The following is a 55,160-nucleotide window of genomic DNA, read 5'->3' on the forward strand; positions in this document are numbered from 1 at the left end:
ACGCTCGTCCAGCACCGCTACGAGGCCGATCAAGAGTTCGATCACGTCCTCTACGAACACCTCTGTAACGTCGAGACCGCCTACAAGTTCTACGAAGACCTCAGCGAGGCCCTCGACGCCTCGACGGTCGCACTCTCGGTCGAGGGCGAAGCGATTCCGGACCGGATCGCCCACCTCATGGCCGACGAACGCCGCACGGTCGAGGCGACGACCGATCTGCTCGACGAACTCGAAGGCAACTCGGAGGCGGCGGACGGATCGGAAGCGTCAGACGAGTCGGGGGCGTCGGGAGCGGCGGACGGATCGGGAGCGCCAGACGATCCAACGGGAGGCGATCGATCGTGAACACCGCGGATCAGTACCTCCGGGCGATCTACCTGATCCAGTCGGTCGAGGACGGCCCGGCGTCGACGGGCGCGGTCGCGGATCGACTGGACGTCAGCCCCGCGAGCGCCAACGAGATGATCGGGAAACTCGAATCGCAAGACCTCCTCGATCACGAGAAATACGAGGGCGTCACGCTCACGGACGGAGGCATCGAGCGCGCCCGGAACGTCCTCGAAACGTACTGCATCATCGAGCGATTCCTGCTCGAAGTCCTGGAGGTCGAAGACTTCCGCGCGGAGGCCCGCCAACTCGAAGGCGTCATCGACGACCTGGTCGCCGAACGACTCGACACGATCATCGACCGCGAACCCGAGTGCCCGGACTGTTTCGACGCCGAGGCCGGGGCGTGTGAGAAGCTGATCGTCACCGACGAAGCGCCGTCGCAGTGATTCGCTCGAAACGGTCGACGGCGTCCCAAGAACTCATTCGGGCCGGCGAATTCCGTCGTCGGTCGCGATCGAATCCAGCAGTTCGATCGGCGTGCCGTCGTAGTTGACGTTCTCGACGACGAATCCCTCCGCGGGTTCGCGCATGACTTCGCTGACCGGGCGACGCTCGTTTTGGAACTGAAAGCCCCCTTCGGGGATCTTCGTCGACGCACCGACCGCGGTGACCGGCACGCCCGCGTCGGCGGCCGCCGCCGAGAGGGTGTGCGTACCGACGCGGTTGTAGAGCACGTCGTCGACCAGGCTGTCCATCCCGACGAGCACGCGATCGCATTCGGGGAGGTACTGCGCGCTCGCGCTGTCGACGATCAGGTGAACGTCGATCCCCTCGATCGGCCCGAAATACCGGGCGGTCTTGCGGCCGAGATAGCGGGGGCGCGCTTCGGTGATATACAGCGTGATCGGGCGCTGGGCGACGCCGTTTTCGACCGCGGCCAGGCGTTCGAGCGTCTCGATCACGGTCGTCGAGTAGTCGTGGGTCAGAATCGTCTCGTCGTCGGCCAACTCTGCGGCGGCGTTCGCGGCGGCCTCGGCTTTGGCGGACTCGACGGTGTCGATCACCTCGTCGATGACCCGTTCGGTGGCTTCTTTCGCGGCGCTGACTGCGTCGTACTCGCCCTCCGCGACGGTGTGGATGATCCGGCGCTGAGTGTTGTACAGCGTGGCGTGCGAGGGTTTCGCGCGCCGGAGCGCGCTACTGTTGCGTTCGAGCGCGCGGACGTACTCCTCGACGGTGGGGAACTCCTGGGCCGTCAGCGAGGCCAGCGCACGGGCGGCCTTGACCGCGACCACCGAGGAGGAGTGCGTCTGCATCTCTTCGATCTCCTCGATCGTCTCGTCAATCATACACGCACATCGCCACAACCGGGCAAAGGTGTTGTGCTCCGCGACGGGCCGGGTGTCGAATCGGGGCTCCAGAGTTCAGTCCTCGGCGTAGCGATCGAGTGCGCGCTGGGCCGCCGAACTGAGTGTTCGGGACGGCTCAGGGTCGTCCTCTCCACTGTCGTCCGTCGCGTCGACCGACTCGTCGTCCGATTCCTCGGTGACCGCCGTTTCGTCCGTCGCGTCGGCGGCCGCCGTCACAGCTGTCTGATCCGTTCCCGAAATGATCGGTTCGACGACGGGGTCCTCCTCGCCCGTCGTGATTCCGTCGTCCGACGCCCCGGTGTCTTGTGGAGTCCCGTCGCCAGCCGACGGCTCCGCAGCGTCCGCGGTCTCGTCACCGCTCGACAGCTCCACAGCGTCCGCGGTCTCGTCACCGCTCGACGGCTCCGCAGCGTCCGCGGTCTCCTCGTCCGCCTCGGATTCGGTCGACGGATCGAGCGCCGCCAGCGCCCGGGGGATGGCCTCGGCGAGCCGATCGTTCGTCGCGCCGCGCAGCGCGGCGATCTGGTCGTCCACGGGCCGGACCACCGCCGGGCGCTGTTCGGCCAGCGCGGCGAGCGTCTCCGCGCTCCGGGCCTGGACGGCCGTGTCGTCGTGATCGAGTGTCGCGGCGATCCGTTCAACGTGGTCGACGAGTGCGTCCGGGTGGGCCCCGGCGACGGTGGAGAGCGCTTCGAGGGCCTGTTCGACCACGGCAGGACCGTCGTCGAGGCGGGCGACGAGGTCGGCGACGGCGGGGCGAACGTCGTCGGGATACACACGCCCGACGGACGCGAGGAAGTCCGCCGCAAGTCGTCGCGTCGACGAGTCGTCGGCGTCGAGCACCGCGACCGCGTCGTCGGTGAGGTGTCGAACGGCGTCCGGATGCGAGTATCCGAACTTCGTGAGCGCCCAGAGCGCGGCGGTGCGGGTTCGTGGCTCGTCGTCGATGACGCCGCCGAGCGGGTCGACGGCGGGGGCGACGGCACCGGGATGCGCTCTGGACACCTCCCGACAGATGATCGCGGCGTATGCCCGACAGTCGTCGGTATCGTGATCGAGATGGGCCGCGACGTCCACCACTGCCCCCTCGACGGCATCGGGACACTCCGTCGCGATCCCGGCGAGCGCGAGCAGGGGGTCCCGCATCGTGTCGTGATCCTCACGATGAAGGAGCGTCCGGAGCGCTGGCACGGTCGATCGGACGCGCTCGGGATACGTGCTGGCGATCCCACCGAGCGTGCCCGCCGCCCTGGTCCGCACCTCCGGGGCGGGATTGTCGAGTTGCTGGGCGAGCCAGTCGATCTCGGGAACCACCAGGTCGGCGTCGTCCCAGGCGAGCTGTCGGAGCGCACCGAGGAGGTTGATCCGGACGTCACACTGCGATCCGTGGAGCGCGGCCCGGATCGCCTGGCTCTGAGCGCCCACATCGTCGATATTCTGGTCCGCGATCCCGTCGATGGCACGCGCGGCGGACACACGAACGCGGTAGTCCGGAGCGTCGAGATACGGGAGAAACTGCTCGGTCTCCCACCCGATGATGTCGTATTCGATGCCTCTCGAGATCGTGTCGAGGGCCCGGCGTTCGAGCCGTTCACCATACTCGGACCGGTCGACCACGCGGTCGAACGCCGCATCGATTGCGTCGAAATCGGTCGTCGCGAGCGCACGGAGCGCGGCCGCGGCGTCCCGACGGGTGTCCTCGCGGTCGACGTTCAGGAGGCCGACCAGATACGGCGCTTCGGACGCGATCGACGATGGGTCGCGCTCGGCCTGGTCGCGGAGGTGGGCCGCGCGCCGACGTCGCTGCTGCATCGTCCGACCGTGCGCACCGGTGGGTCAAAAGGGTCGTGTCTACCACCGCGCACGGTGACGATCGCGAGCACACGTCGAAACGCCAATATGCGGGCCCCGCGGACGTGCGGCAAGCTCACAGATGGAGCCATTCAGCCCCTGGATCGGCGCAGCATCGGCACTGTTCGTCGTCGCCGTGCTCGCGGCGTACATGGACGCACTCGAACAGCCGACCTGGGAGCAGGTGCTCGCCCTCGGAGCGATCTTCGTCTCGACGGCTGGCCTGCTCGTCACCTTCGACTGGCGGATCATCCCGATCGGTGTCGTCGGGACTGTCCTGTACGTCTTCGTCGACGAGGACGACGGCGAATCGCTCGGGTCGGACGACAACGACGAGCACGTCACCGACGCCGAGGACCTCGTCGAGAGTGACCCGGGACGGGATTTCGACGACGTCGGCGGCATGAACGACCTGAAAGCGACGCTGCGCGAGCGGGTCATCCGGCCGTTACGATCGCCCGGGCAGTACCAGCGGTACGGCCTCGGAGCGACCGACGGCGTGCTGTTGTACGGCCCGCCCGGCTGTGGGAAGACGTACATGGCGGGCGCGGTCGCGGGCGAACTGGGGTTCAACTTCATCGAGGTCGGCCCGACGGACTTCGCGAGCAAGTGGGTCGGGCAGGCCCCACAGAACGTCGAGAACGTCTTCGAGGCCGCACGCGAGCACAGTCCGTGTATCGTCTTCATCGACGAGATCGACGCCGTCGCGGGCGACCGGAGCAGTGACATGACCAACAGCGAACAGCAGATGGTCAACCAGTTGCTCACCGAACTCCAGTCCGACAACGACGACGTCGTCGTTATCGGCGCGACGAACTACCTCGACGATATCGACGACGCAATCCTCCGATCGGGCCGGTTCGACGAGCGCATCGAAGTGCCCCCACCGGACCCCGCCGCCCGTGAAGAGATCTTCGCGTTGCACTTGCCCGATCGGAAGACCACCGACGGGATCGACCTCGACGCCGCGGTCACGGCGACCGAGGGATACGCGTCGAGTGACGTCGAACTCGTCGCCGAACTCGCCGCACGCCACGCGATGGCGGCCGGCGACCCGGTCGACAGCGGGCACGTCGCGGCAGCCATCGAGGAGACCACGACGAGTCTGACCGGGTGGCTCCACCGCTACGATCACATCGGACTCGGCGAGGACAGTTCGGTCGCCCAGCCGGACGGGACGAACCTCCCGGCCGCAGAGGTCGTCGAGAGCGACCTGGCGACGACCTTCGACGACGTCCCCGGCATGAACGATCAGAAACGAGCACTCGTCGAACGGTTGATCGAACCGCTCGCGAACCCCGACGCGTACGCCGATCACGACGTCGACGTCGTCGACGGCGTCGTACTCTACGGCCCACCGGGCTGTGGGAAGGCGGCGCTTACTCGCGCACTCGCGGGTGAACTGGGGCTTCCGCTGATCGAACTCGGCCCCGAGACCCTGGTCGAGCGCGACGACGCCGATCCGGGCGAGGTCGTCGACGAACTCTGTGCCATCGCGCGGGCGAACGCCCCGTCGGTCCTCCACGTCGAGGCGCTGGAGACACTCGCCCCGACCGACGCCCGTCAGGCCACGCTCGGCCACCACCTCGCCAGCGCGCTCCGGGCGATCGAATCGGCCGACGTCGTGGTCGTCGGGACGACCAGTGACCTGACGAGCGTCGAGAACGAGGTCCTCGCGACGGGCGTGTTCGACGATCGCATCGAAGTCCCCGCTCCCGATCGCGACACTCGGCAGGCGGTACTCGAAGCGTGGATCGACGCCGACGTCGTCGCCGACCACTTCGACTGGGGGCGTGGCGCACGCGTGCTCGACGGCTATGCGCTGACCGACATCGAGACGATCGCCGAACAGGTCGCCCGGACCGCCGTCCGTACCGACGATCCCGCGACCGTCGGCGACGTGGAGCGCGTCGCCGAAGAGATCGGCTCCAGTCTCGGTGAGTCCGTCGAACAACCTGGGCTGAGTTACATCAATTAGGCAGCCAGCCGAACTCGATCGCGAGTACGACCGCGACCACGAGGACGCCAAGCACGGCGACCAGACGATGCGCCCCGGTCGATTTCGGCGCGCGGTAATCGGAGATCATCAGCGGACAGGCCAGAACGATCGTCAGCGCCGCGAGCCACCCGTTCCAGACGTCGGTCAACGCCACCAGCAAGTAGTTCGCCACGACGACAGCGTTCGTGTGGACGACGGTCGTCCCATGATAATATTTCGTCTGATCGATCTCGGTGAACCCCTCGACGGTGTGGCGAACGAGTCGCAGACCGCCGATGGCGAGGATGGCGAAGCCGACGACGACGCTCGCGCCGACGTGTGGGGACAGTTCCAGATCGAAGAGTAGCGCCGCTGTCACCAGGTAGACGAACACGTCGACGTAGGAGTCGATCCGGCGGCCGAGATCCGAGTCCGTCCCGCGATATCGCGCCCACGATCCGTCGAGTTTGTCGAACACGAACGCCGCGATCATCGCGACGATCGCCCAGTTCGGCTCCCGGCCGACGAACAACAGCGTCGCCACCCAGGCGAAAAAGAGGGCGACGAGACTCAGCAGATCGGCCCCGACGAGCGTGGAGACCACACTCGTCCGATCCGCGTCCGCCGTCGGGTCGATCCAGGGCAACCGCCGACGGAGTTCGCGGATCGGCCCCCAATCGTCGGGCATTGTCGGGCGGAGATTGCGCCCCCGCGCTGAAAAAGCCCCCACGTTGGCGTGGTCGGGTCGCCCGGAGCACTCTCGTCTCGGTCGCGGTAGATTCATCCTGACGGGCGCCGACCGACAGCGCGTGCGCATCGACCGCGACGAACTCCGCGCTGGCCTCCGTGCGACCACCCCGTACCTGCTCGCCCACCACACGCCCGATGCGTGGGATCACTGTTACCGAACCACGATATTGGGGCGGACCATTCGGCTCTGTGCGCGGTGTCTGGGGATCTATCCGGGTGTGCTCGTCGGCCTCGTGCTCGCGACGGCGCTCCCGTCCGGCCCTGGCCTGGCCCTCGTCGCGGTCGGCCCGCTCCCCGCACTGCTCGACTGGACGATCACCGGCCTGACCGACCGTCGGGGAGTCAATCCGGTCCGGACGGCGACCGGCGCGGCGCTCGGTATCGCCTACGGCGTCGGCCTCTGGACGCTCGTCGTCGACCGATCGGCGGTGGTGTTCGCCGTCGGTGTCGGCTACGCCCTCCTCGCGGTCGGGGCGCTGGTCGTCGTCCACCGAAAGGAGTAGTTTTTTCTCGGGTCTCCGAGACGGTTCTGGCGAGAGATGGCTTACTGTCAGAACTGCGGTGAGAGCGTCGAGGAGTCCGCGGACGTCTGTCCCGAGTGTGGGGCCAGCCTGCCCTCCGAGGACGCCACGGACTCCGAAAAGGTGGTCGCGGGCGTGTTCGCGATCCTCCTCGGGAGTATCGGGGCCCACAAGTTCTACCAGGGGAACACCAAACTCGGCGTCCTCTATCTCTGCTTTTTCTGGACGGGCCTCCCCGGCGTGATCGGTCTCGCTGAGGGAATTTTGATGCTCGTTGCCGACGACCACGAGTACGAGCAGAAATACGCCGACGGGAGCGTCTTCGGGAGTTTCGATTTCGACTGAGGGCCGGGATCGAAACTGCGCCGACAGGTGACCGGGCCGTTCAGACCGTCGGCGGCTGATCGGGCGCTCGGACGCGACGCACGAGCACGGCGACGAACAGATACGCCGGCAGCGCGAGTGCGAGAATCGCGCCAAGCAGCGCCCAGTCGGCCAGCGCGAGCGGGACCGTCCCGAAGAACGCCGTCAATGGGGTGTACAGCACGGCCAACTGGGCCGTCAGCGAGACGCCGATCGCCGCCGCGAGCCACCGATTCGACAGCATCGGCGTCTCCCGGAGCCACCGGACGACGAACAGCTTCTCGAACTCCAGGACGACGAAGCCCGTGAACACCATCGTCATCGCGTAGGCGGTCATCTCGGCCGCGCCGTCGAGGGTGTACGCCAGTAAGCCGAGCATCAACACCACGGAGACGACGCCGAGGCCGGCGATGAGCGTGAGCATGCCCGACCCGACGATGCCCCGGTCGGGATCGCGCGGTGGCCGGTCCATCACGTCGCCGCTCTGGGGGTCGGCCCCGAGCGCGAGCGCGGGCAGGCCGTCGGTCAACAGGTTGATCCAGAGGAGTTGGACCGCCGGAAGCACGAGATACCCACCGAGCGAGGCCAGAAAGACGATCGCGACCTCCGCGACGTTCGCACTCAACAGGTAGGCGACGAACTTCCAGACGTTGTCGAAGATCGCTCGCCCGCGCTCGATCGCGCGCTCGATCGTCGCGTAGTTGTCGTCGAGCAAGATCACGTCACTCGACTGTTTGGCGACGTCCGTGCCGCGTTCGCCCATCGCGACGCCGACGTCGGCGTTTTTCAGCGCGGGCGCGTCGTTGACGCCGTCGCCGGTCATCGCGACGGTGTGGCCGGTCGCCTGGAAGGCGCGCAAGATCCGGACCTTGTGGGTCGGCGTCGTGCGCGCGAACACGCGCACGCTTTCGACCCGCGATTCCAGTTCCGCGTCGCTCAGCGCCTCGATCTCGGCGCCCTCCATGACCTCGCCCTCGATCCCGACCGTCTCGGCGATCGCGCTCGCCGTCCGGCGGTTGTCGCCGGTGATCATCACCACGTCGATGCCCGCGCGGTGGGTCGCGCTGATCGCGTCGGCGACCTCCTCGCGCGCGGGATCGATCATCCCCACCAGACCGAGGAGTTCGAGGCCCGCGTCGAGGGTCTCGGGGTCCGAGGTCCGGGCGACCGCGAGCGTGCGGAGTGCGTCGTCACCGAACGCCGCGACGCGGTCCTCGATCGCCGCGCGCCGGTCGTCGATCGGGACCGATCCGTCGGCGGTCGCGACCCGATCGCACAGCTCGACGACGACTTCGGGCGCGCCCTTGACGTAGCCCCAGTCGTCGTGAGCGGTGCCCATCCACTTGCGCTCCGAGGAAAAGGGGACCTCGTCGGTGAGCGGGCGGCGCTCGCGCAGGGCGGCGGCGTCGATCCCGCGGTCGGCGGCGGCCTCGACCAGCGCCTGCTCGGTCGGATCGCCCGCCTCGGCAGTCGCGTCGCTACAGAGCACGGCGGCCTCGAAAAGCTGGTTCAGACGGTCCTCGGCGTCCGGGACCGACCCGGCCCCGTCGCCGTCGAGGTCGATGGACTCGTCGTCGATCCAGGCCCGCGCGGCGGTCATCCGCCCCGCGGTGAGCGTCCCGGTCTTGTCGGTACAGACCGTATCGACCGATCCGAGCGCCTCGACCGCAGGCAGGCGGCGCACGAGGGCGTTCTCGTCGGCCATTTTCCGAACGCCGAGCGCGAGCGTGAGCGTCACGACCGCGGGCAGGCCCTCCGGGACGGCGGCGACCGCGAGCGAGACCGCGGTCAGCAGCGTCTCGACCAGGCCCGTTCCCCGAACGTAGAGGAGTGGGACGACGAGCACCGCGAGGCCGATCACGCCCATCCCGAGTCGCCGGCCGAGGCGATCGAGTTCGACCTGGAGCGGCGTATCGGTCTCCTCGGTCCGGGAGAGTTCGGTCGCGATCGAACCGACGGCGGTGTCCATGCCCGTCCCCGTGACGACGGCGACGCCCGACCCCCGCGTAACCGAGGTCCCCTTGTGGACCATCGAGGTCTGATCGGCCAGCGGCGTCGCCGGGGCGACCGGATCGGCGGCTTTCCCGACCGGGACGCTCTCGCCGGTGAGCGTCGCTTCGTCGACCTCCAGGCCCGTCGCCGCGATCACGCGGGCGTCGGCGGGGACGACGTCGCCGCTCTGCAGGGTGATGACGTCACCCGGGACGAGATCGGGAGCCGCCCGCTCGACGGTCGATCCGTCCCGGCGGACCCGGGCGGTCGGCGCGGCCATCTCGCGGAGCGCATCGAGACTCGCCTCGGCACGGTAATCCTGGACGAACCCGAACACGCCGTTGGCGACGACGATCACGAGGATGAGCACCGCGTCGATAGCGTGGCCCGCGACCGCCGAGAGGATCGCGGCAGCGACGAGCACCCAGATGAGCGTGCTGTCGAACTGTGCGATCAGGATGGCGAGCGGGGAGCGACTCGCCTCACTCGCGATCTCGTTCGGGCCGACCGTCGCCCGGCGGCGGTCGGCCTCGGCGTCTCTGAGCCCATCGCGTTCGACGCGGTGCTCGTCGAGGACGGCCTCGACCGACTGGCTCGCTGGCGATGCCGACATGCTCTGGCGGTCGCGGGCCGGCTTCAAAGCCGTTGGGTCCCCGACCGGACTCACGATGAGCCGACGGGTCGTCGACCCCCAAGACATCGAGGGCAGTCCCAGCGTCGGTCCCAACCCGGACTGGCGCTTCAAAATATTGTAGCTGATACTGTAACTCCCCAGCGGGCGACAGACGCGCCCGACCCTAATTCGCAATTTTGGGTTCTTTTCCGTGTGTTTTAGCAAAATTCAGCCACCAGTTACGGCCACACTACCGACACAATTATCAATACTGATTGTAGTAACACCACATTGAAGGCGAGTAAGGAGGTATTAATCAGCGATGAGTGCCCTCGCGTCGATCCCCCTCGATGTCGTCCATTCGGTCGACCCGGGGACGGTCGCGGTGTTCTCGGTTCTCGCTGGCGGCCTCGGCATGAGCATCCGGAACGTCTTCGACTCGATCATGTCCGAGGAAGACGGCGACGAGGACGACGAGGGCGACGAGGACGACCTGATGGGCGGTGACGACGACCTCGGAGGACTGGGCGATTTCGACGACGGCGACGACGAGTTCGGTGACTTCGACGACGGCGACCTGGGCGACATGGAGGGCGACGGCGCCGACACGGACGAACTCGAACACCGTCTCGACGAGATCGAAAACGAGGTCGGGAGTCTGTCCTCGACGGTCAACACCGTCCGCAACGAGAACGAACAGATCAGTGAGACCGTCGACGACGTCGAAGAGAACGTCCGCAAACTGCTCGACATCTACGAGATGGTGACTCGCGGCGTGAACCCCTTCGCTGACGACGTCGAGGGGTCCGGGTTCGCCGGCGGCGGAGCCGAGGGCTCCTTCGGACTGTTCGACTCCGAACCCGACGAACAGGACGACGACGACGCTCTCGACGAGGATCTCGCGGACGCCGACCCCGAGGGCTTTTTCGACGAAGACCTCGCGGACGATCCGGACGATTTCGACGACGTCGACGACTTCGGCAGCGGAGCCATCGACAGCGGTGAAAGTGACGGATCGAGCAGTGCCGACGATAGCGGTGGCGACGGCGGCAAGTCGTTTCAGGACCTCAAAGACGAGTACGAGAACGGCGACGCGGAGTGGGCCGAGGGTGAGGACCCGGACGACGTGGAGAGCTTCGACGACGAGTTCGACGACGAAGCCCTGGACGACGAGTTCGACGACGAGGCTCTGGACGACGATTTCGACGACGAGGCCCTTGACGAGGCCGCCGAGGACGCGCTCGACGACGGACTGTCAGAGGACGCCTCCGACGACGCGGACGAGACGAGCGACGAGGCGATGGACGATCTGGCCGACGACGACCTGTTCGACACCGTCATCGACGACGAGGAACCGACCGCTGAAGAACCGACCGACGAGTCGGGCGATGACCCTGCGCCCAGTCAGGATCCCGAACCGTCGCCGGATCCCGATCCAACCACCGAGACGACCGCACGACCGGATTCGGTCGACGACACAGACGCGGCCACCGATGAAGACGCGATCGACGAGACCGCAGATCCCGCGACGGCGACCGATGACGGCGAGTCGGCAGCCACGACCGCTGGCGACGGGAAGCCCTACCTGACGACGGTCCCCGACGGGCCGGTCCGTGAGGTCGTGACGATCGAGTGGCTCGAACACCTCGTCGACCGCCTCGGGACGAGTAACGCCCGACAGGCACTCCAGTACTACGAGCGGATCGGCTGGATCAGCGCGGACGCGCGTGCGGAACTCGAACGCTATCTCGCGGGCATCGACGGCGAGCCGACGGGAGTCGACCCCGACGTCGAGGTCCACACGACCAGCCTGGGGTACATCCAGGAATTGAACGGGACGGGCCGATCGTCGATCGGCCTCGGCAGTGGAGGTGACCTGGATGGGATTCAGCGTTAGTGGGTCGGCAGCGATCATCTTCGCCGCGATGTTCATCGCGTTCGGAATGTTTTATACAGCGACGACGACCAGCGCCGATCGGGTGACCGACGCCACCGACGACTGGCGCGACCGATCGCTCGACCTGCAGAACGCGGCGATCACCGTCGAGAACGTCACCGTCGAGTCCAGCGGCGGGACCTACGCCGTCAACGCGACGGTCCTGAACACGGGCGGAGCGACGCTCGCAGTCTCTCGGACGGATTTCTTGATCGATAACACCTACCAGACCGCGTTCGTCGACCGGGCCGTCGAGGGTGACGGCGAGACCGACCTCTGGGTGCCCGGCGAGCGTCTGACCGCGAACATGACCGTCGGGAGTGCGCCGAGCCGACTCCGGGTCGTCACCGACCACGGCGTCGCCGCGACGGAGGTGATCGCCTGATGGCGAGCGTCTCGGCGTCTCACCTGATCATCTTCATCGCGAGCATTCTCGTCGCGGCGACCGTCGCCGGAACGATCACCGCGACGGTTGCCGACATGAGTCAGTCACTCGAAACACAGGGTGTCGACGTCTCGGATCAGATCGCGACCGATTTCGCGGTCATCACCGACGCCGGCGCACAGGTGTACGATCGCGACGGGGCAGAGAACGTCACCCTACACGTCAAAAACACCGGGTCGCGGTATCTCCCGGACGACGCCAGTCAGATCGACGTCTTCGTCGACGGTGAGTACACGACCGACGTGACGGTGACGATCGTCGACGGGACGGCCTGGACGCCCGGGTCAGTCGCGCGGTTCGACGTCGCCGCCCCCGGCCTGACGACTGGCGATCACCGCGTCAAGATCGTCGCCGGCGGCCACGAGGAGGTGTTCGAATTCCGACTATGAGCGTCGCAACACAAGACCTGTACTCGATCGGACTGAGCGAGCGAGACCGACTGAACAAGGAACTCGGCGGCGGGTTCCCCCCGGGCAGCATCGTCCTCATCGAGGGCGACTACGGGGCCGGCAAGTCCGCGATGACCCAGCGGTTCTCGTATGGCCTCTGTACGGAGGGCCACCAGGTCACCTATCTCTCGACGGAGATCACCGTCGGCGGCTTTCTCGAACAGATGCACTCGCTGGACTACGGCATGGTCCAGCACCTCCTGGACGAGCAGATTCTCTTCTTGCACGCCGACATCGCGGACACGAACACGTTCCAGAACAGCGACGAAGAGACCGAGCGCAAGGAACTGCTCCGGCGTCTGATGGAGGCCGAGGCGATGTGGGAGTCGGACATCATCCTCATCGACACGTTCGACGCCATCCTGCGGAACGACCCCAAATTCGAGGCGCTGATCCGCCAGAACGACGAACGACAGGCGGCCCTGGAGATCATCTCCTTTTTCCGTGACGTCATCTCGCGGGGGAAGGTCATCGTGTTGACGGTCGACCCGTCGACGCTGGCCGAGGAGGCGATCGGGCCGTTCCGGTCGATCGCTGACGTCTTCCTCGAACTGGAGATGGTCGAGGTCGGCAACGACGTCCGCCGCCAGATCTCCGTCAAGCGGTTCGCGGGCATGGGCGAACAGGTCGGAGACAGTATCGGCTACTCCGTCCGCTCGGGGACGGGGATCGTCATCGAATCGAGGAGTGTCGCATGACCGAACAAGGCACGGCCAAGCCGTCGGACGAACTCCGGCGTCACGCCGCGCGCCGCCCGCACCTCAGCGAGCACCTCAAGAAGTTCAAGCAGATCACCGGCGAGTTCCCGATGTTCGTCGACGAGATCGGCGGCGATTACGAGACCGACCGGCCGAACGTCATCTACCCGGTCGGTGGCCCGATCTACACGCACATCTACGGCGACATCGGCCAGGACATCAAATACTACGCCATCGAACCGGAACTCGACGACGACGAGCGCGTCGTCTTCGATCAGGTCCGGGACCGCCTGCTCGAAAAGAGCGTTCACGGGGCCGCCCCCGAGGCCGACGACGAGTACGACGACCGTATCGAGGAGCTCCTGGGAGAGACGACACGGATCCGTGACGACGAGACGGGCGTGCTTTCGCGACTCTCGAAGCTGCGTGACGTCGGCAAGGTCGACCTCGACGAATCGACCTACGAGAACATCCGGTATCGCTTGAACCGCGACATCGTCGGGCTGGGCCCGCTCGAACCGGTGATGCGCGATACGGCGAACGAGGACATTCACGTCATCGGGCCCCACGAGTGTTACGTCGACCACGAAGTGTACAGCCTGATCGAGACGACCGTCGACTTCGGAGAACCCGACGAGTTCGAACAGTGGCTGCGAAACATGGGCGAGCGGATCGGTGACCCCGTCTCGGACAACGACCCGATCATCGACTCGACACTGCCCGACGGGTCGCGTATCAACATCATCTATTCGGACGACGTTTCGGTCAAAGGCCCCTCGCTGACCATCCGGCAGGGCCAGGAAGAGCCGCTGAGCACGTTCCAGATCGCGAAGTGGGGGACGCTCAGCCCCGAACTCGCGGCGTACCTCTGGCTCGCTTTAGAGAACGAACAGACGATCTTCGTCGTCGGGGAGACGGCGTCCGGGAAGACGACGACGCTGAACGCGATCACGTCGTTCATCCCCCGCGACTCGAAGATCTACACCGCCGAGGACACCGCCGAGGTCATGCCGCCACACAACACCTGGCAGCAACTCATGACCCGGGAGGGCGACGACGAGTCCAGTAGCGTCGACATGTTCGATCTGGTCGCGGCCGCACTCCGGTCGCGGCCCGATTACATCATCGTCGGTGAGGTTCGTGGGGAGGAGGGGCGGATGGCGTTCCAGGCCGCCCAGACCGGCCACCCGGTCATGCTGACCTTCCACGCGTCTGACATCGTCTCGATGATTCAGCGGTTCACCGGCGACCCGATCAACGTCCCCGAGACGTTCATGGACAACGCCGACATCGCGCTGTTCCAGAACCGGGTCAAACAGGGCGACGACGTGCTCCGCCGGGTCACGTCGGTCCAGGAGATCGAGGGCTACTCCAAGGAGATGGACGGTGTCGTCACCCGACAGGCCTTCTACTGGGATCCCGTCGAAGACGAGATCGTCTTCCAGGGGATGAACAACTCCTACGTGCTCGAAGAGCAGATCGCGACGCTGCTGGGCTACGAAGACACCCGCGACATCTACGACGATTTGCAGTTCCGCGCGAAGTTGATCGAGCGCGCGATCCAGGAGAACATCCTCGGCTACCACGAGGTCAACGAGTTCATCGAGAACTACCAGCGTGACGGCCTCGAAGGGGTTCCGTTCGACATCCACCGGGAGCAATAATGGCGACCCAGGAGGCCACCGTCGATTCGTCGCTGTCGGAGTTGTTCGCCTCCCTCGTCGACTCGTATCGCCGGTTGCCGATGCCGCTCGGGGTGTATCTCACCCGGTATCTCGTCCCGGCGGGCGTCTTTTTCGTCGTCACACTGATCGCCCCGTTCGTCCTCCCGCTGCCGCTCGGGATCGCCCTGCCGATCCCGCTGCTCGGCCTGTTGATCTTCGGGTCGGTCGTGTTCTATCCGAAGATCCTGATCTCTCAGCGACGCCGCGCACTCAACAATCGCTTTCATCTGATGGTCACACACATGACCGTGCTCTCGACGACGAACATCGACCGGATGGAGGTGTTTCGCGCGCTCTCGAAAGAAGAGGAGTACGGCGCGCTGGCCGAGGAACTCCGCCGGATCGTCGAACTCGTCGACACCTGGAATCTCAGTCTCGACGACGCGTGTCGCCGCCGCGCCAAGGAAGTCCCCAGCGATCACCTCAGTGATTTCTTCGATCGGCTCTCCTACACGTTGGGGGCCGGCCAGTCGCTGGAAGACTATCTCGTCAGCGAGCAGGACATGATGATCGAGAACTACAAGACCGTCTATCGGGGGACGCTGGGGAACCTGAACGTCATGCAGGACCTGTATCTGTCGATGATCCTCTCGATGACGTTCGCGCTCGTCTTTGCGATCGTCCTGCCGATCCTCACCGGGACGAACCCCACGATGACCGTCGCCGCGGTCATCTTGATGTTCATCCTCGTGCAGTCGGGGTTCTATCTGGCCGTCCGGTCGATCGCTCCGTACGACCCGGTCTGGTTTCACCCCACCAGCGTCGAGGGGCCCATCCAGCAGCGACTCGATCGCGCGTTCAAGATCGGTGTCGGCCTGTCGGCGCTGTTGGTCCTGATCGCGTTCGGCGGCACGCTCGGCGTCACGCCCGGATTCGAGGCGTTGCTCCCCTGGGTCGACGAGTTGCCGCTCCCGCTCTATGTCGCCATCCCGATGACGCCCATGCTGTACCCGGGAATCGTCGCCCGCCAGGCCGAACAGAAGATCAAAGGCCGCGACGACGAGTTCCCGAGTTTCATCCGCGCGCTGGGTGCGACCGAAGGCGCCAAGCAGTCGACGACCGGGGCCGTGCTGGCCAGTCTGCGCAACAAGGACTTCGGCCCGCTGACCGAGAACGTCGACAACCTCTATCGTCGGCTCAACATGCGTCTCGAACCCGCGAAGGCCTGGCATCACTTCGCCGCCGGCACGGGATCGTACCTCATCCAGAAGTTCTCCGAGATGTATCTCGTCGGCCGGAAGATGGGTGGGTCTCCGAAGATGCTCGGTGAGTTGATCAGCGCCAACATGAACGAGATCCTCCAGCTCCGCCAGGAGCGCACCCAGGAGACGACGACGCTCATCGGGATGTTGTACGGGATCACCGCCGCGTCGGTCTTTGCCTTCTTCATCGGCCTTGAGATCGTCACGATCCTCTCGGGGATGAGCCTGGATCTGGCCTCGTCGGCGGAGTTCGACGTGAACTCGCTGATCAACGCGAGTGTCTACAACATCCCGCTGATCGAGGCACTGCTGATCGTCGTCATCGTGTTCAACGCGATCCTTTCGGCGCTGATGATCCGGACGCTCGACGGCGGGCACAAGATGAACACCTACATGCACATCGTCGCGCTCACCTGGATCGGCGCGATCACCGGCGTATTCACGCGGTGGATGGTCGGCCAGTTCCTCGCGATCTGAGCGGAGTCCGTTTTAATCGCCCCCGACACCGTCGCTCATTCGCTCACGACACCGCCCATCATTCACCCTCGAAGCCTGGCGTCTCGTCGTTCAGAAACGCCTCGACACCCCGGCGGGCGTCGTCACTTGCGGCGAGCGTCCCGAACGCCTCGGCCTCGACCGCGAGGCCGGCCTCGAAATCGTCCCGACCGGCACGCATCGCGCGTTTGGCGGCGGCCTGGGCCAGCGGCGGGCCCGCCGCGATCCGATCGGCCAGGTCTGAGAGCGCCGCATCCAGATCCTCGACCACGTCACTCAGAAAGCCCATCTCGGCCATCTCGTCGGCGGCGTACTGATCGCCCGTGAGGACGATCTCGCGGGCGCGGCCCTCACCGACGATGCGCTGAAGCCGCTGGGTGCCACCCCAGCACGGAATGACACCGAGGTCGATCTCCGGTTGGCCGAACCGGGCGTCGGGCGTCGCGATCCGTAGGTCCGCCGCGGCGGCGAGTTCCATCCCGCCGCCGAGTGAGACCCCGTCGATCCCCGCGATCACCGGCGTCGGGCAGGCCTCCAGGCGATCGAACGTCTCCTGGCCGCGTCGAGCGCCCGCCCGTGCGCCCGCCGCGTCGGGGTCGAGGATCAATTCCTCGACGTCCGCGCCGGCACAGAACGCCCGATCACCGGCCCCCGTGATCGTGATCGCGCGCACCGCCTCGTCGGCCCCCAGCCGATCGATCGCGGCGGCGAGATCCTCGAGCATCGCGGCGTTCAGCGCGTTCAGTCGGTCGGGTCGATCGAGTGTGATCGCGCCGATGCGATCCTCGCGGTCGACGGTGATGGCTTCGGACATGACTCTGGGGAGCGCGGCGACGCTCTTGGGCGTTCCGCCCGGACAGTCGCGAAGACACCTCGCGGCCCAACGACCGTCTCAGACCCCAAGGACGAACAGGATCAGGTTGTTGACGGCGGGGCCGAGACCGAGCGCGATCACGACGACGTAGAGGAGGTTCGCCCGGACGGGTTCGTCGTCCAGAAAGTCCGAGAGATACACCGCGATCACGACCGCGACGGCGATTTTGACGACGACGAACGCCCAGCCAGCGCCGATGTACTGCTCGGTCGGGAGCGCCGCGGCGCTGTCCATGATGAGTCGAGGGATCGGCGACCGTTCGGTGACCTGGAGGAGGTCGTAGCCGACGGCGGTCGTCGTCCCGTCGAGCGCGTGCGCGAAGATCACCAGCGGCGTCACCAGCCAGGCCCGACTCACGGCCTCGGTCGCGCGCAGCGCCGTCGCCAGCCAGACCACCGCCGAGAGGGCGATCGCTGCGGCGACCGCGATGGCCGGCTCGATCGGAGCGAGACCGCTCGGCTGCGCCCAGTAGAGGGTCGCGACCAGCAGCGTCACCGCGACGCCGACGCCGACATAGAGGAGATACATCGGCGTCGAGTCCTCGGTGCCCGCCGCCGTCGCGAGGAAGATCAACCCGATCCAGGTCGCCCCCGTGACGACGAAGACCGTGAGATAGACCGCCGGCGCGGCGAACAGGTCCGCGACCACCGGCGGGTATGGGCTCCCCTGGGGGAGTACGGTCAGGGCGTGTACAATTCCCCCGACGATCATCCAGGGGATCAACCCGAGGACGACCCACTGATCGATCCGGGGTTCGAGTGCGACCAGAAACGCGACCACGACCGCCGCCGCGACGAGCAGGGCGACCGCCAGCCACAGATCGGGGAACACCAACCCACTCGGGAGCACCAGGTACATGGTATGCAGTCCCACGGGCGCGTGAAGAAACCTTTTGGTTCACGACCGGGGCCGCCGGCGACGCGAGGTTTTTCGGCGTGGGCGCGAACGGTCAATCGAATGGCCCGCTACTACGTCGAAACCTACGGCTGTACGTCCAACCGGGGCGAGAGCCAGGCCATCGAGCGCGAGCTCCGCGAGGCGGGCCACCGGCCGGTCGAAAGCGTTGACGCCGCGGACGTCGCGATTCTCAACACCTGTACGGTCGTCGAGACCACCGAAGACCGGATGCTCCGGCGCGCGCAGGCGCTGGACGACGCGACCAGCGAGTTGGTCGTGACTGGCTGTATGGCGCTCGCCCAGGGCGAGGCGTTCGACGAGTCCGGCATCACCGCCGAGATCCTCCACTGGGACGAGGTCGCCCAGCAGATTCGCAACGGCGAGTGCCCGACACCGCCGACGGAGCCGACGCCACTCCAGAACGGCGTCGTGGGCATTCTCCCGATCGCGCGGGGCTGTCTCTCCGATTGTTCGTACTGTATCACCAAACACGCCACCGGGACGATCGACTCCCCGCCGATCGACGAGAACGTCGCGCGCGCGAAGCGCCTGCTCGACGCGGGGGCCCGCGAGATCCGCATCACGGGCCAGGACACCGCGGTGTACGGCCGCGATCACGGCGAGTGGTGGCTCCCCGACCTCCTCGATCGGATCTGTGCCCTCGACGGCGAGTTTCGGGTGCGCGTCGGGATGGCGAATCCGAAAGGCGTCCACCCGATCGCAGACGAACTTGCGAGCGTGTTCGCCCGGAACGAGGAACTGTACAACTTCCTCCACGCGCCCATCCAGAGCGGCAGCGACGCCGTCCTGGAGGACATGCGCCGCCGCCACCGGAGCGGCGACGTCGCCGACATCGTCGACACCTTCGATCGCCACCTCGACGAGTGGACGTTCGCGACCGACGTGATCGCGGGCTTTCCGACCGAGACGCCCGCCGACCACCGCGAGACGGTCGCCGCCCTCCGCGAACACCGCCCCGAGAAGATCAACGTCACGCGATTCTCCAAGCGGCCGAACACCGACGCCGCCGCGATGGACGGCCTGGGCGGCCAGACCAAAAAGGATCGCTCGAAGGAACTCACCGACGTGAAGATGTCGATCGTCGGCGCGGCCCACGAGGCGATGGTCGGGACCGAGCGGGAGGTGCTGTTCGTCGAGGACGGCACCGACGAGTCGCTCGTCGGCTACGACCGGACCCACCGTCAGATCGCGGTCCCGTCAGCCCAGGAACTCGGGTACAGTGTCGGGGATCGCGCCCGCATCGAGGTGTACGATCACCAGCGCGTGTACGCGTTAGGCGACCCGGTCTGAGCGTGCCCGGCAGTCCACCCAGGCGGCCCGAGCGGACGGCTCGACCCGCTTCAGGTCGGCTCTCGACGCGACCGACGGGCATTTTCGCCTCTGTGCCAGCGCTCGCCGCCCGGTCTCGACCGGGGCCATCTCGTTCCGTGAGTGCGAGAGACATTTCCCCGCTGATTTCCTATGGACAGTCATGAAACGAACTGCCATCGGAGTCGTCGCCGTCGCGGTCGTCGTCGCGCTCGCGAGTCCCGCCGTCGTCGGGGCCGCAGACGGCCCCGTGCTGAATGGAACCATGTCGGGCGAAGACACCGTCGTCGTCGCGATCGAGACCGTCCCCGACGGCGGAATCTCGGGGTTCGACCTGACCGTCGAGGCGACCGGTGACGCTTCGTTCGAGTCGGCCGCCGCCGGGAGCGATTTCCTCGTCTCGAACGCCAAAGTGGCCGACGACGGCCGATCCGTGAGCGTGAAGGCAGCCGACTCCGCAGAGCAGATCTCGGGCGGCGAGACCGATCTGGAGTTGGCGACGATCCAGTTGTCCGGGACCGCCGACCGACCACCGGTCGACATCACCGACGTGGAAATCCAGGCCAACGACGGAACCGAGTACGACGTGACGATCCGCGTCGAAGGGGCCGACGACTCGTCGAGTGGCGGTGGGGCCGACCCGACGGCGACCGACACGGACGACACGCCGACTGCGACGTCGACGACCGCGGAGACGACGACAGAGTCGACGAGCACGGAGACGACCGCGGCCACCGACGAAACGACCGAGAGCGTCGATGCGGAGACGACCGCCGTCGAATCCACGACCGCGTCCGAGGACGACCCAGCCACGACCGAGGCGGACGCCGACGACGTCACCACGGCCGAGACCACCGACGGCGGTGGCGCACCGGCGACGACCGGGTCGGGCCCGGGCTTCGGCGTGGCGCTCGCACTCGCAGCGCTGGCGGCGATCGGCCTGTTCGCGCGCGTCAGGCCGTACTGACGATCGCAATCACGTCCCCTTCTTCCAGTACCGTCTCGTCGCTGATCTTTCGATCCTCGCGGGCGTCGATCGCGTGGAGATAGCCGTCACCGATGTCCGAGTGGACGGCGTAGGCCAGATCGACCGGCGTCGCGTCGTCGCTCAAGAGGTGCGCGTCCGGGAGCACTCGCCCGTCGCCGTCGGTCCAGTCGCTCGCGTTCTGGACTGGATAGACCGTGATCCGCTCGAGGACGTCGTAGACCGCGGTGTCGAGCGCGCGCTGGACGCCCGTCGAGCCGTACTCGTCGAGCAGCGCAGCGATCTCGTCGAGCGCGTCGCGTTGCTGGGCAGCGGGATCACCCAGAATGTCGAACGTTGCGTCGCCGGGGTCGTAGTCGATCAGGTCCGCCTCGGCCGCGCGCCGGAGCGCGCGCTCGCTCTCGGCGCTGGCGGGGACGACCCGCTCGGCCGCGTCGGCGAGCCGATCGAGCGTCTCGGGGTCGGCGGCGTCGGCTTTGTTCGCGACGACGACCATCGGTTTGGTGCGTGCGCGGATCTCCCGGGCGAGGTCGCGCCGATCGGCGTCGGTCCAGGCGATGGGGTCGGGGTCGTACTCCATCCCGCGGAGGATGCGCGCGACGTCGGTCGCGGTCGCGCCGATGCCCGTACAGAACTCGGTGAGCGCGTCCTCGAAGTCGAAATCGGGCGATCGCGCCTGGCGCTCGATGCCCTCCCAGTTGTCTGCGACGACGCTCGCGAGCCAGCGATCGAGTTCCTCCGCGACGAAATCGACGTCGTCGACGGGGTCGTGACTGCCGGGTTCGACGGGTTCGCCCTCGCTATTTGTCGCGCCCGACGCGTCGACGACGTGCAAGATCACGTCGGCGTCGGTGAGTGCGTCGAGGAACTGATTGCCCAGGCCACGGCCCTCGTGTGCGCCGGGGACCAGCCCCGCGACGTCGAGCAGTTCGACCGGGACGTAGCGTGTGCCGTCCCGGCAGTTATCACTGTCACATCGCGCCGCGCGGTCGAGACAGGGGCAGTCGGTGCGGGCGTAGCTGACACCGCGGTTCGGGTCGATCGTCGTGAAGGGGTAGTTGCCCACGTCGACGTCGGCGCGAGTCGCGGCCTCGTAAAACGTCGACTTGCCGGCGTTGGGCTTGCCAGCGAGCGCGACGGTGATCATGGTTCGGGGTCGGCGGCGGCGCGCAAGTCGGTTGCGGTCGATCGGCATGCGGGCCGGTCGAGGCCGTCCCGCTCGAACCACTTCCCGTCTCCTCCCCACCACACCCATCGAGACTCGACGGCCCGAAAGTGATAAGAACGCCACTCGCCGTATCCCTGCCCGATGACTGCGGTTGTGCCAGCCGGTGAGTGCGTATGCGGCTGATCGTCACCGAGAAAGACAACGCCGCCGAGCGCCTCGCTGCGATCCTCAGCGACGGGCGCGCGTCGGTCGAGCGCCGCGGCGACGTCCCCGTCCGGACGTGGGGCGACAGTAGCGTGATCGGGCTCTCGGGTCACGTCGTCGAGGTGGACTTCCCGCCCGAGTACGGCGAGTGGCGCGACGTCGAGCCCGTCGAGTTGATCGACACCGACGTGATGACTCGCCCGACCCGCGAGGACATCGTGGGGACGCTCCAGACGCTCGCGAGTGACGCCGACGACATCGTCATCGCGACCGACTACGATCGCGAAGGTGAGCTCATCGGGAAGGAGGCCCACGACCTCGTCCGCGACGTGACCGACGCGCCGATCGAGCGCGTTCGCTTCTCCTCGATCACCGAAGGCGAGGTCCGCGAGGCGTTCGAGACGCCCGATTCGCTGGATTTCGATCTCGCAGCGGCGGGCGAGGCCCGCCAGATCATCGATCTGGTGTGGGGCGCGGCGCTGACGCGGTTTCTCTCGCTGGCGGCGGGCCAGTTGGGCGAGGATTTCATCTCGGTCGGGCGCGTCCAGAGCCCGACGCTCAAGCTCTTGGTCGATCGCGAGCGCGAGATCGAGGCGTTCGATCCCGACGACTACTGGGAGATCTGCACCGATCTGGACGTCGAGGGCACCGCCCTCGAAGCCCAGTACTTCTACGACGACGAGGGCAGCGAGGCCGAGCGGATCTGGGACGCCGATCGCGCCGCACAGGTCGTGGAGGCGCTCCGGACGGCAGACAGCGCGGCGATCACGACCGTCCGCCGGCGCACCCGCACCGATCGCCCGCCCGCGCCGTTCGACACGACGGCCTTCATTTCGGCGGCGGGATCGCTGGGCTACTCCGCCCAGCGCGCGATGTCGATCGCCGAAGAGCTGTACACCGAGGGGTATCTGAGCTACCCGCGGACCGACAACACGGTCTATCCCGACGATCTGGACGCGCGCGAGCGCATCGCCGATTTCGAGGGGACGGCGTTCGACGAGTCGGTCGAGCGCCTGCTCGCCCGCGAGGAGATCGATCCGACGCGTGGCGACACCGAGTCGACCGACCACCCGCCGATCCACCCGACCGGCGAACTGCCCGATCGTGGCGACATCGGCGAGGACGCCTGGGAGCTGTACGAACTCGTCGTGCGGCGCTTTTTCGCGACGTGTGCGGGGCCCGCCGAATGGGAGCACCTCCGGATCGTCGCGACCGCGACCGGCGACGAAGACCACCAGTTGAAGGCGACGGGCAAGCGCCTGCTCGAAGAGGGCTATCACGCGGTCTACCCGTATTCGGGGGCGAGCGAGCACCATCTCCCCGACCTCGACGAAGGGCAACGCGTCGCGATCGAAGGGGTCGATCTCCAGACCAAACAGACCCAGCCGCCGCGCCGGTTCGGCCAGTCGCGGCTGATCGAGCGCATGGCCGACCAGAACCTCGGGACGAAGGCGACCCGGCACAACATCATCGAGAAGCTGTACGACCGGGGCTACGTCGAGAACGACCCGCCCGTGCCGACCGCGCTCGCCCGCGCGGTCGTCAGCGCCGCCGAAGATCACGCCGAGCCGATCGTCACCGCCGCGATGACTGCCGAACTGGAGCGGGACATGACCGCGATCGCAGACGGCGAGAGCAGTCTCGACGCCGTCACCGACGAGTCCCGCGAGATGCTGCACGAAGTGTTCGATGCACTCCACGAGTCTCGGGAGGCGATCGCGGACGAACTCCGATCGTCGCTCAAAGACGACCGCCGACTCGGCCCGTGTCCGGAGTGTGGCGAATCACTCCTGATCCGCCGGAGTCGACAGGGCTCGTATTTCGTCGGCTGTGACGGCTATCCCGACTGTGAGTTCACCCTGCCGCTGCCCGATGCGGGCGAGCCAGTCACGATCGAGGAGTCGTGTACGGATCACGACCTCGCCCACGTCAAACTGCTCGACGGCCGGGACACCCGCGTCCACGGCTGTCCATTGTGTCACGCCGAGACCGCCGCCGAGAGTGAAGACCGCGTGATCGGGCCCTGTCCGGAGTGTGGCGAGACCCACGGCGGCGAACTCGCGATCAAGCGCCTCCGCTCGGGGTCACGACTGGTCGGCTGTACACGCTATCCCGACTGTGAGTACTCCGTCCCCGTGCCCCGCCGTGGGGAGATCGCGATCGACGACGAGGATCGGTGTGAGATCCACGACTTGCCCGCGATCGCGATCGTGAGCGACGATGACGACGATCCGTGGGAGTTGGGCTGTCCGATCTGTAATTTCGAGGCCTACCAGGCCGAGCAGGCCCCCGACGAGTTGGAAGATCTGAACGGCGTCGGGCCGGCGACCGCCGACAAACTCGCGTCGGAGGGCGTCGAGTCGCCGGACGACCTCGTGGAGCTGGACGCCGAGGGCCTCGCCGAGGCGGTCAGCGGCGTCAGCGCCGATCAAGTTCGGGAGTGGCAGGCCGAACTCGGTGTGTGAGACTTTTTCGATCCCTAGAGGAGCCAGCCAAAGAGCAACGGCGAGAGCAACAGCGTCAGCGGCACCGCGATCCAGACCTCGCCCGCGCGCACGTCGTATTGACCGATGGTTTCCTCGACCGGCGTGTCCTCCAGGTGGCCCACGAGAAACTCGAAGCCGACGGTGAGGGCCGTCCACCCGACGCCGATCGCGAGGCGTTCGGCCAGCGTGTGAGCCTCTCCGAACGACGCGAAATAGAGCCCAGCGATCGTGAGGATGATCGCGACGAGCATCGCCGTGCTGATCCGGTGCGCGCGTCGCTCGGAGTATCGTGCGGTCAGCACCGTCTCGCGAAAGATCCCGTTCGCGACGGCCGTAACCGCGAGGACGAGCCAGACGATCGCCGGGAGCGCGAACGCTCCGGGATCGATCCCCCACGTGGACTGCAAGAGTGCGTCCATAGCGGGGGTTCGACGGCCGAGTGTTTAGCGATGGCGGCGGCCAATCGATTAAATTGTCGCCAAATGCAGCCCAAAAGACGCCCGAGGCGGGATTTGAACCGGATGCAGACGTGCTCGTTCGCTTGCTCACTGCGCGCGACTGCCAGGGTTCAAATCCGCACCGGTCGCTCTACTCGTCACGTTCTTCCGTTACAATAACGCCCGGAGCGGGATTTGAACCCGCGTCACGACCGTGACAGGGTCGTATGATGGGCCACTACACCATCCGGGCTCGCACCCTCACTTTCCGGGACGGCATATTAAGACTTTCTTCTGGCCCTCGACCACACGCAGGCTCCGGGGTCACGGAGTCTTTATCAGTCAAAGCGGAACGGACCGGAAGCCGACCCAGATCGATCACCCCGTTCGCAGAGACGGGATCGAATGGCAGTCGCTTCGCTCACCACGATGTTCCTCACAGAAAGCGCCCGAGGCGGGATTTGAACCCGCGTCACGACCGTGACAGGGTCGTATGATGGGCCACTACACCACCCGGGCTTCCATTCCATGCTTCGCGGACGGAGACATAAGCCTTCCCTCTCGGGGTCGGCGTGAGTCGGCGTCCCGTGGGGCGATTCGACACGCCAATTCCCCCGCTGCGGGCGACCGCTCGCCACTGACCGGCCGAAACGGACTTGACAACCGTTAAGTAGCCGCCGGCGGTACCCGCCTGTAGTATCTCGAAGCGGATTCTCCGACCCCCCAACCCATGGTCAATGTAAGCGCCCACGAACTCGTGCCCGACCACAGCATCCTCGACAGCGACGACCTCGAGGACGTGCTCGCGGAGTACAACATCCGAAAGACCGACTTGCCGAAGATCGCGTCCGACGACCCGGCCCTGCCCGAAAAGGCCGACGTCGGTGACGTGATCCGCATCATTCGGGACTCGCGAACGACAGACACCGCCGTCAACTACAGACTCGTGACCGAATAACATGGATCAACACGACCGCCGCACGATCTCACGGGAGTACTTCTCGCGGGAACGACTCGCAGACCATCACTTCCGGTCGTTCAACGGCTTCCTCGACCGGGGCATGCAGGAGGTCGTCGACGAGAAGGCGACCATCGACACCGACATCGGTGACAAGGAAGGCGAAGAGCCCGTCTGGGTCGAACTCGGTGACGTACGCATCGTCACCCCGCGCGTGCGAGAGGCCGACGGGAGCGAGGAACTGCTCTACCCCCAGGAGGCCCGTCTGCGGAACATCACCTACGCCGCCCCGGTGTTCATGGAGATGGCGATCGTCAAGGGCGGCGAAGAGGAAGAGGAACGCGTCGTCGACCAGACCGAGACCAAGGTGGGCCAGATGCCCGTCATGGTCGGGTCGAACAAGTGCAACATCGCGGGGTTCAATCGCGAGGAACTGATCGACATCGGCGAAGACCCCGCCGACCCGGGCGGGTACTTCCTGGTCAACGGCTCCGAGCGCGTCCTGATGACCAGCGAAGACCTCGCGCCCAACAAGATCCTCGCGGAGTACGACACGAAGTACGGTGACGAGATCCAGGTCGCGAAGACGTTCTCCCAGCGGCGGGGGTACCGTGCGCTCGTCCTGGTCGAGCGCAACCGTGAGGGACTGCTCGAAATTTCGTTCCCCTCGGTCTCGGGGAGTGTCGATTTCGTCACGCTCGTGCGCGCGCTCGGCCTCGAAAGCGACGAGGAGATCGTCCACCGCGTGAGCGACGACCCCGAGATCGTGAAGTTCATGCTCGAAAACCTGGAGGCCGCCGACGTCCACTCCACCGAGGAGGCCATCGAGACGCTCGGGCAGCGCGTCGCCGCCGGGCAGGGCAAAAACTACCAGCTCAAACGCGCGAACTACGTCATCGACCGGTATCTCCTGCCCCACCTCCACGAAGAGGGCGTCGACGACGAGGAGGTCCGGATCAACAAGGCGTTCTATCTCTGCCGGATGGCCGAGGCGTGTTTCGAACTCGCACTCAATCGACGGGATTCCGACGACAAAGACCACTACGCCAACAAGCGCCTGAAGGTCTCTGGCGATCTGATGCGCGACCTGTTCCGGACCGCGCTAAACAAGCTCGCCCGCGACGTGAAATACCAGCTCGAACGGGCGAACATGCGGAATCGCAACCTCTCGGTCTCGACGGTCGTTCGCTCGGACGTCCTGACCGAACGGCTCGAACACCCGCTCGCGACGGGCAACTGGGTCGGCGGTCGATCCGGAGTCTCTCAGCTCGTCGACCGGACGGACTTCATGGGTGTACTCAGCCACCTCCGCCGACTGCGCTCGCCGCTCAGCCGGTCACAGCCACACTTCGAGGCCCGCGACCTCCACGCCACGCAGTGGGGTCGGATCTGTCCCTCCGAGACGCCCGAAGGGCCGAACTGTGGGCTGGTGAAGAACTTCGCGCAGGCGATGGAGCTCTCCCAGCACGTCGAGGACGAGAAGCCGCTCAAGCGGACTCTCTCGGAGATGGGCGTCGAGGGCGTCCCCGGCGTGACCGACGACATGCCAGCAGACGACTGATGGGTCGCGTGCACGCGCCACGCGACTCCCGTATCGATTGCCGACCGGCGACCGACGACAGCGGGGACCGACGGTCCCCACACAATCGGGCTCCGCCCGACGACACCAACACATGAGTACGGGCCATTCCCCCCAGGAAATCGGGTCGATCAGCTTCGGGCTGATGGACCCCGAGGAGTATCGCGACATGAGTGCCACGAAGGTCATCACCGCCGACACCTACGACGACGACGGGTTCCCCATCGACATGGGGCTGATGGACCCCCGACTCGGCGTCATCGACCCCGGGCTGGAGTGTAAGACCTGCGGCAAGCATTCCGGGTCGTGTAACGGCCACTTCGGTCACATCGAACTCGCCGCACCGGTGATCCACGTCGGGTTCGCGAAGTTGATCCGACGCCTGCTCCGGGGCACCTGTCCCGAGTGCTCGCGGCTGAGCCTCACCGAAGACGAGCGCGAGGACTACCGCGAGAATCTGAAGCGCACGAAAGCCCTCGACGGCGATCCGACCGACGTGATGAAAGCCGGGATTCGCGACGCGCGCAGTCGCGACCGGTGTCCGTTCTGTGGCACGCCCCAGAACGACATCAAACACGAGAAGCCGACCACCTACTACGAGGTCATCGACGTCCCCCACGAGGAGTACCCCGACCGGGTCGTCGAGGCGATGGAAGGCGGCGAGGACCGCGAGCGCACGACGCCCGAGGACCTCGCCGAGGAGACCGGGATCGAACTGAGCCGGATCAACGACATCATCTCGGGTGACTTCCGCCCGAGCGTCGACCAGCTCGGGGCGATCGCCGACGCGATCGGCGTCAACCGGACGACGTTCCTCGAAGAGGACATGGACAAGCTGATGCCCTCGGATATCCGGGACTGGTTCGAGGAGATCCCCGACGAGGACCTCGAAGTGCTGGGGATCAGCTCCGAACTGTCGCGGCCCGAGTGGATGATTCTCACCGTCCTGCCGGTCCCGCCGGTGACGGCCCGCCCGTCGATTACCCTCGACAACGGGCAACGCAGCGAGGACGACCTGACACACAAGCTGGTGGACATCATCCGGATCAACCAGCGGTTCATGGAGAACCGCGAGGCCGGTGCGCCCCAGCTGATCATCGAAGACCTCTGGGAACTGCTGCAGTACCACGTCACGACGTTCATGGACAACGAGATTTCGGGGACGCCGCCGGCCCGCCACCGCTCGGGGCGGCCGCTGAAGACCCTCTCCCAGCGCCTGAAAGGCAAGGAGGGTCGCTTCCGAGGGTCGCTGTCGGGCAAGCGTGTGAACTTCTCCGCGCGGACGGTCATCTCGCCGGACCCGACCCTCTCGCTCAACGAGGTCGGCGTCCCCGACCGCGTCGCCAGCGAGATGACACAGACGATGAACGTCAACGAGCGGAATCTCGCCCAGGCCCGCCAGTACGTCGCCAACGGGCCCGAAAACCATCCCGGCGCGAACTACGTCCGCCGGCCCGACGGACGCCGACTGAAAGTCACCGAGAAGAACTGCGAGGAACTCGCAGAGAAGGTCGAGGCTGGCTGGGAGGTCGCTCGCCACCTCGTCGACGGCGACATCGTGATGTTCAACCGTCAGCCGTCGCTGCACCGGATGTCGATCATGGCTCACGAGGTCGTGGTCATGCCCTACAAGACGTTCCGCTTGAACACGACGGTCTGTCCGCCGTACAACGCTGACTTCGACGGCGACGAGATGAACATGCACGCCCTCCAGAACGAGGAGGCACGTGCCGAAGCACGGGTCCTGATGCGCGTGCAAGAACAGATCCTCTCGCCGCGCTTCGGGGAGAACATCATCGGGGCGATTCAGGACCACATCTCGGGACTGTATCTGCTGACCCACGAGAACCCCCGGTTCAACGAGACCCAGTCGCTGGACTTGCTGCGGACGACCCAGGTCGACGAACTGCCCGAACCGGACGGGTATCGCGACAGGCCGTCGGCGCATCGAGACGGCGACGCCGTCGACGACAGGGCGCCCTACTGGACCGGCCGATCGATCTTCTCGGAGTTGCTCCCGGACGATCTCGACCTCGAATTCACGTCTTCGGCGGGCGACACGGTCGTCATCGACGACGGCCAACTCCTGGAGGGGACGATCGACGAGGACGCCGTCGGTGGGTTCGGTGGCGACATCGTCGACACCATCGCGAAAGCCTACGACATGACGGCCGCACGGATGTTCATCAACGAGGTCTCCTCGCTCGCGGTCCGAACGATCATGCACTTCGGGTTCTCGATCGGGATCGACGACGAGTCGATTCCCGAGGCCGCGACGGCTCAGATCGACGAGGCGATCGACAACGCCGAAGAGCGCGTCCAGGAACTCATCGAGACATACCGACAGGGCGACCTGGAGAGTCTGCCGGGCCGCACCGTCGACGAGACCCTGGAGATGAAGGTCATGCAGACGCTCGGCAAGGCCCGTGACTCTGCGGGTGACATCGCCGAAGACCACTTCTCCGACGACAACCCCGCGGTCGTGATGGCCGAGTCCGGGGCGCGTGGGTCGATGCTGAACCTGACTCAGATGGCCGCCTGTGTCGGCCAGCAGGCCGTCCGTGGCGAGCGGATCAACCGTGGCTACGAGGGGCGGACGCTCAGTCACTTCAAGGCCGACGACCTCTCCTCGGAGGCCCACGGGTTCGTCGAGCACTCCTACCGCGAGGGCCTCGGCCCGCGGGAGTTTTTCTTCCACGCGATGGGGGGCCGGGAGGGCCTGGTCGACACGGCCGTCCGAACGTCGAAGTCGGGCTACCTCCAGCGTCGCCTGATCAACGCGCTCTCGGAACTCGAAACCCAGTACGACGGCACCGTCCGGGACACCGGCGACAAGATCGTCCAGTTCGAGTTCGGCGAGGACGGCACCAGTCCGGTGACGGTCTCCTCGTCGGCCGACAACGACATCGACGTCGAGTCGATCGCCCAGCGCGTCCTCGACAAAGAGTTCGACAGCGACGCCGAGCGCGACGAGTTCTTCGGGCGCACTGAACAGCCGACCAACCTCTCCGAACACGCCGACGACCGCTGGCAACAGCAGGCCTGAACCAATGAGCCAACACGACACCGACTACGACCCGACAGGTTCGTTCGACGCCGTCGACACCGATATCGAACTCGTCGTCGAGGACACCGACCTCCCGCGTCGCCTGAAGACCGAAGTCTATCGCGAGATCGACGATCGCGAACTCGACACCGAGGGCGCACAGGAAGTCGCGAGCGCCGTCGAAGCGCGGTATATCGACACGCGCGTCGATCCGCTCGACCCCGTCGGGACCGTCTCGGCCCAGTCGATCGGTGAACCTGGCACACAGATGACAATGAACACGTTTCATTACGCCGGGGTCGCAGAAATCGACGTCACACAGGGCCTGCCGCGCCTGATCGAGCTGGTCGACGCGCGCAAGGAACCTGACACGCCGATGATGACCGTCCACCTCGACGAAGAGCACGCGACCGATCGCGAGCGCGCTCACGAGGTGGTCTGGAAGATCGAATCGACGCGGATCCTCCAGCTCGGTGACGTCTCGACGAACGTCGCGGACATGATCGTCGGGATCGAACTCAACCCCGACACGCTCGCCGAGCGCTGGCCGACCGTCAGCGTCGAGGAGGCCGCCGAGGACATCGAGTCGACGATCGCAGACACGCTCGGTGTCGACACCCGTCGCAGCGAGAACGTCATCGAGTTCGGGCCCGACGAGCCGTCCTATCGGGAACTGCTCCAGTTGGTCGAGGAACTCCGGGAGATCACCTTCAAGGGAATCAGCGAGGTCTCGCGGGTCGTCATCCGCAAAGAAGAGACCGACCATCCCGAGCGCGAGGAGGAGTTCGTCCTCTACACCGAGGGGTCGGAGCTCAGTGACGTCCTCGAAATCGAGGGCGTCGACGCGTCCCGGTCGACCTGTAACAACATTCACGAGATCCACGAGTGTCTCGGAATCGAGGCCGCCCGCGAGGCGATCATCAACGAGACGATGAACACCCTCGAAGAGCAGGGCCTGGACGACGTGAACGTCCGGCACCTGATGCTCGTCGCGGACATCATGACCAATCGTGGCGAGATCCAGTCGATCGGGCGCCACGGCATCTCGGGCAACAAAGACAGCGTCCTCGCGCGCGCAGCGTTCGAGGTGACGGTCTCACACCTGCTCGACGCCGCGATTCAAGGCGAGATCGACGACCTCGACGGCGTCACCGAGAACGTCATCGTCGGGAAGCCGATCAAACTCGGGACGGGCGACGTGAACCTGCGGATGGGTTCGACCGACTGATGCGACGCCTGGACGACGAGGCCCGCCGCCTGGCGGGTGCGATCGACGAGGCGACCGGCGGGACCGTCCGGGACTGTGTCGTCGAGGCCGATCGCGCGATCGTCCTCATCGCGCCCGAGGACATGGCCCAGGTCATCGGCGAAGGTGGCGGCCGGATTCGCGACCTCGAAGAGCGTGTCGGCCGTGATCTCAAACTCGTCGCGGACGCACCAACGCCCGAGGGCCTGATCGGGAACGCCCTCGAACCCGCCGCGGTCGGTGCGGTGACCATCGAGGACCGTGAGGACGAACGCGTCGCCGTCGCGCAGGTCGACCCCGCGGATCGCGGCGTCGCGATCGGTCGAGACGGTCGGAACGTCGCGGCGGCGGAGACGCTCGCGGCCCGTCACACCGACGTCGATCGCGTCGAGATCGACACCGCGTGAACCGCGAAAGAAGACCCTTAAGTACGTCGACCGGGTAGCGATCGCTACTATGGCGAACGGCAAATACGCCGCGCGCAAACTCAAGCAGGACCGCCAGAAACACCGGTGGTCCGACACGGATTACGCCCGTCGGGAACGCGGACTCGGCGAGAAGTCCGACCCCCTCGAAGGCGCGCCCCAGGGACGGGGCATCGTCCTCGAGAAGGTCGGGATCGAGGCCAAACAGCCCAACTCGGCAATCCGGAAATGCGTGCGCGTCCAGTTGATCAAGAACAGCAAGCAAGTCACCGCGTTCTGTCCCGGTGACGGCGCAATCAGCTTCATCGACGAGCACGACGAGGTCACGATCGCCGGCATCGGCGGCGCGAAGGGTCGTGCGATGGGTGACCTCTCCGGTGTCAACTACAAAGTCGAGAAGGTCAACGGCGTCTCGATGATCGAACTCGTGCGCGGGAACGCCGAGAAACCGGTGCGATAACCATGTCCGCAGAGAGCGAATCCGACGACACCCCCGAGGAAAGCGAAGAATCGACGATCGGCGCGAAACTGTTCGGTGAGTACGCGACCGACGGCATCGAGTTCTCGGACCCGTCGACCGAGCGGTACGTGACGATCACGCCGATCGCCCACACGATGGGGCGTCACACCGGCAAGCAGTTCGACAAAAGCGAGATCTCGATCGTCGAGCGCCTGATCAACCGGCTGATGCAGACCGACGAGAACACCGGGAAGAAACAGCAGACCACGCGGATCGTCCGCGAGGCGTTCGCGATCATCGAGTCCCGGGCCGACGAGAACCCGATCCAGGTCCTCGTCGGGGCCGTCGAGAACGCCGCGCCGCGCGAGGAGACCGTCCGTCTGAAATACGGTGGCATCTCCGTCCCGAAGGCCGTCGACATCTCCCCGCAGCGCCGCGTCGACCAGGCGCTGAAGTTCATCGCGGAAGGCGTCTACAAGGACGCGTTCAAGACGACGACCGACGCCGAAGACGCGCTCGCGCGCCAGTTGATCGGCGCGGCCGACGACGACGTCGACACCTACGCCGTCAACCAGAAAGAAGAGAAAGAGCGCGTCGCCGCCGCCGCGCGATAGTCGGATCTTTCTTCTACGCCGTCCGTTCTCGAAACGGGCACAGAACGCCCTCCAGAGGGGGTCAGTCACACCGTCTCAACTCTGCCATCGCGTCCCAACCCGGCACGGCCCGCGGATCGGTCGGTCGTTTCATCTACTTTTTTGTGATCTGATGGTATAGCAAAAATCATGAATCCACTCTTCCTGGCGGGGATCCCAGACATCGCGTTCTGGGGCAGTCTCGGCGTCGCTGCACTGGTCGCCATCGTCGTCCCTCAGTCGCTCGCCATCATCGAAACCCACGAGAACGGTGCAGTGTTCGTCCTCGGACGCTACAGACGGATCCTCGACCCCGGAGTCCACCTCGTCGTCCCCTTCGTCAGCACCGTCGAGCGAATAGATATGCGGATGCAAACACTCGAATTCGAGGAGATCGAGGCACGGACCCAGGATAGCTGCGAGATCTCCCTCGACGCATCGGTGTATTTCGTGGTCAGCGACCCCGAGGCCGCAGTGACCGAGATTCCAGACACTGACGACAGTGTGGCTGCCATCGCGGAGACGTGCGTGCGGTCGGTCCTGGGTGAGCACACCGGTGAGACGGTGGCCACCGATCCAGTCAGCATTCAGGAGGCCGTGCTCGACGAACTCGACGATGCGATCGTCGACTGGGGCTTCGACGCGGAACACGTCGAGATCGAGAACGTCGACGTCGAGCAACTCGTCGTCGACCGCGTTCCAGTCACGGAATCGGACGACGACTGATCGAACACGATCGAGTGATAGAGGGGCCTCCCGAGGCCTCAGGCGTCGGTGAGTTCGAGTCCGCGAACCTCGACGGCAGGTTCGCCCGCCTCGACCGTCCCGATCACGCGCCCGTCTGTGTCGGCGGCGAGCCCATCGGCCTCGTCGGGCGCGACCGCCGCGACGAAGCCCGTCCCCATGTTGAACGTCCGGTGCATCTCGGCGTCGCTGACCGAGCCAGCGTCCTGAATGACCTCGTAGATCGGCTGAGCCTCGAACGGATCGTCGACCTCGTAGCGATGGTCACCCATCCGGAGGAGGTTCCGCCAGCCACCGCCGGTGACGTGGGCCGCGGCGTGGGTCTCGGCCCCGCGGAGGGGCACGAGCAGGTCGGCGTAGATCCGCGTCGGTTCGAGGAGCACTTCACCAATCGTCCGGTCGGGATCGAACGGGGCGGGGTCGTCGTAGGCGTACCCACCGGGCCCGGTGAGCGCTTCGCGAGCGAGTGTCAGGCCGTTGGAGTGCACGCCACTCGACGGCCAGGCGACGATCCGATCGCCGGGTTCGGCCGCGCCGGGGAAGAGGGTGCCCTCGGGCGCGAGGCCGACACACGCGCCCGCGAGGTCGTACCCCCGAATGACCTCCGGGAGGACCGCCGTCTCGCCGCCGACGAGTGCGACGCCCGCCTGCTCGGCCCCCGTCTGGAGGCCCTGGCCAATCTCGGCGGTGAGCGCGTCGTCGGGATCCTCCAGGGCGAGATAGTCGACGAAGGCGACGGGGTCGATCCCCTGGGCGAGCAAGTCGTTGACGTTCATCGCGATGCAGTCGATGCCGATCGTCGAGTGGTCGTCGACGGCTGCAGCGACGAGCAGTTTCGTGCCGACGCCGTCGGTCGCCAGCGCGAGATGGCGATCACCCAGGTCGATCAGGCCCGCGAAATCGCCCTCGAAATCGCCGGTCGCCGCGACGAGTGCCGCCGTCGCGGCCTCGCTATCGGCGATGTCGACGCCCGCCTCGCTGTAGGTCAACCCCTCCTCGGTGTCCTCGGTGGTCATACCCCAGCGAGGGGGCCGACTGCACAAAGGACCACCGTTTGACCGCCTCAGAAGAAATCGCGGAGGAACACGCGTTCGGTCGGCAGCCAGCGATCCAGCACGTCGAGAGCCGACCGGTTGGTGACGTCGATTCGATCACGCCGGGCAACGGTCGCGGGGCGGTGGGCCCCGACGACGATGGCCGAGAGCGCCCGGACGCCCATCGTGAGTTCGGGCTCTTCGGTGGTCGGCTCGGCGCGCAGGTGCCCATCCGCTGGCGTGAGCGCGACGGTCGTTCGGTCCTCGGTCAGCGGATCGGAGACTGCGAGGACGACCCGCCCGTCGGCGTCCGGGCAGGGCAGTCCGTCGAGGGCCGCCACGGGATCGGTCACCCGCACCATCGGTCCGGGCGCACAGGTGGACTCGATCGCGTCGGGACGCTCGACCATCGCGAACAGGTCGGTCTCGGCGGGCCGCTCGAAGCGCACGCGATCGATCTGGGGGCCGTGTCGCCCGAGAAAGCCCAGGAGCGCGCGATAAGCCCGGTGGTCGACGGCGTCGAGCGTCGCCACGTCGATCACGCCGTCCCTGACCTCGTAGGCGACGACGCCCGCGGGCGACCCGTCCCGGTCGTACCGATAGACGTGGCGGCGCTCGTCCCCGAACCGCCGGAAGACGCGCTCGCGCCACCACTGCTCGGTGCGATCGATCGCGAGCGTCTCCCCCGCGCCCGCGCGCCGCCCCACCGGCGCCACCGTCGCCCAGTCGTCGGGATCGATCGGCTGGACCCGGCCCGCCCCGTCGTCGAGGGTGGCCAGGACCGACGGCGGACAGTCGTAGGTCGTCATCGCCGTGGCCGTCGCCCACCCGAGCCGGCGATAGAACGCCGTCTCGAACGGCCAGAGCGCGACGATCGCGACGTCGTCGCCGGCGAACGACGCGACCGCCGCAGCGAGCAGGCGACGGGCGTGGCCCACACCGCGGTGCTCGGGTGGCGTCGCGACCCCGCCCAGACCGCCCAGCGTGACCCACGCCCCCCGAACACGGGCGTCGAAGCGGTACTCGATATCGACGCTGGAGAGCGTCTCGTCGACGAGTGCGACGCGTCGGCCCACCGCGTCGCTGCCGACCGACTCGACAGTGGGACCGGCCCCCGGGTCGAAGGCGTACTGCAGGATCTGATCGAACCGGGCGCGTTCGTCGGATGCGATCTGGCGATACTCGGACATGGACTCATCACGAATTTCCCCGAAAAAGAGCCTGTCGACGCCGGTTCGACCGGTCAGCGTGTCGTTCGCTCAGCCCCGCCACAACGCCCAAGACCCGTGAGACCGTATGTCACGATATGGAGTCGGCCTGGACCTGGATCCTGGTCTACGTGCTGGCCTTTGGGGTCTTCCAGTACGTCATGTACCGATACCTCCAGCGCGAGGACCAGGTCGGGCAGGCAGTGCCGGACACCCCCGACGGGGCCGCACCGCCATCGCCCGAGCCACGGCCGGGTGACGACCCAGACCTCGTCCGGTGTCCGAGTTGTGGCACGTCGAACGAGGCCGTCGGCACGTTCCGATACTGCCGGGACTGTCTCTCGGAGTTACCCCGAGGCTATCGGCGCTGAGAATCACCGGGAAACGTTCATCCCCCTCTCGGAGCAATCACCGGCATGCGCGTTTCGAGTGGCGTCCCCGGGTTCGACGACCTCGTCCAAGGGGGGCTATTGACCGAACGGCTCTACGTCGTGAGCGGGCCACCGGGCAGCGGGAAGACCACCTTCTCGACCATGTTCATCATGGAAGGGGCCCGATCGGGCGAGAACTGCCTCTACGTGACGATGCACGAGACCGAAGAGGAACTCGTTCAGGACATGGCGGGGTTCGACTTCGGGTTCGAGAAGGCCGTCCAGTCGGATGCGATCCGATTTCTGAACCTCGTGACCGAGCAAGGGAAACGCGAGATCACGCAGTTCGGCTCCGACGGCGGCCTGACCAACCGGCTGGTGGGGTACATCGAGGCCAACGACGTCGACCGCGCGGTCATCGACTCGACGATGTTGCTCCAGCACTTCCTCTCGGACGCCAGCGACGAGATCACCGGCTTTCTGTCCGCGCTGAAACAGACCGACGCGACGATCGTGTTGATCTCGGAGATGACCGATCCGTCGGCGTACTCCGACGAGCACTACCTGGCTCACGGCGTGATCTTCTTTCACAACTACCTCGAATCGGGCGGGATGACCCGTGGGATCCAGGTGATCAAGATGCGCGGGACCGCGATCGACTGTGACATCCACTCCATCGAGTTCACCGATCGCGGCCTCGTCGTCCATCCCGGGGAGAAGATCCGGGACTGACCATGTCGCTGTACGACCGAACCTACGGCACCGACTGGGACGACCTCGACCGGGAAAGCGTGATCGCGCGCGCGTTCGCGCTGGGCGTCGACGAGGCACTGGGCAATCCGAACCCCGAAGAGCGCGAGAGACTCGTCGAGACCATGGGGTCGGCCTACGATCGCAGCGTCGTCGATCTGGCCTACCAAGAGGGGCTGAAGAAGGCCTCGAACCGGACGCCGACCGGCGAGACCGACGAGAGATCCGTCTGGCGTGATCTCGTCGACGGCGACAGCGACGACCCCGTCGACGTCCCGCCGGACCCCACCGAGGGCGGGCGGACGTCGCTACCCTCCGCACTCTCCTCGATCGAGGCGCTCGAACGCAAGGCCGAGGACAGTCGAGACTCCCTCCAGCGACCGGAGTTTCTCGACGGGTGAACGACGAACGAAGGGGCTATGCGCCCAGGGACCAAACATCTGGTATGCAGTGTCATTACTGCGATCGGGAGGCGGACATCGCCGTCGAGAAAGACGGCATCCGGGTGGGCGTCTGCGAGGAGCATTTCCGCGAGCAGATCGACCGCCTCGAAGACCAGGACCTCCTCTCGGAAGTCGATCCGACCGAGTGATCAGACCACTGTGGTCACGATCGCCATCGCCGTCGCCGCCGCCGGCGCGATGGTGAGATTGTCGTCGATGACGTATCCTCGAACCGTCGGTTTGAGGCCGTCGGCCGCGGTCGCGGCGAGTGCGCCGGCGATCGCAGTCGTCGAAGGCACGAACGGCCAGGCCAGTCCGACACAGATCAAAAAGACGAGTGCGAGGACGGGGCCGGATTTCCGCCCCGGCGTACTCGACCGACTCACGATCCCGCTGACGGGATCACCGATCGTCAACATGAGCATGGCAGGCACGGCCACGCGCGGGTCGAACGCGACTGCCGTGATCGCCATCCCGATCGCAAAGAGCGCGTAGCCCGCGAGGTTGTCGGCCTCGTAGGGCCGCGTCAGGTAATCGAAGATTCGCCAGTCCAGCCCGACCAGCAGGCGGACCGTCTCCAGCGCGAGTGCGCCGACGAGCATCACGATCACCAGGACGCGAATCGCCTGCCAGCCGACCTCCGCGACGAGCAGATAGCCGATGGGGATCGCACTCCCGGTGGCGTGGACCGCCCGCCGCGCGATCGATCGGTCGGTCAGCGCGTCGACGACCCGATTCACCGTTACAGCTCCTCGAAGGACTGCTCGCCGTCACGAAGCCCGACGAGCACCGCGTCGAGCTCGTCGATCGGAACGCGCACCTGGTCGGTGCTCGACCGATCCCGGACCGTGACGGTGTCGTCCTCGCTGGTCTCGTAGTCGACGGTCACACAGTAGGGCGTCCCGATCTCGTCCTGACGACGGTAGCGTCGCCCGATCGCGCCCGAATCGTCGTAGGCGACCGCCAGGCCCGCCGCCCGGAGGTCCTCGACGATCGCACGCGCGCGGTCGTCCAGGCCGTCGGCGTCCATCAGCGGGAACACCGCGACCGTCGTCGGCGCGACCCGTGCCGGCAGTTCGAGGACGGTCCGTTCCTCGCCATCGATTTCGTCTTCGGTGAGAGAGTGATCGATCACGGTGTACAGCGCCCGGTCGATCCCGAGCGACGGTTCGATCACCTGCGGGTGGACGTGCTCGCCCGACTCGGTGACCGTCTCGCGGGCAAAGCCCGTCGCCTCGATCGGCACGTCGAACGCCTCGTCCTCGACGGTGACGGTGATCGCCTCGCCCGGATCGACGGCCTCGAACGCCGCGGGATCGTCGGCCGCGCGGGCTTCGAGCGCGTCAGCGATCGCGGCGGCCGACCCACCGAACTCCGGGCCGAGCACGCTCATGTCCGGGTCGACCGTCGCGCGCTCGATCTCGCGAGGCTCGTCGTAGGCCTCGAAGACCGTAAAGGCCTCACCGGAGTGGGCCTCGTGTTTGTCGAGGTCGTAGCTCCCGCGGTCCGCGAACCCACCGAGTTCGATCCAGTTGCCGTCGATCTCGCTCTCGGCGTCCCAGCAGTCGCTGGCGTAGTGGGCACGCTCGCCCGCGCGGTGCTGACGGAATCGGAACCGATCCATATCGACGCCAATCGACCGATACCACTCCGCGGCGACGCCGAGATAGTACGCGATCCAGGGGTCGGCGACGATCCCCTCCGCGTGGGCCTCGGCGATCGTCAACTCGCGGACGGCCCCCTCGGCCGATCGATCGCCGTCCTCGACGGCGGCCTGGGCCTCGGCGGAATAGAACGGGGCCGTCACGTCCGCGACCGCATCGAGATCGGGGCCGTCACCCGATGGGTGGACGAACAGTTCGAGTTCGGCCTGGGTGAACTCCCGGACGCGGATCAACGATCGTCGGGGGCTGATCTCGTTGCGGTAGGCCCGGCCGATCTGGGCGACGCCGAAGGGCAGTTGCCCACGTGCGTACTCGGCGAGTTGAGGAAACTCCACGAAGATGCCCTGGGCAGTCTCGGGGCGGAGATAGCCGGGATCGCTGGATCCCGGGCCGATCTGGGTCTCGAACATCAGATTGAACGGTTCGATCGCCTGGTCAGCGAGACCCGTCCCGCAGGTCGGACACGCGAGTTCGAGTTCGGCGACGATCCCCTCCATGCGCTCGATCGGCAGCGACTCGGCGTCTTCGCGGTCGGTGTGGTCCTCGATGAGGTGATCGGCGCGATGCGAACGCCCACACTCGGGGCACTCGATCAGCGTGTCGGCAAACCCGTCGAGGTGTCCCGAGGCCTCGAAGACGGGTTCGGGCAACACCGTCGGCGCGTCGACGGTCATGTGGCCCTCGGCGACGACGAACCGATCGCGCCAGGTGGCTTCGAGGTTGGTCTTGAGCGGTTCGCCCCGCGGACCGAACGTGTAGAATCCGGAGACACCGCCGTAGACCTCGCCCGTCGGGACGAAAAAGCCGCGCCGCTTGGCGAGTTCGATCACCGCCTCGCTGTCGGCCATCCTACGCGGCCTCCAGCAGGTGAATGTCCCGGACGATGCCCACGAGGTCGTCGCCGCTGACCAGCGGCAACTGTTCGATCTCGTTGCCGACGAGCAGTTGGGCGGCCTCGGTGACCGACCGGCGGCCCCCGACGCTGATCGGGTCGGCGGTCATGAACTCCTCGACGGGCCCGTCGGGGAACTCGACGTTTCGGGTGGGCATGTAGCGGTTGCCGACGGCCTTGATGCCCTCCCACATCCACTCGTCGTCCTGGTTGGCGATCGACTCGCCGGTGTCGGCCTCGCCCTCGACGACTTCAGCGACCGCGAGCACGTCGACTTCGGTGAGGATGCCACACATCTCGCCCGCGTCGTCGAGGACGATGCCGTAGGGCACCTCCGCGTAGGAGAGTTCGCGCTCACCGACCGCCAGGGGTGCGCCCGCGTAGACGGTGTTGACTTCGCCAGCGGCGACGTCACCGACGGTAGCGTCGACTTCGAGGTCGCCGTCGGCCATCGCGCGCAACACGTCCGTGACGGTGACGATGCCCTCGAACTCACCGTCGACGACCGGAATCCGGCGCTCGCCCGTCTCGGCCATCAACTGGGCGACCTCTCGGAGGTCCGAATCGGCGGTCGTCGTGGGCACCTCCTCGACGAGCAAGGCGAGTTGGTCCTCGTCGGGCTGGTCGATCAGCGCGTCGCGGGTGACGATCCCGCGAAACTCTTCGCCCTCGTCGGTCGGTTTGATCACGGGCACCGAAGAGAACAGGTCTTCCTGGAGCGCTTCGAGGACGTCCGTCCTCGTCCCGGGAAGTTCGGCCATCACGACCGACTCTCGTGGAGTCATGGCGTCGGCAACGATCATGAAAACAGGTCTCGTGGGGGACAGTAAGTCCTTTTCCTTCGGCGCCCCCGCGGCGCACTCCCGTGAGGACTCACGGACCGGAGTCGCTACGTTTATGTATGAGTGTGACTAACATGGAAGTATGTCGCAGGAGACCGACGCCATTGCGACGTCCGTTGCTGAGGACCCCGAGGTCATGGCCTCAGTCGAGCACGGCCGCCAGGACACGTTCATCCTCGCCGACGTAACCTGTGACGACGCCTATCTGACGGTGCCGCTCGAATCGGCCGCGGCGCTGCCCGAGTGGCGCTGAATCGAGTGTTCGTTCGACGGAATTGCGAGTTGTGCCCGGACAGTTCCGATACCCGTTTGGTCCGGCAGTTCACCAGACCGGAGACTCACGAGATTAGCGACTGATCGATTCGAACGAGCGGAAGAATTGGGGAGTGCGCTGGCCGAGATTTGAACTCGGGTTAGGACCGTGGCAGGGTCCTGTGATACCACTACACTACCAGCGCCCTGTTGCAATTTACCGTTTGCGCTTATCGCATTAAGACTTGTGAATCGCCCGGCGGCGTTCGGCCAATATGAGGCACATCAATAAAATATCGTCTCTCACGTGCGTACGACGCGCGTGGTAGCGACCCCAGCCCGATGGACGACACCCAGTTCGTGACGTGCCGACAGTCCTGGTCGAAAAAGCACCGGAACGGATACGAGCCGGCGTCTCACTGTCCCGACCCATATTTTAGGAATTAGAAACAACTAAAAGACCGACCGAACATTCCATCCTATGACAGGAGATCGACCGGCCGATGATGCGGTGAGCCGGTTTGGACGGCGACGATTTCTACGGAGCGCGCTCGCCATCACTGGGCTGGGCTCACTCGCGAGTACCGTCCGTGCCGACGATTTCGATCAGGCGATCGAAGGGTCGGGCACTCGTGCGGACCCGTTCGTACTCGCCGGTGTCGAAGATCTGGGCGCGCTCGGTGCCGCCCCAGAGGCACAGTTCGAACTCGCGGCCGACATCGACGCCACGGCCGGTGACCGGCCGGGAAACATCCCCATCGAGACGTTCGCCGGGACACTGGAGGGCGAGGGCCACGAGATCCGTGGCCTGACCATCGAGCGACCCGACGGAGAGAACATTGGCCTGTTCAGCCGACTCGAGGGGACGGTTCGAAACCTCGCGCTGCCGGAGGTCACGATCGAAGGTGGATTTCAGACCGGCGCACTCGCCGGCGCCGCTGTCGCCGCGACGATCGAATCGGTCACCGTCTCTGGGACCGTCAGCGGGGCCGAGCGGGTCGGCGGACTCGTCGGCTCTCTCGACGCCGAGACCGGCGAACCGGCCGGATCGACGATGATCGACTGTACCGGCGACTGTGAGGTCCGGGCCGACGAGGGATCGGCCGGGGGACTCGTGGGGCGAGCCCACGGGAGTCAGGCGGCCCGGGTGGACGTGATCGACAGCGAGGCGAGCGGATCGGTCACCGGAGAGAGCTTCGTCGGCGGCCTCGTCGGGGGGATGGACAGCGCCTTCGACATGGAAGGCGTCGTGGTCGAGAACTGCCGCGCTTCGGCGTCGATCCACACGACGGACGATCCGGGGTCGCACTTCGGCGGGTTGGTCGGAGGGATCAACGACGGCCTGATCGCGTCGTGTCGAGCCACGGGGTCGCTTTCGTGCGGATCGGCCTCCGAAGTCGGTGGCCTCGTCGGCGAGATTCGCGATCCGAACGCGACAGTCGAACATTCGGCGGCGACCGGCGACGTCAGCGGCGACTACGATGTCGGCGGCCTCGGCGGACATATCGTCTACGGCACCGTCAGGCAGTGTTTCGCAACCGGCGACGTCACCGGGTCCGAACGGGTCGGCGGTATCGGAGGCGAGGTCCGCGAGGCGACCGTCGTCGATTCGTACGCTCGTGGCGCCGTCACCGGCGAAAAAGCGGTCGGCGGGATCGCGGGAATTCACCGAAAAACCTTCGGAAACCCGTGTATCGTCGAGCGAACCCTGGCGACCGGACCGATCGACGGCGACGAGTCAGTCGGCGGGGTCGTCGGCGGCGTCGACGGGACCGACGTCGATGCCTCGTACTACGACACCGAGGCCACGGGCATCGACCAGCCCGATCCGGGCGCCGACGGCGACGCGGACGGCAGCGACCAGGGCATCGGTCTACCGACCCAGGAGTTGCAGGGGCAGTCGGCCAGCGACTCGCTCGTCGAATTCGACTTCCAGAACGTCTGGCAGACTGCCACCGACGAGTATCCAACGCTCCAGACGTTCGGGCGCGACGCCGGGGGCGAGACCACGGCCACGATCGACGGACTCCGGCTGCGACAGACTGTCGAACACACGCGGGCGTTCGACGACGACGCGACGCTCCGGATGACGGCCGGGGAGAGCCTACCAGCCGCCCAGTCACTCGTGGGATCGACGGACGATCCCGCGGTCGTCTGGTCGGCGTCGACCCCGGACCTCGTCGAGAGTCGGCAGACGGTCCCACTGTTCGACTGCCGAGTCGACGATCCCGACGCGATCGCACAGGCGGTCGACGTCGAAACGCGACTCGTCCGTGACGGCGAGACCCTCCTCGAGGCGACCGGGTCCCTCGGACCGGCCACGATTGCGGGGACGGATCCGGACCGACGCGAGAATCTGGAGAACGCCGGGATCGAACCGCCCGCCCACCTCCCGGTCGTGGAGATACTCGCCGGCGCGAACGACGACGCCAGGGGTGCGCTCCCGACACTGCCGGCGGTGCCAGACTGCGAGTACGAGGTGACCGTCGCCGGGCCGAACCTCGCCGAACCGGTGACCGCGAGCGTCTCGACCGGTGGCGAGACGGTCTCGGCACCCACACTTCAGGTCGGCGTCATCGCCATCGAGGGGCACTGGAGCATCTCCGAGGAGTTCGACTTCGATCAGGAGCCACGGATGGACCTGTACGCGGAGCGACTCGGTCAGTACCTTCTCCAGACCTATCCGGTGAGAACCGTCGACGTCGTCGTCTACGAGGGGCCAGTCTACGAAGGATATATTCACACCAAGCATCACCTGGCGAGCAAGGTCGAAGACGGGTTCGTAGACACGTATGGACGGTACGACCGTCAGACGACGATCCGGCACACGGTCGACGGGACACAGTTCAGAGTCGACGAACCGGTCTCACTCGACGCCGAGATCGCCGTGGTGCCACCCGAGTTTTTCGACGGCGAGGAAACCGGAGCCGTACCCGAGGCCAACGGAACGCCGCGCACTGACGTCATCCTCGTCGAGTTCGGTTCACCACTCGTCGCGGCCCACGAACTCGGTCACTACTTCCTCGGCGGTGACGAGGCCTACGCCGGGGCTGGTGTCCCGGACGACGACAGCGGCGCCCACGCCGGCGATTCGGTCACCTCGACTGGCCTCGAGATCCAGGGCGAGAAATTCGCCGTCCACCCGGGCCGGAGGTCGGTGATGGCCTCGAGCGGGAGCGACCTCTGGCCGGACGCTCACTTCACCCAGCAGTTAATCGACGGCGAGTTCGACGCCGAGACGACGTCACTCGCCGGGGGCGTCGTCGATGCGATCGGCGACATGATCAGAGGACTGGCGTTCGCCGGTAGCGGACTCGACCGGCTCGAAAGCAGCCCGGAGACCGACCACGTCGATATCGTCGACGCGATCGAGACGGTCGACGAGGCCACCGAGCGACTCGCGGAGACGCAGTCGGACGCGAACTCCCAGTTCCAGGTGCCAGATCTGCCCCCGGACCTCGAGGACGACCTCGACACAGCGGGCGAGGCGCTCCAGCGCGTCGGCCGGGACCTCCAGGGTGGCCCACCGGCTGCCGTCCCCCATCCAGACGGCGGGGGGACGACCACGGCCACCGCCGCCGGGCAGTGGACCGAGCGACTCGGCGAGCGCCTCTGCGACGACGCCAGCGACCTCCAGACGGACGCGATCGACTGGATGCTCCGGGTCGTCGGCTACATCGACGACGAGTTGACCGTCGAAGCCGAGGTCATCCCGGTCCTCGACCGCCCCGCGGAGGGAGACACCGAGGAGTCGATCGTCGCGCGGGGGCCTGGCGGGGCCGAGTTGGCCCGCGGGGACGCCACCGCGTTGATCGAGAGCGTCAGCACCGCCGGTCGCGAGTCGATCGACGGCGCCGTCTCCGGGATCGTCCGGGTGCCCGCCGAGACGACGACCGTCGAGGTGCGCGTCTCCACGGACGGCAGCGAGCACCACACGACGATCGATCCCGTCGTCGATCCGGTCCGAGCAGGACTGGACGGACTGCCGAGCGCGGCGGTCACCGATCCCGACGGCCTGGACACCGCAGCCGCGGCCCTCGAGCGCGCGAGCGAGCAACTCGCCGAGGGGAACCGCGACGCCGCCGTGGAGACGCTCCGGAGCGCGCGAGACGATCTGGAGCGCGCGGTCGACGCTGACGCCGAATCCGGGCCCGGCGAAGCCGATCCCGGGGCCGTACTTGCCCGACTCGACGGACAGATCGACCGGGTGCGCGGCGTCGGTGAGTCCGATGGGTGGGGCCTGCTCCCCTGGCTGATCGGCGGTGGCGTCCTGGCCGGCGGCGGATTGGTGACCGGCGGTGTCGTCACCGGTGGGCTACTCTACCGATATCGCAACGCGATTTTCGGTGGCGGAGAAAACGACGGGCCCGATTCTGAGGCCTCTTAGATGTCCTCGACACTGTGTCGAGAGCGGTGATCACACCGTCGGTCGTGATCACGGCCAGTGCCGGACGAGTGAGTGCCCCACGACGACGGCAGGAAAGGCCGACGGGTGACCAGTCGCCGGAGTTCGATCGTCGTCGAAGCTCCGGTATCGTCTCAGTTCTCCGGGTGGGACTTCTCGCGCACGACACGCGTGCCCGCGAGTCGATCACCCAGGCGGCGGTAATCGTCACGACCGACCAGCACGACGATTTCGACCAGCCCCCACGCCCCGATCAGAGCCAGCGCCATCGGGTCGAAAAGCCAGTTGATCACCGGGATGCCGCCGAGCAGACCGGCGAGGACGATTACCACCGGGAGCGGCACCAGCAAGACCGCGGTCCGGGTGACGGACTGCCGCAGCGTCATCGCAGTGCCGTCCGAAGAGACGGCACGCAGATCGAACAACTCCTTCCCGAGCGTCTGCCCAGCAAGGATCGGCGCGCCGGCGTAGTAGCCCACCCACAGCACGGTCAGCGTCACCCACTTGATCACGGCGAGGACGGCGCTCATCACCACCGTCGCCCCGATAATGGTGGCGAACGCTTCGATTTCAGCGGATTCAGACGCGTACGATTCCGGCGAGAGAGCGCCGAGCAGGACAGCGCCCAGAAGCTGATTGATGGCATAGAAGAATCCGATCGCGAACACGAGCACTCCGCCAGCGACGAGCGCATCCACCCCAGCGGCGAGCAGACGGTCCTGAAGATACTCGTCGTCGGTGTCGGGCATGTCCGATCGGTCGATCGGCCGTGGGATATGCGTCACGACACGAGCGCCCGGACCGTCGAGCGTCTCGATGCTCGCGAGGGACGGGCGCTCGGACGGGCGCTCGGGCGGGCACCCGGATGGAAAGCGGTCACAGAGAGGCGTTCGGGAGTGACCCCTCTCCTCTTCCCCCCCCTTCCCACCCCCAAACGTGGTAGACGCCGCCTACCCCCCATCGAGGCGCGTGTGAACGGCCCGCACTGCCGACGAGAAGCGGACCCTTTTTGGGTGTCGGCGGGAGAGAACCGGCACAGTCTAGTGTCACGGCGGGGAAGCGCCCCGGCATGACGCTCAGCCTGCTCGTGCCGTCGTCGCTCACGCGGGAAGCCCCGGACAAACGCGAAGCGACCCGGAAGATCGGTACCGTCGCTCGGACGGCGGTGATCTTCGGGGTCGACCGGATCACGGTCTATCCGGATCCGGACGGGGACGCCGCCCGCGGCGGCGGGTTCGTCGCCACGGTGTTGGCCTACGCCGCCACACCCCCCTACCTCCGAAAGGACGTATGGGACAGGCGGGACGAACTGGAGCAAGTTGGCGTCTTGCCGCCGCTCCGCGTCGGAACACGGACCGGCTCCGGATCGGACGATTCGGGGTCGTTGAGACAGGGACTCGTGACCGAGGTCGGATCTGATGGGCGCGTCCGGGTCAATTGCGGACTGCAACACCCGATCTCCCTGCCCGTTCCGGGCGACCGGAGCGTTCGCAAGGGAGAGCGCGTCACCGTCAGGATCTCTTCGAGACGACCGGTCCGCGCGAAGATCGTCGACCACGACCCACCGGGGTACAGTGTCGACCGAGCGGACCTGGACACCGCGCTCGATCGAGCCGATTCCGGACTCCGGGTGGCTGCGTCGCGACACGGCGTGGCGACCACGACCGGCCGGCTCGATCGACTCGTCGGAGCGATCGCCGATCGCGGCGGACTGACCGTCGCCTTTGGCGCACCCGAACGCGGTCTCCCGGCCATCCTCGGCCGGGACCCGCCGGCAGCAGAGTGGCCGGCAGACCTGGAGTCCGGATCGGACGGCGACCGATTCGACCTCTGGCTCAACACGATCCCGGATCAGGGCAGCGAGGTCGTTCGCACCGAAGAGGCTGCGATCGCGACGCTCGCCTGCCTGACGCTGACGGAGTGAGAACGCGATGCCACAACCAAACCGACCACGGAAAGGCTCGATGGGCTTCAGCCCGCGCTCGCGAGCGGCCAGCGAGACGCCACGATTCGAGAGTTGGCCAGACGACGACGGCCAGCCCTCGATCCAGGGCTTCGCCGGCTACAAAGCCGGCATGACCCACGTGGTGATGATCGAAGACCGCCCCGACGCCCCCCGCGAGGGGATGGAGACGACGGTGCCGGTCACGGTCGTCGAGACACCGCCGATGCGCGCGGTGGCCCTCCGAGCCTACGAAGAGACGCCGTACGGCCTGCGCCCACTGACGGAGGTCTGGACCGACGAGTTCCACGCGGACCTCGATCGCGCCCTGGACCTGCCCGAGGGCCCGGCCGGCGGCACTGAAGCACAGATCCGAGACGCCATCGAATCGGGCGATCTGGGCGACCTGCGGGTCATCACCCACACGGTCCCCGAGATGCTCGACGGCGTCCCGAAGAACAAACCCGACGTGATGGAGACGCGCCTCGGCGGCGGCACGCTCGAAGATCGGCTGGAGCACGGCCTCGAACTCATCGAGGACGGTGGAGAACACGGCGTCAACGACGTGTTCCGTGCCGGCGAGTACGCCGACATCGCAGGCGTCACCAAGGGCAAGGGCACCCAGGGCCCCGTCAAGCGCTGGGGCGTCCAGAAACGAAAGGGGAAACACGCCCGCCAGGGCTGGCGCCGACGCATCGGCAACCTCGGCCCGTGGAACCCCTCCCGGGTGCGCTCGACGGTGCCCCAGCAGGGGCAGATGGGCTACCACCAGCGGACCGAACTCAACAAGCGCCTCATCGACATCGACGAAGAGGGCGTCACCCCCGACGGTGGCTTCGTCAACTACGGCGAGGTCGAGGGGTCGTACACGCTGGTGAAAGGCTCGGTGCCCGGTCCGCAGTCCCGTCTGGTGCGCCTGCGGCCGGCCGTCCGGCCGACCGACCAGCCGCGTCTCGACCCCGAGGTGCGGTACGTTTCCACGGAGTCTAACCAGGGATAACCCATGCAGGTACCAGTACGCGACCTGGACGGCGAGGCCGAGGGCGAGCGAGAGCTGCCCGAGGCCTTCGAGACGCCCGTTCGACCGGAACTGATCCGGCGGGCCGTCCACGCCGCCCAGGCCAATCGCACGCAGGATTACGGCACAGACGAGTACGCGGGCCTTCGAACGCCCGCGGAATCGTTCGGTAGCGGTCGCGGTCAGGCCCACGTGCCCCGCCAGAACGGCGTCGGGAAACGCGTTCCCCACGCCACCGGCGGGCGCGCGTCCCACGGGCCGACGACCGACACCGACCGGACGAAATCGATCAACGACAAAGAGCGCAAACTCGCCGTTCGATCGGCGGTCGCAGCGACCGCCGACCCCGAACTGGTCGAAGAGCGCGGGCACGTCTTCGACGACGACATCGACCTTCCGATCGTCCTCGACGACGAGTTCGAAGACCTCGAAAAGACCCAGGATGCGCTGGCAGCCTTCGAGGCGCTGGGTCTCGCGGGCGACGTCGAGCGCGCCGACGAGACGAGCGTCAAGGCCGGCCGTGGGACGACCCGCGGACGGGGCCGTCGACGCCCGACCGCAGTGCTCGTCGTCACGAGCGAGGAGCCCTCGCGGGCCGCTCGCAACCTCGCTGGGGTCGACGTGACCACCGGCCGCGAAGTGGACGCCGAGGACCTCGCACCGGGCGGCCAGCCCGGTCGGCTGACCGTCTGGACTCAATCGGCGCTGGAGGAGGTGGCCGAGCGATGACCGATCCGATCGATATCATCGAGCACCCGACCGTCACGGAGAAGGCGATGGACAAGATGGACTTCGAGAACAAACTCCAGTTCATCGTCGACATCGACGCCGCCAAACCCGAGATTCGGGATGCGATCGAAGAGCAGTTCGACGTCTCGGTCACCTCGGTGAACACCCAGGTGACCATGGACGGCACGAAAAAAGCTGAAGTCACGCTCTCGGCCAGCGACGACGCCGAGGAAGTGGCCTCGCGAATCGGGGTGTTCTGAACATGGGACGACCGACTCAAGGCCAGCGACGCGGGCGCGGCAGTTCGACGTTCCGTGCGCCCTCCCATCGCTACAAGGCGAACCTGGAACACCACGAGACGACCGACGAGGAGACGATCAGCGGCGAGGTCGTCGACATCGAGCACGACCCCGCGCGCAGTGCGCCGATCGCGGTCGTCGAATTCGACGACGGCGGCGACGAGCCAGACCAGCGGATGGTGCTCGTCCCCGAAGGCGTCGGCGTCGGTGACGAACTCCAGATCGGCATTTCCGCCGCTGTGGAGCCGGGCAACACGATGCCGCTCTCGGAGATTCCCGAGGGCGTCCCGATCTGTAACGTCGAGTCCAACCCGGGCGACGGCGGGGTCTTCGCGCGCGCATCTGGCGTGAACGCCCGCCTGATGGCTCACGACCGCAATGTGGCGGTCGTCCAGCTGCCCAGCGACGAAGTCAAGCGGCTCGACCCGGACTGCCGGGCGACGATCGGCGTCGTCGCGGGCGGTGGCCGGACGGACAAGCCGATGGTGAAAGCCGGGAACAAGTACCACAAGATGGCTGCACGCGGGACGAAATGGCCCAGCGTGAGCGGCGTCGCGATGAACGCCATCGACCACCCCTTCGGTGGGGGCGGTCGCCAGCACCCCGGTCGACCCAAATCCGTTTCGCGGAACGCCCCGCCGGGTCAGAAGGTCGGGGACATCTCCTCGCGACGGACCGGACGCGGTGGTGACGACGAATGAGTTCTGTCACACGCTCCGCGCGCGACACCCTCATGAGTCTCACCGGAGGTGAGAACGAATGAGTTCTAGTGATTACCAGATCGGCCACGAGGGTGAGTTCACCTACCGTGGCTACACGGTCGACGAGTTGCAGGAGATGTCGGTCGACGAGGTCGCGGAACTGCTCCCCGCACGCCAGCGGCGAACTATCGAGCGCGGCCTGTCCTACGAGAAAGAACAGCTTCTCGAAGCGGCCCGCGAGGCCGGTGAAGAAGAGACTGCGAACGACCCGATCCGGACGCACCTCCGGGACATGCCGATTCTCCCGGACTTTATCGGGATCACCTTCGCGGTCCACACTGGCCAGGCCTTCGAGCGCGTGAAGGTCGAACCCGAAATGCTCGGGCATTACCTCGGGGAGTTCCAACTCACCCGGACGTCGGTCGAGCACGGACAGGCCGGCATCGGAGCGACGCGCTCCTCCAAGTTCGTGCCACTCAAATAACCCATGGGAATCAGCTACAGTGTCGACGTCGATCCCGATCGCACGGCGAAAGCCATGCTCCGGGAACGACAGGTAAGCCACAAGCACAGCAAGGCCATCGCGCGCGAGATCAAGGGCCGCACCGCCGGCGACGCCCTCGACTATCTCGACAGCGTCATCGAGGGCGAGCGGTCCGTCCCGTTCAAGTCCCACAACACCGGCGTCGGACATCGCTCGGACATCGAGGGCTGGGACGCGGGCCGGTACCCCGAGAAGGCCGCCGGGGCCTTCGTGGACCTCCTGGAGAACGCGGTCGGCAACGCCGACCACCAGGGGTTCGACGGGGAGTCGATGACCATCGCCCACGTCGCCGCCCACAAGGTCGGTGAGAGCGAGGGGCGCAAGCCCCGGGCGATGGGGCGGGCCAGTCCCTGGAACACCCCCGAGGTCGACGTCGAGTTGATCCTCGAAGCACCGGAGGGTGATGCCTGATGGCCGACGAACTGCAGTTCATCGAGGACGGCCTCCAGCGCACCCAGATCGACGAGTTCTTCGAAGACGAACTCGGTCGAGCGGGCTACGGCGGCATGGACGTCGCCAAGACGCCGATGGGGACCCAGATCGTCCTCAGGGCCGAGAAACCCGGCATGGTGATCGGGAAAGGCGGGAAGAACATCCGCAAGATCACCACCGAACTCGAAAACCGCTTCGGCCTCGAAGACCCCCAGGTCGACGTGCAGGAGGTCGACGAACCCGACCTGAACGCGAAGATCGTCGCTGATCGCCTGGCGAACGCGCTCGAACGCGGCTGGTACTTCCGCAAGGCCGGCCACACCACGATCGACCGGATCATGGACGCCGGCGCGAAGGGTGCCGAGATCGTCCTCAGCGGGAAGGTCACCGGCGCGCGCTCGCGCGTCGAGAAGTTCAACCGCGGGTACATCAAGCACAACGGCGAACCCGCCCAGGAGATCGTCGACCACGGACAGGGCGTCGCCGTCATGAAACTCGGCACGATCGGGGTGGACGTGAAGATCATCCCGCCCGAGGCCGAGTTGCCCGACGACTTCGAGGTCTACGACGACATCGACGTCAGCGAGTACGTCGAGGACGTCGAAGAGGGCTCCGTCGAGGAGCTGCTCGCGGGCGAACCCGAAGAGGGTCCCGAGGGCGACGCTGCCGACGACCTCGTCGAGGCCGACGACGCCGCGGAGGCCGAGGAGGCCGACGTGGACGAGGCAGACGACGCGCCCGACGAAGAGGCGATCGAGACGCCCGATCCCGACGCCGTCGAGGAGGAACTCGACGACCTCGACGAGGAGACCGAGGCTGACGCCGAAGAGCTCCTCGACGAGATGGACGAACAGAGTGACGAGGACAGCGAGGGTGACGACGAATGAGTATCGTTCACCCGACGGAGCTTCGAGACATGACGCCGGCCGAGCGCGAGGCCGAACTGGAAGACCTCCAGACCGAGCTGATGAACTCCGAGGCCGTGAAGGCCACTGGCGGCCAGCCCGAGAACCCCGGTCGGATCTCGGAACTGCGCAAGGCCATCGCACGGATCAAGACGATTCAGCGCGAGGAGGGGGACCTGGACTGATGGCCCTGACGCCCGCGACGCTCCCGCGACACGAACTGACCGGCCTGCCCGCACGCGTGCGGGCGGCCGCCGACGAGGGTCGGGTCGGAACGACCGGCCGGATCACCGCCGAGACGACTGCAACGCTGACGATCGCGACGAGCGAGCGGGCGCTCCAGGTGCCCAAGCGGGGGACAACGTTCGCGATCGGCGTCCCACGCGACGGCGACCACCGGCGAGCGGCGATCGACGCCGCCGACGCCGAGTGGGTCGCAGTCAGCGGCGACCGCCTGATCGCACGCCCCGCACGACGGACCGAACATAGAGGTGACTCAACATGGCGCTAGGACTGAACGTCGACCGACCGGACGCGACCTGTGACGACGATAACTGCCCGTTCCACGGCACGCTCAGCGTGCGCGGGCAGACGATCGAGGGCACAGTCGCGTCCACGGACATGGACAAGACCGTAATCGTCGAACGAGAGTACGACGTGGGTGTCCCGAAATACGACCGGCTGATGAAACGCCGGTCACGGGTCCCCGCGCACGCTCCCGAGTGTCTCGACCTCTCGGAGGGCGCGACCGTGACGATCGCTGAGTGTCGACCACTCTCGAAGACGAAAAGCCACGTCGTCGTCGACGTGGCCGAGGCATCGGACGAGCCCGGAGGTGCGGACTGATGGAGGCGTTGAACGCCGACGTCACACAGGGCCTCGAAAAGGGATCGATCATCAACTGTGCGGACAACACCGGCGCACGCGAGCTGAAAGTCATCAGCGTGGCCAACTACGGCGGGACGAAAAACCGCCACCCGAAGGCCGGCCTCGGTGACAAGATCACCGTCTCGGTGACGAAAGGCACGCCGGAGATGCGCCGCCAGGTCCTCGAAGCGGTCGTGATCCGCCAGCGCAAGCCCGTCCGACGGCCGGACGGCACGCGGGTCAAATACGAGGACAACGCCGCCGTCATCGTCGACGAGAACGACGACCCCCGCGGCAACGAGATCAAGGGGCCGGTCGCCCGCGAGGTGGCCGAACGGTTCGGCGCGATCGGATCGACCGCGACGATGATCGTCTAACAATGACTGAACAACCACACAAACAACGCAAGCGACAGGCGAACGCGTCGCTGCACGAGCGACACGCCCAGGTCCGATCGACACTGACCGGTGACCTCCGCGAGGAGTACGGCCAGCGATCGGTCCGGGTCAACGAGGGCGACACCGTCGAGGTCATGCGTGGCGACTACGCGGGCGAGACCGGCGAGGTCGTCAACGTCGACCTGAAAGACGCCTCGCTGTTCGTCGAGGACGTCACGCTCGAAACCGCCGACGGCGAGGAAGTCCCCCGACCGCTCGACGCGAGCAACGTCCGGGTGACCGCTCTCGACCTCGACGACGAGCGACGGGTCGAACGCCTGGAATCGGAGGCGGATACCGCATGAGCAACCATCAGAAGCGACTGTCAGTACCGAACTCCTGGCCAGTCGAGCGCAAGACCGAGACGTTCACGGTCGCGCCCGAGGGCCCGCACGGCGAGGCAGGGGTCCCCCTGCTCATCGTCCTGCGGGACGTTTTGGGCTACGTCGACAGCCGGAAGGAAGCACGGTACGCCCTCGAACAGGACCAGGTCCTGATCAACGGCGACCCCGAGCACGACGAGACGCGCCCGGTGGGGATGTTCGACATCCTCGCCTTCAGAGAGCGCGACGAGTACTACCGGGTGTTCCCCGGCCAGGGCGGACGCCTCGCCCTGACCGCGATCGACCCCGACGACGCCGAATCGAAGCTCGGCAAGATCACCTCGAAGACCGAGGTTTCGGGCGGGAAGATCCAGCTCGGCCTCCACGACGGCGAGACGCTCGTCGTCGAGGACCAGGGCTACGCGCCCCGGGACTCGATCGTCGTCGCGAACGACAGCGAGGAGATCCTCGCGCACTTCGAGTACGAAGAGGGCGAACTCGTCACTGCCGTCGACGGCCAGCACGCCGGCGAAGTCGGCCGGATCGAGGAGATCCAGGTCACGCCCGGCAGCGGGACGAACAACGTCCTCGTCGAGCAGGCCGACGGTCCGGGCTTCGAGACCATCGAAGAGTACGTCGTCGTCATCGACGAGAACTTCACCGAGAGTGACGACGAGGCCGACGCCGACGCAGAGGCTGAGGACGCCGACGACGCCGAGGAGGCCGACGCGGACGCTGAGGCCGACGAGGCCGATGCGGAGGCTGAGGCCGACGACGGAGGTGCGGACGAATGAGCTCGACCGACACCGGGTTCCACGAGATGCGCGAACCCAGCATCGAGAAGGTCGTCGTCCACATGGGCATCGGCCACGGTGGCCGAGACCTGGCGAACGCCGAGGAGATCCTCGAAGCCGT

Annotated in this window: 57 protein-coding genes and 3 tRNA genes (2 of these 60 cut by a window edge); 43 read left to right on the top strand and 17 right to left on the bottom strand. The window is 66.6% G+C overall.

Going from position 1 to position 55,160, the window contains the following annotated elements:
• Together HARCEL1_RS09135 and HARCEL1_RS09140 are read left to right on the top strand one after the other, a co-directional pair.
• Window positions 1-345, top strand: the 3' portion of a protein-coding gene (locus HARCEL1_RS09135; RefSeq protein WP_108382660.1) for a rubrerythrin. 234 nt of this gene lie to the left of the window's left edge; 345 of the gene's 579 nt are visible here — the last part of the coding sequence; the start codon falls outside the window, past its left edge; the stop codon is at window positions 343-345.
• Window positions 342-776 (top strand): metal-dependent transcriptional regulator, encoded by a 435-nt coding sequence (locus HARCEL1_RS09140; protein WP_108382662.1) that lies wholly within the window; start codon window positions 342-344, stop codon window positions 774-776. Before HARCEL1_RS09135 ends, HARCEL1_RS09140 begins: the two co-directional genes overlap by 4 nt.
• 33 nt (window positions 777-809) lie before the next feature.
• On the opposite strand, the gene HARCEL1_RS09145 is transcribed toward HARCEL1_RS09140, so the two are convergent.
• Window positions 810-1,679, bottom strand: coding sequence for a translation initiation factor eIF-2B (locus HARCEL1_RS09145; protein WP_108382665.1), 870 nt, complete (start codon window positions 1,677-1,679; stop codon window positions 810-812).
• Window positions 1,680-1,754: 75 nt separating this feature from the next.
• Window positions 1,755-3,512, bottom strand: a complete 1,758-nt coding sequence (locus tag HARCEL1_RS09150) for a HEAT repeat domain-containing protein (protein WP_108382667.1) — start codon at window positions 3,510-3,512, stop codon at window positions 1,755-1,757.
• Between the two features lie 121 nt (window positions 3,513-3,633).
• On the opposite strand from HARCEL1_RS09150, the gene HARCEL1_RS09155 reads away from it, so the two are divergent.
• The gene (locus tag HARCEL1_RS09155; RefSeq protein WP_108382669.1) at window positions 3,634-5,529 is read left to right on the top strand and encodes an AAA family ATPase; all 1,896 of its coding nucleotides are present in this window, start codon (window positions 3,634-3,636) and stop codon (window positions 5,527-5,529) included.
• On the opposite strand, the gene HARCEL1_RS09160 is transcribed toward HARCEL1_RS09155, so the two are convergent.
• Window positions 5,522-6,217 carry a CDP-alcohol phosphatidyltransferase family protein gene (locus tag HARCEL1_RS09160; protein WP_108382671.1) on the bottom strand — a complete coding sequence of 232 codons (696 nt, stop codon included), beginning with the start codon at window positions 6,215-6,217 and terminating at the stop codon, window positions 5,522-5,524. The two genes, HARCEL1_RS09155 and HARCEL1_RS09160, sit on opposite strands and share 8 nt — an antisense overlap.
• A 121-nt stretch (window positions 6,218-6,338) precedes the next feature.
• On the opposite strand from HARCEL1_RS09160, the gene HARCEL1_RS09165 reads away from it, so the two are divergent.
• Both HARCEL1_RS09165 and HARCEL1_RS09170 read left to right on the top strand, forming a co-directional pair.
• Window positions 6,339-6,782: a DUF2085 domain-containing protein gene (locus HARCEL1_RS09165; RefSeq protein WP_108382674.1), complete on the top strand. Its 444-nt coding sequence runs from the start codon at window positions 6,339-6,341 to the stop codon at window positions 6,780-6,782.
• A gap of 36 nt (window positions 6,783-6,818) precedes the next feature.
• Window positions 6,819-7,145, top strand: coding sequence for a TM2 domain-containing protein (locus HARCEL1_RS09170; protein ID WP_108382677.1), 327 nt, complete (start codon window positions 6,819-6,821; stop codon window positions 7,143-7,145).
• Between the two features lie 40 nt (window positions 7,146-7,185).
• Here HARCEL1_RS09170 and HARCEL1_RS09175 read toward each other — a convergent pair whose 3' ends face one another.
• The gene (locus tag HARCEL1_RS09175) at window positions 7,186-9,768 is read right to left on the bottom strand and encodes a cation-translocating P-type ATPase (protein ID WP_108382680.1); all 2,583 of its coding nucleotides are present in this window, start codon (window positions 9,766-9,768) and stop codon (window positions 7,186-7,188) included.
• Window positions 9,769-10,090: 322 nt separating this feature from the next.
• Between HARCEL1_RS09175 and HARCEL1_RS09180 the strand changes: the two genes are divergently transcribed.
• Genes HARCEL1_RS09180 through flaJ form a run of 6 tightly spaced genes read left to right on the top strand, consistent with a single transcriptional unit; the run spans window position 10,091 to window position 16,699 of the window.
• Window positions 10,091-11,665 carry a FlaD/FlaE family flagellar protein gene (locus HARCEL1_RS09180; protein WP_108382682.1) on the top strand — a complete coding sequence of 525 codons (1,575 nt, stop codon included), beginning with the start codon at window positions 10,091-10,093 and terminating at the stop codon, window positions 11,663-11,665.
• Window positions 11,649-12,089: a flagellin gene (locus HARCEL1_RS09185; protein WP_108382684.1), complete on the top strand. Its 441-nt coding sequence runs from the start codon at window positions 11,649-11,651 to the stop codon at window positions 12,087-12,089. The genes HARCEL1_RS09180 and HARCEL1_RS09185 overlap by 17 nt, the downstream gene beginning before the upstream one ends.
• Window positions 12,089-12,538: a flagellar protein G gene (locus tag HARCEL1_RS09190; RefSeq protein ID WP_108382687.1), complete on the top strand. Its 450-nt coding sequence runs from the start codon at window positions 12,089-12,091 to the stop codon at window positions 12,536-12,538. Before HARCEL1_RS09185 ends, HARCEL1_RS09190 begins: the two co-directional genes overlap by 1 nt.
• A complete protein-coding gene (locus HARCEL1_RS09195) occupies window positions 12,535-13,296 on the top strand; it encodes an ATPase domain-containing protein (RefSeq protein ID WP_108382690.1) in 762 nt (253 codons plus the stop codon). The genes HARCEL1_RS09190 and HARCEL1_RS09195 overlap by 4 nt, the downstream gene beginning before the upstream one ends.
• Entirely contained in the window at window positions 13,293-14,960 is a 1,668-nt protein-coding gene (locus HARCEL1_RS09200) for a type II/IV secretion system ATPase subunit (protein WP_108382692.1), read from the top strand. The genes HARCEL1_RS09195 and HARCEL1_RS09200 overlap by 4 nt, the downstream gene beginning before the upstream one ends.
• Window positions 14,960-16,699, top strand: coding sequence for an archaellar assembly protein FlaJ (gene flaJ, locus HARCEL1_RS09205; RefSeq protein ID WP_108382694.1), 1,740 nt, complete (start codon window positions 14,960-14,962; stop codon window positions 16,697-16,699). Before HARCEL1_RS09200 ends, flaJ begins: the two co-directional genes overlap by 1 nt.
• Window positions 16,700-16,757: 58 nt before the next feature.
• On the opposite strand, the gene HARCEL1_RS09210 is transcribed toward flaJ, so the two are convergent.
• Window positions 16,758-17,531 (bottom strand): enoyl-CoA hydratase/isomerase family protein, encoded by a 774-nt coding sequence (locus HARCEL1_RS09210; RefSeq protein WP_108382697.1) that lies wholly within the window; start codon window positions 17,529-17,531, stop codon window positions 16,758-16,760.
• A 78-nt stretch (window positions 17,532-17,609) separates the two neighbouring features.
• Window positions 17,610-18,449 (bottom strand): DUF63 family protein, encoded by an 840-nt coding sequence (locus HARCEL1_RS09215; protein WP_108382700.1) that lies wholly within the window; start codon window positions 18,447-18,449, stop codon window positions 17,610-17,612.
• A gap of 99 nt (window positions 18,450-18,548) precedes the next feature.
• On the opposite strand from HARCEL1_RS09215, the gene HARCEL1_RS09220 reads away from it, so the two are divergent.
• Both HARCEL1_RS09220 and HARCEL1_RS09225 read left to right on the top strand, forming a co-directional pair.
• Window positions 18,549-19,799, top strand: a complete 1,251-nt coding sequence (locus HARCEL1_RS09220; RefSeq protein ID WP_108382702.1) for a tRNA (N(6)-L-threonylcarbamoyladenosine(37)-C(2))-methylthiotransferase — start codon at window positions 18,549-18,551, stop codon at window positions 19,797-19,799.
• Window positions 19,800-19,980: 181 nt separating this feature from the next.
• The gene (locus HARCEL1_RS09225; protein WP_108382704.1) at window positions 19,981-20,784 is read left to right on the top strand and encodes a PGF-CTERM sorting domain-containing protein; all 804 of its coding nucleotides are present in this window, start codon (window positions 19,981-19,983) and stop codon (window positions 20,782-20,784) included.
• Here HARCEL1_RS09225 and HARCEL1_RS09230 read toward each other — a convergent pair.
• Window positions 20,771-21,949, bottom strand: a complete 1,179-nt coding sequence (locus tag HARCEL1_RS09230) for a redox-regulated ATPase YchF (RefSeq protein ID WP_108382706.1) — start codon at window positions 21,947-21,949, stop codon at window positions 20,771-20,773. The genes HARCEL1_RS09225 and HARCEL1_RS09230 overlap by 14 nt on opposite strands.
• A gap of 194 nt (window positions 21,950-22,143) precedes the next feature.
• Between HARCEL1_RS09230 and HARCEL1_RS09235 the strand changes: the two genes are divergently transcribed.
• Window positions 22,144-24,639: a DNA topoisomerase I gene (locus HARCEL1_RS09235; RefSeq protein ID WP_108382709.1), complete on the top strand. Its 2,496-nt coding sequence runs from the start codon at window positions 22,144-22,146 to the stop codon at window positions 24,637-24,639.
• Window positions 24,640-24,653: 14 nt separating this feature from the next.
• On the opposite strand, the gene HARCEL1_RS09240 is transcribed toward HARCEL1_RS09235, so the two are convergent.
• From HARCEL1_RS09240 to HARCEL1_RS09250, 3 genes are all read right to left on the bottom strand, one after another.
• Entirely contained in the window at window positions 24,654-25,079 is a 426-nt protein-coding gene (locus tag HARCEL1_RS09240) for a hypothetical protein (protein WP_108382711.1), read from the bottom strand.
• A gap of 198 nt (window positions 25,080-25,277) precedes the next feature.
• Window positions 25,278-25,350 (bottom strand) — tRNA-Asp (locus HARCEL1_RS09245).
• Window positions 25,351-25,543: 193 nt separating this feature from the next.
• Window positions 25,544-25,616: transfer RNA gene (locus HARCEL1_RS09250), tRNA-Asp, on the bottom strand.
• A gap of 211 nt (window positions 25,617-25,827) precedes the next feature.
• On the opposite strand from HARCEL1_RS09250, the gene HARCEL1_RS09255 reads away from it, so the two are divergent.
• The 8 genes from HARCEL1_RS09255 to HARCEL1_RS09290 all read left to right on the top strand — a co-directional run bounded on the left by HARCEL1_RS09255 (window position 25,828) and on the right by HARCEL1_RS09290 (window position 34,169).
• A complete protein-coding gene (locus HARCEL1_RS09255; RefSeq protein ID WP_108382714.1) occupies window positions 25,828-26,055 on the top strand; it encodes a DNA-directed RNA polymerase subunit H in 228 nt (75 codons plus the stop codon).
• A gap of 1 nt (window position 26,056) precedes the next feature.
• Entirely contained in the window at window positions 26,057-27,616 is a 1,560-nt protein-coding gene (locus tag HARCEL1_RS09260) for a DNA-directed RNA polymerase subunit B'' (RefSeq protein WP_108382716.1), read from the top strand.
• A gap of 112 nt (window positions 27,617-27,728) precedes the next feature.
• Complete coding sequence (locus tag HARCEL1_RS09265; protein ID WP_108382718.1) at window positions 27,729-30,680, top strand: DNA-directed RNA polymerase subunit A'; 2,952 nt, start codon at window positions 27,729-27,731, stop codon at window positions 30,678-30,680.
• Between the two features lie 4 nt (window positions 30,681-30,684).
• Window positions 30,685-31,908, top strand: a complete 1,224-nt coding sequence (gene rpoA2, locus HARCEL1_RS09270) for a DNA-directed RNA polymerase subunit A'' (RefSeq protein ID WP_108382720.1) — start codon at window positions 30,685-30,687, stop codon at window positions 31,906-31,908.
• Entirely contained in the window at window positions 31,908-32,333 is a 426-nt protein-coding gene (locus HARCEL1_RS09275) for a NusA-like transcription termination signal-binding factor (RefSeq protein WP_233357320.1), read from the top strand. Before rpoA2 ends, HARCEL1_RS09275 begins: the two co-directional genes overlap by 1 nt.
• Before the next feature lie 49 nt (window positions 32,334-32,382).
• Complete coding sequence (locus HARCEL1_RS09280; RefSeq protein ID WP_108382722.1) at window positions 32,383-32,811, top strand: 30S ribosomal protein S12; 429 nt, start codon at window positions 32,383-32,385, stop codon at window positions 32,809-32,811.
• A gap of 2 nt (window positions 32,812-32,813) precedes the next feature.
• The gene (locus HARCEL1_RS09285; protein ID WP_108382729.1) at window positions 32,814-33,425 is read left to right on the top strand and encodes a 30S ribosomal protein S7; all 612 of its coding nucleotides are present in this window, start codon (window positions 32,814-32,816) and stop codon (window positions 33,423-33,425) included.
• A 168-nt stretch (window positions 33,426-33,593) separates the two neighbouring features.
• A complete protein-coding gene (locus HARCEL1_RS09290; RefSeq protein WP_108382731.1) occupies window positions 33,594-34,169 on the top strand; it encodes an SPFH domain-containing protein in 576 nt (191 codons plus the stop codon).
• Window positions 34,170-34,207: 38 nt separating this feature from the next.
• Here HARCEL1_RS09290 and purM read toward each other — a convergent pair whose 3' ends face one another.
• Window positions 34,208-35,203, bottom strand: a complete 996-nt coding sequence (gene purM / locus HARCEL1_RS09295; RefSeq protein WP_108382734.1) for a phosphoribosylformylglycinamidine cyclo-ligase — start codon at window positions 35,201-35,203, stop codon at window positions 34,208-34,210.
• A 47-nt stretch (window positions 35,204-35,250) separates the two neighbouring features.
• Window positions 35,251-36,411: a GNAT family N-acetyltransferase gene (locus HARCEL1_RS09300; RefSeq protein WP_108382737.1), complete on the bottom strand. Its 1,161-nt coding sequence runs from the start codon at window positions 36,409-36,411 to the stop codon at window positions 35,251-35,253.
• A gap of 116 nt (window positions 36,412-36,527) precedes the next feature.
• Between HARCEL1_RS09300 and HARCEL1_RS09305 the strand changes: the two genes are divergently transcribed.
• From HARCEL1_RS09305 to HARCEL1_RS13620, 4 genes are read left to right on the top strand one after another with little or no spacing between them, the layout of a single operon-like run.
• The gene (locus HARCEL1_RS09305) at window positions 36,528-36,800 is read left to right on the top strand and encodes a DUF7577 domain-containing protein (protein ID WP_108382739.1); all 273 of its coding nucleotides are present in this window, start codon (window positions 36,528-36,530) and stop codon (window positions 36,798-36,800) included.
• A gap of 45 nt (window positions 36,801-36,845) precedes the next feature.
• On the top strand, window positions 36,846-37,532 hold the full coding sequence (locus HARCEL1_RS09310; RefSeq protein ID WP_108382742.1) for an RAD55 family ATPase: 687 nt from the start codon (window positions 36,846-36,848) through the stop codon (window positions 37,530-37,532).
• A 2-nt stretch (window positions 37,533-37,534) separates the two neighbouring features.
• Window positions 37,535-37,951: a hypothetical protein gene (locus HARCEL1_RS09315; protein ID WP_233357321.1), complete on the top strand. Its 417-nt coding sequence runs from the start codon at window positions 37,535-37,537 to the stop codon at window positions 37,949-37,951.
• A gap of 44 nt (window positions 37,952-37,995) precedes the next feature.
• Entirely contained in the window at window positions 37,996-38,142 is a 147-nt protein-coding gene (locus tag HARCEL1_RS13620) for a DUF6757 family protein (protein ID WP_174182926.1), read from the top strand.
• Here HARCEL1_RS13620 and HARCEL1_RS09320 read toward each other — a convergent pair whose 3' ends face one another.
• The 3 genes from HARCEL1_RS09320 to HARCEL1_RS09330 are packed head-to-tail and all read right to left on the bottom strand — an operon-like array spanning window position 38,143 to window position 41,352.
• The gene (locus tag HARCEL1_RS09320) at window positions 38,143-38,733 is read right to left on the bottom strand and encodes a dolichol kinase (protein WP_233357322.1); all 591 of its coding nucleotides are present in this window, start codon (window positions 38,731-38,733) and stop codon (window positions 38,143-38,145) included.
• 2 nt (window positions 38,734-38,735) lie between these two features.
• Window positions 38,736-40,505, bottom strand: a complete 1,770-nt coding sequence (gene glyS / locus HARCEL1_RS09325; protein ID WP_108382744.1) for a glycine--tRNA ligase — start codon at window positions 40,503-40,505, stop codon at window positions 38,736-38,738.
• A gap of 1 nt (window position 40,506) precedes the next feature.
• The gene (locus HARCEL1_RS09330) at window positions 40,507-41,352 is read right to left on the bottom strand and encodes a CBS domain-containing protein (protein ID WP_108382746.1); all 846 of its coding nucleotides are present in this window, start codon (window positions 41,350-41,352) and stop codon (window positions 40,507-40,509) included.
• A 121-nt stretch (window positions 41,353-41,473) separates the two neighbouring features.
• Here HARCEL1_RS09330 and HARCEL1_RS13625 point away from each other — a divergent pair, with 121 nt between their 5' ends.
• Window positions 41,474-41,644, top strand: a complete 171-nt coding sequence (locus HARCEL1_RS13625) for a DUF7556 family protein (RefSeq protein ID WP_174182927.1) — start codon at window positions 41,474-41,476, stop codon at window positions 41,642-41,644.
• 134 nt (window positions 41,645-41,778) lie between these two features.
• Here the strand turns inward: HARCEL1_RS13625 and HARCEL1_RS09335 are convergent.
• Window positions 41,779-41,849 (bottom strand) — tRNA-Gly (locus HARCEL1_RS09335).
• A gap of 275 nt (window positions 41,850-42,124) precedes the next feature.
• Here HARCEL1_RS09335 and HARCEL1_RS09340 point away from each other — a divergent pair.
• The gene (locus HARCEL1_RS09340) at window positions 42,125-46,030 is read left to right on the top strand and encodes a GLUG motif-containing protein (protein ID WP_108382748.1); all 3,906 of its coding nucleotides are present in this window, start codon (window positions 42,125-42,127) and stop codon (window positions 46,028-46,030) included.
• 152 nt (window positions 46,031-46,182) lie between these two features.
• Here HARCEL1_RS09340 and HARCEL1_RS09345 read toward each other — a convergent pair whose 3' ends face one another.
• The gene (locus tag HARCEL1_RS09345; RefSeq protein ID WP_108382750.1) at window positions 46,183-46,797 is read right to left on the bottom strand and encodes an RDD family protein; all 615 of its coding nucleotides are present in this window, start codon (window positions 46,795-46,797) and stop codon (window positions 46,183-46,185) included.
• Between the two features lie 320 nt (window positions 46,798-47,117).
• Here HARCEL1_RS09345 and HARCEL1_RS09350 point away from each other — a divergent pair, with 320 nt between their 5' ends.
• The 15 genes in view from HARCEL1_RS09350 to HARCEL1_RS09420 are tightly spaced (at most 58 nt apart) and all read left to right on the top strand, a layout consistent with a single transcriptional unit that may run on beyond the window.
• Complete coding sequence (locus HARCEL1_RS09350) at window positions 47,118-47,972, top strand: putative RNA uridine N3 methyltransferase (protein ID WP_108382753.1); 855 nt, start codon at window positions 47,118-47,120, stop codon at window positions 47,970-47,972.
• A gap of 7 nt (window positions 47,973-47,979) precedes the next feature.
• Window positions 47,980-48,990 carry a 50S ribosomal protein L3 gene (locus HARCEL1_RS09355; protein ID WP_108382756.1) on the top strand — a complete coding sequence of 337 codons (1,011 nt, stop codon included), beginning with the start codon at window positions 47,980-47,982 and terminating at the stop codon, window positions 48,988-48,990.
• 3 nt (window positions 48,991-48,993) lie between these two features.
• The gene (rpl4p, locus tag HARCEL1_RS09360; protein WP_108382758.1) at window positions 48,994-49,737 is read left to right on the top strand and encodes a 50S ribosomal protein L4; all 744 of its coding nucleotides are present in this window, start codon (window positions 48,994-48,996) and stop codon (window positions 49,735-49,737) included.
• Window positions 49,734-49,997: a 50S ribosomal protein L23 gene (locus HARCEL1_RS09365; protein WP_108382761.1), complete on the top strand. Its 264-nt coding sequence runs from the start codon at window positions 49,734-49,736 to the stop codon at window positions 49,995-49,997. The genes rpl4p and HARCEL1_RS09365 overlap by 4 nt, the downstream gene beginning before the upstream one ends.
• A gap of 2 nt (window positions 49,998-49,999) precedes the next feature.
• On the top strand, window positions 50,000-50,737 hold the full coding sequence (locus tag HARCEL1_RS09370) for a 50S ribosomal protein L2 (protein WP_108382764.1): 738 nt from the start codon (window positions 50,000-50,002) through the stop codon (window positions 50,735-50,737).
• A 58-nt stretch (window positions 50,738-50,795) separates the two neighbouring features.
• On the top strand, window positions 50,796-51,221 hold the full coding sequence (locus HARCEL1_RS09375) for a 30S ribosomal protein S19 (RefSeq protein WP_108382766.1): 426 nt from the start codon (window positions 50,796-50,798) through the stop codon (window positions 51,219-51,221).
• A 3-nt stretch (window positions 51,222-51,224) separates the two neighbouring features.
• A complete protein-coding gene (locus HARCEL1_RS09380; protein WP_108382768.1) occupies window positions 51,225-51,692 on the top strand; it encodes a 50S ribosomal protein L22 in 468 nt (155 codons plus the stop codon).
• Complete coding sequence (locus HARCEL1_RS09385; RefSeq protein ID WP_108382771.1) at window positions 51,692-52,600, top strand: 30S ribosomal protein S3; 909 nt, start codon at window positions 51,692-51,694, stop codon at window positions 52,598-52,600. The genes HARCEL1_RS09380 and HARCEL1_RS09385 overlap by 1 nt, the downstream gene beginning before the upstream one ends.
• Entirely contained in the window at window positions 52,597-52,803 is a 207-nt protein-coding gene (rpmC, locus tag HARCEL1_RS09390) for a 50S ribosomal protein L29 (protein ID WP_108382774.1), read from the top strand. Before HARCEL1_RS09385 ends, rpmC begins: the two co-directional genes overlap by 4 nt.
• Window positions 52,803-53,129, top strand: a complete 327-nt coding sequence (locus HARCEL1_RS09395) for a ribonuclease P protein component 1 (protein WP_108382777.1) — start codon at window positions 52,803-52,805, stop codon at window positions 53,127-53,129. Before rpmC ends, HARCEL1_RS09395 begins: the two co-directional genes overlap by 1 nt.
• Complete coding sequence (locus HARCEL1_RS09400; RefSeq protein ID WP_108382780.1) at window positions 53,120-53,464, top strand: 30S ribosomal protein S17; 345 nt, start codon at window positions 53,120-53,122, stop codon at window positions 53,462-53,464. The genes HARCEL1_RS09395 and HARCEL1_RS09400 overlap by 10 nt, the downstream gene beginning before the upstream one ends.
• Window positions 53,464-53,862, top strand: a complete 399-nt coding sequence (locus HARCEL1_RS09405) for a 50S ribosomal protein L14 (RefSeq protein WP_108382783.1) — start codon at window positions 53,464-53,466, stop codon at window positions 53,860-53,862. Before HARCEL1_RS09400 ends, HARCEL1_RS09405 begins: the two co-directional genes overlap by 1 nt.
• 2 nt (window positions 53,863-53,864) lie before the next feature.
• Window positions 53,865-54,227, top strand: coding sequence for a 50S ribosomal protein L24 (rplX, locus tag HARCEL1_RS09410; protein ID WP_108382785.1), 363 nt, complete (start codon window positions 53,865-53,867; stop codon window positions 54,225-54,227).
• On the top strand, window positions 54,224-55,039 hold the full coding sequence (locus HARCEL1_RS09415) for a 30S ribosomal protein S4e (RefSeq protein ID WP_108382788.1): 816 nt from the start codon (window positions 54,224-54,226) through the stop codon (window positions 55,037-55,039). Before rplX ends, HARCEL1_RS09415 begins: the two co-directional genes overlap by 4 nt.
• Window positions 55,036-55,160, top strand: partial view of a 50S ribosomal protein L5 gene (locus tag HARCEL1_RS09420; RefSeq protein ID WP_108382791.1) — the beginning only. It continues 403 nt past the right edge of the window; the window shows 125 of its 528 coding nt (coding positions 1-125); it begins with the start codon at window positions 55,036-55,038; its stop codon lies off the right edge, out of view. The genes HARCEL1_RS09415 and HARCEL1_RS09420 overlap by 4 nt, the downstream gene beginning before the upstream one ends.

This window comes from Halococcoides cellulosivorans (assembly GCF_003058365.1).
Classification (GTDB): Archaea; Halobacteriota; Halobacteria; order Halobacteriales; family Haloarculaceae; genus Halococcoides; species Halococcoides cellulosivorans.

Coding starts and splice junctions, on each gene's coding strand:
- HARCEL1_RS09145 (WP_108382665.1), bottom strand. CDS start 1,679: ATGATTGACGAGACGATCGAGGAGATCGAAGAGATGCAGACGCACTCC.
- HARCEL1_RS09150 (WP_108382667.1), bottom strand. CDS start 3,512: ATGCAGCAGCGACGTCGGCGCGCGGCCCACCTCCGCGACCAGGCCGAG.
- HARCEL1_RS09155 (WP_108382669.1), top strand. CDS start 3,634: ATGGAGCCATTCAGCCCCTGGATCGGCGCAGCATCGGCACTGTTCGTC.
- HARCEL1_RS09160 (WP_108382671.1), bottom strand. CDS start 6,217: ATGCCCGACGATTGGGGGCCGATCCGCGAACTCCGTCGGCGGTTGCCC.
- HARCEL1_RS09170 (WP_108382677.1), top strand. CDS start 6,819: ATGGCTTACTGTCAGAACTGCGGTGAGAGCGTCGAGGAGTCCGCGGAC.
- HARCEL1_RS09175 (WP_108382680.1), bottom strand. CDS start 9,768: ATGTCGGCATCGCCAGCGAGCCAGTCGGTCGAGGCCGTCCTCGACGAG.
- HARCEL1_RS09180 (WP_108382682.1), top strand. CDS start 10,091: ATGAGTGCCCTCGCGTCGATCCCCCTCGATGTCGTCCATTCGGTCGAC.
- HARCEL1_RS09185 (WP_108382684.1), top strand. CDS start 11,649: ATGGGATTCAGCGTTAGTGGGTCGGCAGCGATCATCTTCGCCGCGATG.
- HARCEL1_RS09190 (WP_108382687.1), top strand. CDS start 12,089: ATGGCGAGCGTCTCGGCGTCTCACCTGATCATCTTCATCGCGAGCATT.
- HARCEL1_RS09195 (WP_108382690.1), top strand. CDS start 12,535: ATGAGCGTCGCAACACAAGACCTGTACTCGATCGGACTGAGCGAGCGA.
- HARCEL1_RS09200 (WP_108382692.1), top strand. CDS start 13,293: ATGACCGAACAAGGCACGGCCAAGCCGTCGGACGAACTCCGGCGTCAC.
- flaJ (WP_108382694.1), top strand. CDS start 14,960: ATGGCGACCCAGGAGGCCACCGTCGATTCGTCGCTGTCGGAGTTGTTC.
- HARCEL1_RS09210 (WP_108382697.1), bottom strand. CDS start 17,531: ATGTCCGAAGCCATCACCGTCGACCGCGAGGATCGCATCGGCGCGATC.
- HARCEL1_RS09215 (WP_108382700.1), bottom strand. CDS start 18,449: ATGTACCTGGTGCTCCCGAGTGGGTTGGTGTTCCCCGATCTGTGGCTG.
- HARCEL1_RS09220 (WP_108382702.1), top strand. CDS start 18,549: ATGGCCCGCTACTACGTCGAAACCTACGGCTGTACGTCCAACCGGGGC.
- HARCEL1_RS09225 (WP_108382704.1), top strand. CDS start 19,981: ATGAAACGAACTGCCATCGGAGTCGTCGCCGTCGCGGTCGTCGTCGCG.
- HARCEL1_RS09230 (WP_108382706.1), bottom strand. CDS start 21,949: ATGATCACCGTCGCGCTCGCTGGCAAGCCCAACGCCGGCAAGTCGACG.
- HARCEL1_RS09235 (WP_108382709.1), top strand. CDS start 22,144: ATGCGGCTGATCGTCACCGAGAAAGACAACGCCGCCGAGCGCCTCGCT.
- HARCEL1_RS09240 (WP_108382711.1), bottom strand. CDS start 25,079: ATGGACGCACTCTTGCAGTCCACGTGGGGGATCGATCCCGGAGCGTTC.
- HARCEL1_RS09255 (WP_108382714.1), top strand. CDS start 25,828: ATGGTCAATGTAAGCGCCCACGAACTCGTGCCCGACCACAGCATCCTC.
- HARCEL1_RS09260 (WP_108382716.1), top strand. CDS start 26,057: ATGGATCAACACGACCGCCGCACGATCTCACGGGAGTACTTCTCGCGG.
- HARCEL1_RS09265 (WP_108382718.1), top strand. CDS start 27,729: ATGAGTACGGGCCATTCCCCCCAGGAAATCGGGTCGATCAGCTTCGGG.
- rpoA2 (WP_108382720.1), top strand. CDS start 30,685: ATGAGCCAACACGACACCGACTACGACCCGACAGGTTCGTTCGACGCC.
- HARCEL1_RS09275 (WP_233357320.1), top strand. CDS start 31,908: ATGCGACGCCTGGACGACGAGGCCCGCCGCCTGGCGGGTGCGATCGAC.
- HARCEL1_RS09280 (WP_108382722.1), top strand. CDS start 32,383: ATGGCGAACGGCAAATACGCCGCGCGCAAACTCAAGCAGGACCGCCAG.
- HARCEL1_RS09285 (WP_108382729.1), top strand. CDS start 32,814: ATGTCCGCAGAGAGCGAATCCGACGACACCCCCGAGGAAAGCGAAGAA.
- HARCEL1_RS09290 (WP_108382731.1), top strand. CDS start 33,594: ATGAATCCACTCTTCCTGGCGGGGATCCCAGACATCGCGTTCTGGGGC.
- purM (WP_108382734.1), bottom strand. CDS start 35,203: ATGACCACCGAGGACACCGAGGAGGGGTTGACCTACAGCGAGGCGGGC.
- HARCEL1_RS09300 (WP_108382737.1), bottom strand. CDS start 36,411: ATGTCCGAGTATCGCCAGATCGCATCCGACGAACGCGCCCGGTTCGAT.
- HARCEL1_RS09305 (WP_108382739.1), top strand. CDS start 36,528: ATGGAGTCGGCCTGGACCTGGATCCTGGTCTACGTGCTGGCCTTTGGG.
- HARCEL1_RS09310 (WP_108382742.1), top strand. CDS start 36,846: ATGCGCGTTTCGAGTGGCGTCCCCGGGTTCGACGACCTCGTCCAAGGG.
- HARCEL1_RS09315 (WP_233357321.1), top strand. CDS start 37,535: ATGTCGCTGTACGACCGAACCTACGGCACCGACTGGGACGACCTCGAC.
- HARCEL1_RS13620 (WP_174182926.1), top strand. CDS start 37,996: ATGCAGTGTCATTACTGCGATCGGGAGGCGGACATCGCCGTCGAGAAA.
- glyS (WP_108382744.1), bottom strand. CDS start 40,505: ATGGCCGACAGCGAGGCGGTGATCGAACTCGCCAAGCGGCGCGGCTTT.
- HARCEL1_RS09330 (WP_108382746.1), bottom strand. CDS start 41,352: ATGATCGTTGCCGACGCCATGACTCCACGAGAGTCGGTCGTGATGGCC.
- HARCEL1_RS13625 (WP_174182927.1), top strand. CDS start 41,474: ATGTCGCAGGAGACCGACGCCATTGCGACGTCCGTTGCTGAGGACCCC.
- HARCEL1_RS09340 (WP_108382748.1), top strand. CDS start 42,125: ATGACAGGAGATCGACCGGCCGATGATGCGGTGAGCCGGTTTGGACGG.
- HARCEL1_RS09345 (WP_108382750.1), bottom strand. CDS start 46,797: ATGCCCGACACCGACGACGAGTATCTTCAGGACCGTCTGCTCGCCGCT.
- HARCEL1_RS09350 (WP_108382753.1), top strand. CDS start 47,118: ATGACGCTCAGCCTGCTCGTGCCGTCGTCGCTCACGCGGGAAGCCCCG.
- HARCEL1_RS09355 (WP_108382756.1), top strand. CDS start 47,980: ATGCCACAACCAAACCGACCACGGAAAGGCTCGATGGGCTTCAGCCCG.
- rpl4p (WP_108382758.1), top strand. CDS start 48,994: ATGCAGGTACCAGTACGCGACCTGGACGGCGAGGCCGAGGGCGAGCGA.
- HARCEL1_RS09365 (WP_108382761.1), top strand. CDS start 49,734: ATGACCGATCCGATCGATATCATCGAGCACCCGACCGTCACGGAGAAG.
- HARCEL1_RS09370 (WP_108382764.1), top strand. CDS start 50,000: ATGGGACGACCGACTCAAGGCCAGCGACGCGGGCGCGGCAGTTCGACG.
- HARCEL1_RS09375 (WP_108382766.1), top strand. CDS start 50,796: ATGAGTTCTAGTGATTACCAGATCGGCCACGAGGGTGAGTTCACCTAC.
- HARCEL1_RS09380 (WP_108382768.1), top strand. CDS start 51,225: ATGGGAATCAGCTACAGTGTCGACGTCGATCCCGATCGCACGGCGAAA.
- HARCEL1_RS09385 (WP_108382771.1), top strand. CDS start 51,692: ATGGCCGACGAACTGCAGTTCATCGAGGACGGCCTCCAGCGCACCCAG.
- rpmC (WP_108382774.1), top strand. CDS start 52,597: ATGAGTATCGTTCACCCGACGGAGCTTCGAGACATGACGCCGGCCGAG.
- HARCEL1_RS09395 (WP_108382777.1), top strand. CDS start 52,803: ATGGCCCTGACGCCCGCGACGCTCCCGCGACACGAACTGACCGGCCTG.
- HARCEL1_RS09400 (WP_108382780.1), top strand. CDS start 53,120: ATGGCGCTAGGACTGAACGTCGACCGACCGGACGCGACCTGTGACGAC.
- HARCEL1_RS09405 (WP_108382783.1), top strand. CDS start 53,464: ATGGAGGCGTTGAACGCCGACGTCACACAGGGCCTCGAAAAGGGATCG.
- rplX (WP_108382785.1), top strand. CDS start 53,865: ATGACTGAACAACCACACAAACAACGCAAGCGACAGGCGAACGCGTCG.
- HARCEL1_RS09415 (WP_108382788.1), top strand. CDS start 54,224: ATGAGCAACCATCAGAAGCGACTGTCAGTACCGAACTCCTGGCCAGTC.